Source organism: Streptomyces sp. NPDC058864 (assembly GCF_042742985.1).
Lineage (GTDB): Bacteria > Actinomycetota > Actinomycetes > Streptomycetales > Streptomycetaceae > Actinacidiphila.
In genome coordinates this window covers 168,561-218,946 of the sequence record NZ_JBHYMQ010000006.1, presented here as the reverse complement: position 1 = coordinate 218,946, position 50,386 = coordinate 168,561, and the positions used below count along the sequence as shown (strand labels likewise).

The 50,386-nt window shown below is 70.3% G+C and carries 43 protein-coding genes, 3 tRNA genes and 1 pseudogene (1 of these 47 running past the window's edge); 21 read left to right on the top strand and 26 right to left on the bottom strand.

Going from position 1 to position 50,386, the window contains the following annotated elements; translation table 11 throughout:
- The first annotated feature begins 576 nt into the window (after nucleotides 1-576).
- Nucleotides 577-1,716 carry an SMI1/KNR4 family protein gene (locus tag ACFW3D_RS07755; RefSeq protein WP_500502546.1) on the top strand — a complete coding sequence of 380 codons (1,140 nt, stop codon included), beginning with the start codon at nucleotides 577-579 and terminating at the stop codon, nucleotides 1,714-1,716.
- Nucleotides 1,717-1,790: 74 nt separating this feature from the next.
- Here ACFW3D_RS07755 and ACFW3D_RS07750 read toward each other — a convergent pair whose 3' ends face one another.
- A complete protein-coding gene (locus ACFW3D_RS07750; RefSeq protein WP_500502545.1) occupies nucleotides 1,791-1,928 on the bottom strand; it encodes a hypothetical protein in 138 nt (45 codons plus the stop codon).
- A 953-nt stretch (nucleotides 1,929-2,881) separates the two neighbouring features.
- Between ACFW3D_RS07750 and ACFW3D_RS07745 the strand changes: the two genes are divergently transcribed.
- Nucleotides 2,882-3,355: a hypothetical protein gene (locus ACFW3D_RS07745; protein WP_500502543.1), complete on the top strand. Its 474-nt coding sequence runs from the start codon at nucleotides 2,882-2,884 to the stop codon at nucleotides 3,353-3,355.
- A 282-nt stretch (nucleotides 3,356-3,637) separates the two neighbouring features.
- On the opposite strand, the gene ACFW3D_RS07740 is transcribed toward ACFW3D_RS07745, so the two are convergent.
- Nucleotides 3,638-3,862 (bottom strand): helix-turn-helix domain-containing protein, encoded by a 225-nt coding sequence (locus ACFW3D_RS07740; RefSeq protein WP_500502541.1) that lies wholly within the window; start codon nucleotides 3,860-3,862, stop codon nucleotides 3,638-3,640.
- Between the two features lie 261 nt (nucleotides 3,863-4,123).
- Here ACFW3D_RS07740 and ACFW3D_RS07735 point away from each other — a divergent pair, with 261 nt between their 5' ends.
- Complete coding sequence (locus ACFW3D_RS07735; RefSeq protein WP_500502540.1) at nucleotides 4,124-4,969, top strand: hypothetical protein; 846 nt, start codon at nucleotides 4,124-4,126, stop codon at nucleotides 4,967-4,969.
- Nucleotides 4,966-6,759, top strand: coding sequence for a hypothetical protein (locus tag ACFW3D_RS07730; RefSeq protein WP_500502538.1), 1,794 nt, complete (start codon nucleotides 4,966-4,968; stop codon nucleotides 6,757-6,759). Before ACFW3D_RS07735 ends, ACFW3D_RS07730 begins: the two co-directional genes overlap by 4 nt.
- A 200-nt stretch (nucleotides 6,760-6,959) precedes the next feature.
- On the opposite strand, the gene ACFW3D_RS07725 is transcribed toward ACFW3D_RS07730, so the two are convergent.
- Nucleotides 6,960-7,043: transfer RNA gene (locus ACFW3D_RS07725), tRNA-Leu, on the bottom strand.
- A gap of 365 nt (nucleotides 7,044-7,408) precedes the next feature.
- On the opposite strand from ACFW3D_RS07725, the gene ACFW3D_RS07720 reads away from it, so the two are divergent.
- The 6 genes from ACFW3D_RS07720 (at nucleotide 7,409) to pknB (ending at nucleotide 15,420) form a co-directional block, all read left to right on the top strand.
- On the top strand, nucleotides 7,409-8,251 hold the full coding sequence (locus ACFW3D_RS07720) for an FHA domain-containing protein (protein WP_500502536.1): 843 nt from the start codon (nucleotides 7,409-7,411) through the stop codon (nucleotides 8,249-8,251).
- 10 nt (nucleotides 8,252-8,261) lie between these two features.
- Entirely contained in the window at nucleotides 8,262-8,786 is a 525-nt protein-coding gene (locus ACFW3D_RS07715; protein WP_500502534.1) for an FHA domain-containing protein FhaB/FipA, read from the top strand.
- 57 nt (nucleotides 8,787-8,843) lie between these two features.
- Nucleotides 8,844-10,394, top strand: a complete 1,551-nt coding sequence (locus ACFW3D_RS07710; protein ID WP_500502557.1) for a PP2C family protein-serine/threonine phosphatase — start codon at nucleotides 8,844-8,846, stop codon at nucleotides 10,392-10,394.
- Between the two features lie 28 nt (nucleotides 10,395-10,422).
- A complete protein-coding gene (locus tag ACFW3D_RS07705; RefSeq protein WP_500502532.1) occupies nucleotides 10,423-11,811 on the top strand; it encodes an FtsW/RodA/SpoVE family cell cycle protein in 1,389 nt (462 codons plus the stop codon).
- On the top strand, nucleotides 11,808-13,271 hold the full coding sequence (locus ACFW3D_RS07700) for a peptidoglycan D,D-transpeptidase FtsI family protein (RefSeq protein WP_500502530.1): 1,464 nt from the start codon (nucleotides 11,808-11,810) through the stop codon (nucleotides 13,269-13,271). Before ACFW3D_RS07705 ends, ACFW3D_RS07700 begins: the two co-directional genes overlap by 4 nt.
- A 151-nt stretch (nucleotides 13,272-13,422) precedes the next feature.
- Entirely contained in the window at nucleotides 13,423-15,420 is a 1,998-nt protein-coding gene (pknB, locus tag ACFW3D_RS07695; protein WP_500502528.1) for a Stk1 family PASTA domain-containing Ser/Thr kinase, read from the top strand.
- Between the two features lie 235 nt (nucleotides 15,421-15,655).
- Here pknB and ACFW3D_RS07690 read toward each other — a convergent pair whose 3' ends face one another.
- Genes ACFW3D_RS07690 through ACFW3D_RS07665 form a run of 6 tightly spaced genes read right to left on the bottom strand, consistent with a single transcriptional unit; the run spans nucleotide 15,656 to nucleotide 20,184 of the window.
- Nucleotides 15,656-16,378 (bottom strand): class E sortase, encoded by a 723-nt coding sequence (locus ACFW3D_RS07690; protein ID WP_500502526.1) that lies wholly within the window; start codon nucleotides 16,376-16,378, stop codon nucleotides 15,656-15,658.
- Nucleotides 16,379-16,412: 34 nt separating this feature from the next.
- The gene (locus tag ACFW3D_RS07685) at nucleotides 16,413-17,888 is read right to left on the bottom strand and encodes a class E sortase (protein ID WP_500502524.1); all 1,476 of its coding nucleotides are present in this window, start codon (nucleotides 17,886-17,888) and stop codon (nucleotides 16,413-16,415) included.
- Nucleotides 17,889-17,892: 4 nt separating this feature from the next.
- Nucleotides 17,893-18,528, bottom strand: coding sequence for an aminodeoxychorismate/anthranilate synthase component II (locus ACFW3D_RS07680; protein ID WP_500502522.1), 636 nt, complete (start codon nucleotides 18,526-18,528; stop codon nucleotides 17,893-17,895).
- Nucleotides 18,525-18,701: a hypothetical protein gene (locus tag ACFW3D_RS07675; RefSeq protein ID WP_500502520.1), complete on the bottom strand. Its 177-nt coding sequence runs from the start codon at nucleotides 18,699-18,701 to the stop codon at nucleotides 18,525-18,527. Before ACFW3D_RS07675 ends, ACFW3D_RS07680 begins: the two co-directional genes overlap by 4 nt.
- A gap of 41 nt (nucleotides 18,702-18,742) precedes the next feature.
- Nucleotides 18,743-19,474, bottom strand: a complete 732-nt coding sequence (locus ACFW3D_RS07670; protein WP_500502555.1) for a class E sortase — start codon at nucleotides 19,472-19,474, stop codon at nucleotides 18,743-18,745.
- Nucleotides 19,475-19,476: 2 nt separating this feature from the next.
- Nucleotides 19,477-20,184 carry a DUF881 domain-containing protein gene (locus tag ACFW3D_RS07665; RefSeq protein WP_500502553.1) on the bottom strand — a complete coding sequence of 236 codons (708 nt, stop codon included), beginning with the start codon at nucleotides 20,182-20,184 and terminating at the stop codon, nucleotides 19,477-19,479.
- 196 nt (nucleotides 20,185-20,380) lie between these two features.
- Here ACFW3D_RS07665 and crgA point away from each other — a divergent pair, with 196 nt between their 5' ends.
- Nucleotides 20,381-20,635 (top strand): cell division protein CrgA, encoded by a 255-nt coding sequence (crgA, locus tag ACFW3D_RS07660; protein WP_089229113.1) that lies wholly within the window; start codon nucleotides 20,381-20,383, stop codon nucleotides 20,633-20,635.
- A 241-nt stretch (nucleotides 20,636-20,876) separates the two neighbouring features.
- Here crgA and ACFW3D_RS07655 read toward each other — a convergent pair whose 3' ends face one another.
- Nucleotides 20,877-21,731 (bottom strand): rhomboid family intramembrane serine protease, encoded by an 855-nt coding sequence (locus tag ACFW3D_RS07655; protein WP_500502519.1) that lies wholly within the window; start codon nucleotides 21,729-21,731, stop codon nucleotides 20,877-20,879.
- A 71-nt stretch (nucleotides 21,732-21,802) separates the two neighbouring features.
- Entirely contained in the window at nucleotides 21,803-22,330 is a 528-nt protein-coding gene (locus tag ACFW3D_RS07650) for a peptidylprolyl isomerase (RefSeq protein ID WP_500502551.1), read from the bottom strand.
- 218 nt (nucleotides 22,331-22,548) lie between these two features.
- On the opposite strand from ACFW3D_RS07650, the gene ACFW3D_RS07645 reads away from it, so the two are divergent.
- The gene (locus tag ACFW3D_RS07645) at nucleotides 22,549-23,316 is read left to right on the top strand and encodes a DUF5324 family protein (RefSeq protein ID WP_500502517.1); all 768 of its coding nucleotides are present in this window, start codon (nucleotides 22,549-22,551) and stop codon (nucleotides 23,314-23,316) included.
- A 99-nt stretch (nucleotides 23,317-23,415) separates the two neighbouring features.
- On the opposite strand, the gene ACFW3D_RS07640 is transcribed toward ACFW3D_RS07645, so the two are convergent.
- The 3 genes from ACFW3D_RS07640 to ACFW3D_RS07630 all read right to left on the bottom strand — a co-directional run bounded on the left by ACFW3D_RS07640 (nucleotide 23,416) and on the right by ACFW3D_RS07630 (nucleotide 28,618).
- Nucleotides 23,416-25,017 carry an MFS transporter gene (locus tag ACFW3D_RS07640; RefSeq protein WP_500502515.1) on the bottom strand — a complete coding sequence of 534 codons (1,602 nt, stop codon included), beginning with the start codon at nucleotides 25,015-25,017 and terminating at the stop codon, nucleotides 23,416-23,418.
- Between the two features lie 56 nt (nucleotides 25,018-25,073).
- Complete coding sequence (locus tag ACFW3D_RS07635) at nucleotides 25,074-28,448, bottom strand: AfsR/SARP family transcriptional regulator (protein WP_500502513.1); 3,375 nt, start codon at nucleotides 28,446-28,448, stop codon at nucleotides 25,074-25,076.
- 97 nt (nucleotides 28,449-28,545) lie between these two features.
- Nucleotides 28,546-28,618 (bottom strand) — tRNA-Ala (locus ACFW3D_RS07630).
- 111 nt (nucleotides 28,619-28,729) lie between these two features.
- Between ACFW3D_RS07630 and ACFW3D_RS07625 the strand changes: the two genes are divergently transcribed.
- Together ACFW3D_RS07625 and ACFW3D_RS07620 are read left to right on the top strand one after the other, a co-directional pair.
- Nucleotides 28,730-29,296: a helix-turn-helix domain-containing protein gene (locus ACFW3D_RS07625; RefSeq protein ID WP_500502511.1), complete on the top strand. Its 567-nt coding sequence runs from the start codon at nucleotides 28,730-28,732 to the stop codon at nucleotides 29,294-29,296.
- Nucleotides 29,289-30,530 carry a serine/threonine-protein kinase gene (locus ACFW3D_RS07620; protein ID WP_500502509.1) on the top strand — a complete coding sequence of 414 codons (1,242 nt, stop codon included), beginning with the start codon at nucleotides 29,289-29,291 and terminating at the stop codon, nucleotides 30,528-30,530. Before ACFW3D_RS07625 ends, ACFW3D_RS07620 begins: the two co-directional genes overlap by 8 nt.
- On the opposite strand, the gene ACFW3D_RS07615 is transcribed toward ACFW3D_RS07620, so the two are convergent.
- From ACFW3D_RS07615 to dnaA, 12 genes and pseudogenes are all read right to left on the bottom strand, one after another.
- Entirely contained in the window at nucleotides 30,516-31,754 is a 1,239-nt protein-coding gene (locus ACFW3D_RS07615; protein ID WP_500502507.1) for a hypothetical protein, read from the bottom strand. The genes ACFW3D_RS07620 and ACFW3D_RS07615 overlap by 15 nt on opposite strands.
- Nucleotides 31,751-33,643 carry a vWA domain-containing protein gene (locus ACFW3D_RS07610; RefSeq protein ID WP_500502505.1) on the bottom strand — a complete coding sequence of 631 codons (1,893 nt, stop codon included), beginning with the start codon at nucleotides 33,641-33,643 and terminating at the stop codon, nucleotides 31,751-31,753. The genes ACFW3D_RS07615 and ACFW3D_RS07610 overlap by 4 nt, the downstream gene beginning before the upstream one ends.
- 165 nt (nucleotides 33,644-33,808) lie before the next feature.
- Entirely contained in the window at nucleotides 33,809-33,949 is a 141-nt protein-coding gene (locus tag ACFW3D_RS07605; protein WP_018559211.1) for a DLW-39 family protein, read from the bottom strand.
- A 155-nt stretch (nucleotides 33,950-34,104) separates the two neighbouring features.
- Nucleotides 34,105-34,178, bottom strand: a tRNA-Ile gene (locus tag ACFW3D_RS07600).
- Between the two features lie 53 nt (nucleotides 34,179-34,231).
- The gene (locus ACFW3D_RS07595; protein WP_500502503.1) at nucleotides 34,232-34,951 is read right to left on the bottom strand and encodes a DUF3566 domain-containing protein; all 720 of its coding nucleotides are present in this window, start codon (nucleotides 34,949-34,951) and stop codon (nucleotides 34,232-34,234) included.
- Nucleotides 34,952-34,957: 6 nt separating this feature from the next.
- A complete protein-coding gene (gene gyrA / locus ACFW3D_RS07590; RefSeq protein WP_500502501.1) occupies nucleotides 34,958-37,543 on the bottom strand; it encodes a DNA gyrase subunit A in 2,586 nt (861 codons plus the stop codon).
- A 43-nt stretch (nucleotides 37,544-37,586) separates the two neighbouring features.
- Nucleotides 37,587-39,629: a DNA topoisomerase (ATP-hydrolyzing) subunit B gene (gene gyrB, locus ACFW3D_RS07585; RefSeq protein WP_500502499.1), complete on the bottom strand. Its 2,043-nt coding sequence runs from the start codon at nucleotides 39,627-39,629 to the stop codon at nucleotides 37,587-37,589.
- 268 nt (nucleotides 39,630-39,897) lie between these two features.
- A complete protein-coding gene (locus ACFW3D_RS07580; RefSeq protein ID WP_500502497.1) occupies nucleotides 39,898-40,446 on the bottom strand; it encodes a DciA family protein in 549 nt (182 codons plus the stop codon).
- On the bottom strand, nucleotides 40,443-41,573 hold the full coding sequence (gene recF, locus ACFW3D_RS07575) for a DNA replication/repair protein RecF (protein ID WP_500502495.1): 1,131 nt from the start codon (nucleotides 41,571-41,573) through the stop codon (nucleotides 40,443-40,445). Before recF ends, ACFW3D_RS07580 begins: the two co-directional genes overlap by 4 nt.
- Nucleotides 41,574-41,605: 32 nt before the next feature.
- A pseudogene (gene gnd / locus ACFW3D_RS07570) lies at nucleotides 41,606-42,487 on the bottom strand (phosphogluconate dehydrogenase (NAD(+)-dependent, decarboxylating)); the annotation flags it as partial.
- Between the two features lie 79 nt (nucleotides 42,488-42,566).
- Nucleotides 42,567-43,697, bottom strand: coding sequence for a DNA polymerase III subunit beta (dnaN, locus tag ACFW3D_RS07565; RefSeq protein ID WP_500502493.1), 1,131 nt, complete (start codon nucleotides 43,695-43,697; stop codon nucleotides 42,567-42,569).
- Nucleotides 43,698-44,579: 882 nt separating this feature from the next.
- Entirely contained in the window at nucleotides 44,580-46,352 is a 1,773-nt protein-coding gene (gene dnaA, locus ACFW3D_RS07560; RefSeq protein WP_500502491.1) for a chromosomal replication initiator protein DnaA, read from the bottom strand.
- A gap of 386 nt (nucleotides 46,353-46,738) precedes the next feature.
- Here dnaA and rpmH point away from each other — a divergent pair, with 386 nt between their 5' ends.
- The 7 genes from rpmH to ACFW3D_RS07525 form a co-directional block, all read left to right on the top strand.
- Complete coding sequence (gene rpmH / locus ACFW3D_RS07555) at nucleotides 46,739-46,876, top strand: 50S ribosomal protein L34 (protein ID WP_003975051.1); 138 nt, start codon at nucleotides 46,739-46,741, stop codon at nucleotides 46,874-46,876.
- 26 nt (nucleotides 46,877-46,902) lie between these two features.
- Complete coding sequence (gene rnpA, locus ACFW3D_RS07550) at nucleotides 46,903-47,277, top strand: ribonuclease P protein component (RefSeq protein WP_089225441.1); 375 nt, start codon at nucleotides 46,903-46,905, stop codon at nucleotides 47,275-47,277.
- Entirely contained in the window at nucleotides 47,274-47,594 is a 321-nt protein-coding gene (yidD, locus tag ACFW3D_RS07545) for a membrane protein insertion efficiency factor YidD (RefSeq protein WP_500502489.1), read from the top strand. Before rnpA ends, yidD begins: the two co-directional genes overlap by 4 nt.
- 2 nt (nucleotides 47,595-47,596) lie before the next feature.
- Nucleotides 47,597-48,640: a membrane protein insertase YidC gene (gene yidC / locus ACFW3D_RS07540; protein WP_500502487.1), complete on the top strand. Its 1,044-nt coding sequence runs from the start codon at nucleotides 47,597-47,599 to the stop codon at nucleotides 48,638-48,640.
- Nucleotides 48,641-48,655: 15 nt separating this feature from the next.
- The gene (locus ACFW3D_RS07535) at nucleotides 48,656-49,153 is read left to right on the top strand and encodes a Jag family protein (protein ID WP_431958966.1); all 498 of its coding nucleotides are present in this window, start codon (nucleotides 48,656-48,658) and stop codon (nucleotides 49,151-49,153) included.
- Nucleotides 49,154-49,256: 103 nt separating this feature from the next.
- A complete protein-coding gene (gene rsmG / locus ACFW3D_RS07530) occupies nucleotides 49,257-49,973 on the top strand; it encodes a 16S rRNA (guanine(527)-N(7))-methyltransferase RsmG (protein WP_500502484.1) in 717 nt (238 codons plus the stop codon).
- Between the two features lie 247 nt (nucleotides 49,974-50,220).
- Nucleotides 50,221-50,386, top strand: the start of a protein-coding gene (locus ACFW3D_RS07525) for a ParA family protein (RefSeq protein ID WP_500502482.1). It continues 884 nt past the right edge of the window; only the first 166 of its 1,050 coding nucleotides appear in the window; the start codon lies at nucleotides 50,221-50,223; its stop codon lies beyond the right edge, outside the window.

The following is a 50,386-nucleotide window of genomic DNA, read 5'->3' as shown; positions in this document are numbered from 1 at the left end:
CACCCACCTGGCCGCGGTCACCGGGGACGACGGCACGCTGCTCGGCTACGTCACCATGGAGGACGTCCTCGAGGAACTCGTCGGCCCCGCCACGGCGGTCGAGGAGGCAGAGGCAGCCTGACCGCGCAGCCAATGCGGAGACCGGACGGCGGCTGGCGTACCTATCAGTGCGACGGACATCAACCGCCGTTCGCCACTTCAGGCTCATGCATCGAGGAAAGGAATCGGTCCGGTAGGCGCGCCTGGACCACGCCACAGCCACCCGCCCGGACCACCTGGAATGCGTCGCTATCACCGCGAGAGCACGCTATATGTCGTGTGCAGCAGGGCTCGCCATCGTCCACAGCCCTGGCGCCGTGATGCAGGCCCCCACGACGTGGGGGCCTGTTCATTCTTCGTCTTGGCATGGAACGATCGCCCGGCACAGAGCAGGTCTTCGCAACTCGCATCGTGACCTGGCTTTCGTGGCGATTGAGCCTTCGAGCTGGCGAGCCGAGCGGGAGACCTGGCGGCACGGCACCAACCGGTGCCAACGGCGTCGATCGAGCTGTCAGTGTCTGTCTCTAGGCTCAGCTCATGAGAAGAGACCTGGTCCGGGAGTCGTGGGACCGCATCGACGAGTGGCTGCGCGAGAACGCGCCTCGCACCTTCGCCACGCTTGGGCCGCCCGCGGAACATGAGGAGATAGCAGCAGCGGAGGAGGAACTGGGCGTCACCTTTCCTCCTGATCTGGTCGCGTCACTGCTACGGCACAACGGGGCTCCGGACGGCGCGGAAGCCTTCCGGTTCAGCACACATGACCGGCTGCTCTCAGTGAGCGAGATCGTCGGGGACACCAGGTTCATGCGGGGCATCGCCGAGGGCCTGGACGAGGAGGAGGCCGAGCACTACTGGATCGACACCTACCTGAAGTTCGGTTCCTACGGAGCGACGGCCGACGGTCTCACGATCGACTGCCGCCGGGGGCAGGACTCCTACGGTGCGATCGGACGCTTCTTCGATGAGACCGGCACCGCCTTCGGACGGGCCGACTCGCTGGGTGCATATCTGGCAGAGCTGGCCGACCAGCTTGAACGCGGCCGGGACGGGGGTGCCATCACGTTCAACGGCCGACTGCTCTGGGAGCGGGCCGGGTCTCTTGGACGGGACTGGGGCAACGCCGACGACCCCCTTCCCCGACCCGACGAGCAACTGCCGGAGCTGGAGCTGTCCTGCAGTCCCACCGATGTTCTCCATGTCGGCTTCCTCGACGGCCTTGAGGAACTCGGTGCGCTGCTCGCGACCCTGCCTCGTGAACAGGTGGCCGCGGCCGCGCGGAAGCAGCTGCGCAGAGTGGCTGTGGAAACGGGCCTGAACAAGTACCCGGAGGTCAGGTCGGTCCTGGACGCGCTGGACCGGGGCGAGGCCCCACCAAGCCCGGAACAGGCCAGCCCGCTGGCCCGGCGACTGCGCACAGTGATCGCGCAGGCGAGCACTCACCGGGACGCCGCTCGTGGGCGGGCCGCGGAGAAGATGGTGCACGGGATCTGGGGCTCGCCATACAGGTCCGTTTGCGAGAGCGTGAGCATCCGCGGCCACCTCACTGTCGACTGGCGTACGGATCTGCACGAGGACCTGGGCAGTCCGCCACTGCCGTCGATCCCTGATGACCGCTTCTGGGGGACCCTGCGCAATCCCGCCATCGACTCCACCTGGCATGCGGCTCAATACGCCTAAGATCGGGCCTGACTCCGTTTGCCAAGTGACGAACCGCGGCGCGGCGCTAGCGCACGGACGTGACTGTCACCCATTCACATCTCCTGAAATGCGATTCGAATGGCATCGCGGCAGGATGCCACTTCATGGTGATCCCCGCCCCCCGCCTTCGGCGCCTTGTGCTGGTCGCGCTCCTTGACCGCTACCGCCGAACGGTCCTGCTCACGGATCAAGAAGGATCCTGGTCTCCCGTGGCATGCCACGCGCCACACCCCGGGCGCTCGTCCACTTACGCAATCAGCTGCGCAACGGCACTGGGCATCCCCGCAGTCCACGTCGGAAAGGTAGTTGGACGGATTTGGGCCTCGATGCCGACGGCGACATCGGGCGCCCGCATCGAGAGGCAGCTTCTACTGACCATTCCCGACGAAACCCTCTCGTCTGCTGCTGTACGGCGCATCTCGACGTTGGACCACGCCCGGCCGACTTGCTGGTGGAGTCCGGCCGAGCTCCGCCGCAACGCAGTACGGGTTCTCCCCGCGGAACTGCCAGATGTCTTGGACGGCTACTGGGACGGATGGCTGCCCGACGGTCCGTTGACGCTGGACTGGGACTGATGGTCTGCAGAGAAGTCAGAAGCATGGTGGGCCAAGGCCGAGGTTCCGCGACCGCGCGGTCTGCCACGCCACGACGCACAGGTGCCCCTAGCCGCCACCCGCTGAGCCGTGAACGCCGCTCAAGAGCGTCAACAACTGTAGCCGTACCGCCCGAGAAGGCAGCGCCTACCTGTCGCAACGCACAACCACCTATGCCGGAAGCCGGCTGCAGGTAGCCATAAGGCCCTACCCCTTAAGGCCGCCAGGCAATTAGCTATTATTGACACAACAAATTCTACTCCACTATACGAAAGGTAGGGATCCCGCCGAAGAAGGCCCTAGCCCTAGGGGCACACACTAGACCAGTCCGCAGCATTCCCTCTCGAGCACAGGAAGCCAACCCCCATAGATACAGACATCACCACCTGCGGGTTTAAGTATTCAAAGTCTTCAGGTGGTGAACATTGCGCGCATAGGCGGCATCGCCCCTTACATTGCACCAGCACACCTAATTGGCCATGTAGCTATATCGGGTGAACTACCCGTTGCGACATACCTAAACTATGCGATGCCATGGATAGAGTCCCCCCATGCTTTTGAACCTTCCATGGGAAGAGTCCGCCAAGGACCCGGACAAGTACATCCAGATGCTCGAGGAAAAGAAGGACGCGGCCGAGAGGGAACTCCGTCAGCTAAATCGAAAGCTGAAGCAGGTGCGCCAACTCAAGAAGCACAAGGACATCTGGGAGGAGTGGGAACGCAACGGTGTACCCGATCTACCCGGGTCACGCGCCAACAGTTCAGCGCAGGACAACGACTCGGCGGAGGCATCCGACGGGCCAAACGGTGTGACCGGTGGACCCACTCGGAAGAAGCGCGTCATCGACCTGATGCGACAGAACCCCAGCTACATCTGGAAGGTGGCCGACGTGGAACAGGCGCTCGGCGACGCAAACAACAAGAGTCTCCGTGTGGCCATGGACGAACTTGTACGCTCAGGCCAGCTCACAAAGCACAAGGGCTCCAACTACCAGATCAACCCCGATCACCCAGAGTCTCTCTAGCCAGACGAACCGCACCCAAGATCACACGAAAGAGAGTCGCCACCCACGCCTCGAAGCCCAGGTGGCGACCCACAGTGGCGAACCGCGCCTAGAACCTTCCACAGAACCGGGACCAGTTCGCACCACTTCGCATTTTACGGTCCGCCGTGTGCGGCCGGTTGCACGTTGCGAAGAATGGTCCTGCCCTTCGCTCGAAGGGATGACCACACTGTGTTCAGTTTCGGAGAATCACGACCCCGACCACATTCATCGTTCCAAGACGCCTCACTGTCGAGTGTGACGTCATACGTCCCGGCCAGGCCACAGATCTGCTTCGAGCGCTCGTTCGAGATTCGCGATCGTCAACAGATCTGGCCAGGCCTCACCCGTGAGCGCCTTGGTGATCGTGTACCGAGCTACGCCGCTCTGCCGCGAGAGCTCGGCGACGGACCACGCTTTGCGGTCGATGGCCGCTTGCAGCTTGCCGGCCAGCGCTTGAGCTACTCGGGCCCCGTGATGCTCCTCCATGACGGCCTCAGGCCACGTGCCGCTGACGCGGTAAGCGCATGGCGGCAGGCGGCGGGCATCTCCTTGGGGCATGGAGTGCAGTCTTACTCATCTGGACCTCCCAAGTCGCGCTCGGCCGCCAACACGGATACATGTTATTCGAATAGCACCCCACCCGCCGGGGTGCTCGTGTGGCGGCATGTGATGAGTCAACGGATCAACTCCTATCGACCGGCCGGTTCCCCCGCGGGGTGGAGCCGCGTCGGCGATGAGGTACGCCGCGTGATCCTCATTGCGGACCCCCTTACGCCGTACAAAGCCCGCGAGTTGCTGACCGCACTCGCTCAGCTCGCGCTCTTCTGCCACGGCGAGGGTCTACCTGCGGCAGCGGAGGTATGGCTGTCTCGCGAGGCCATCGAGCGGTTCGTCGCCGTCGGCTGTCCTCAGGTGGGAGAAGGAACCCGCGGCAACTACCGCACCCGTCTCCTGCGCCTACGCGAAATCCTCTTCGGCGGTGAGTGCCGCACCGGCGCCCCGGCCGAGCTCTCCGCCGCAACCGCGAACCGCCCGTACAGCAGCACCGAGTTGGCGGACCTCTGGGGCTGGGCAGGCGGTCAGTCCACCGAGGAACTGCGCTGGGGATGCAAGACCTTGATGGCCCTCGGAGTCGGCGTCGGCCTCGACTCGCCGGAGGTCATCCCCCTTCGCGTGCACGATGTCCGCTGTCCCGTCCATGACGGGGGCCCGGTGGTCGTCGCGACACGAGGCCGCCGAAGGCGGGACATCGTGTGCCGGAAGCCCTGGGAAGGCATCCTGGTCGCCGCGGCGAAGCGCCTGGAGACTCCGGGCACTGCCCGCTACTTGTTCCGCCCGAACTCTCACAGCCGCGGCACCAACACCGTCACGAACTTCCTCTCGCGAACGAAGCCCGGCCAGGGGGTCCCCCGCCTGGTGATGGGCCGCCTCCGCGCCACCTGGCTCCTCGCCCTCTTCGAGGAGCGACTGCCGATCACCGTGATCGTCGCGGCCGCCGGCGTCGACACGCTGCATGGCCTGTCGCGAATCCTTCCCTACTTGCCCGGCACCCCTGCTGAAGAAGCCGCTGCCCTACTGCGGGGGGAAAAGTGACCGCTCGAGCCACGGCGCCGAACGACCGCCACGAGCGGCTCACTGCCATGCGCGCGCAGCGCAGATGTCTCGATGACCGGGATGTCGAGCCCGCGATCGAAGAGGTGGACAGTAGTGGCCTCGTCCCTCTTCTCGAGGAATTCGTTCACCTACCGCGCGGACGGCACCGCAGGCTCCGTCTTCGCACCTTCCTCATCGGACTCCACCTCTGCTGCCGGAACACCGGCGGCAAGCTGGTGCTGGAGCGGACCACTGACTTGCTCTGCTTCCGTCTCAGTCCGCACATGAGGGCTCAGCTGCAGGTCCCTGACTACACCGACGATGACAGAGGGTTCGAGGCGGCCTACGCCGTCGTGCGCCGCCTGTTCCACGCCATGAAGGGTGCGATGGATCCGTCGCCATTGCCACCCAACAAGCACCTCACAAGCCAGGAAGCCCAGAGGCTGATCGCAGCCGCCGACCCGGATGAGCTCGCCGCCCGGGAGCACCGGCTCGCCTTGTTCACCGAGTTCGTCCTCGACGCGTCCATAGGCCCGCTGCGCGGCCTGCTGACAGAGCTCGCCAGCGGTATCGCGGTGGACGCCACGCCTGTACGCACCTACGCCCGCGGCCGCCGCGCGGGCGGGCCCGAGCTGTCGACCGATCCCGACGCCGGCTGGTACGTACGGGAGGGCGACCACCGAGACCCCGACGGCAGTCACGTTGCCGACGACATGGAGCCGCCCAAGAAAGAGCGGAAGCAGACGTCCACTACGAGTGAGGCCGCAAAGCCCTCCCTCGCGAAGCGGTACCTCTTCGGCTTCGATGCCCACCTCGCCGTCACCCGGGATACCCAGCACCGCAAGCCGCTCCTGGACGACGGAACACCCGATCCCGACGTCCCGCCTGCTCTCGTTCTCGGTCTCTGCCTGGACAAGCCGGGAGAGCGTCCCGCGTACAACGGTCTGAAGACCATTCGCCGCCTCCGGGAACGCGGCTACACGCCCGGCTTCCTGGCGGGCGACCGCGCCTACAACAACTCAGAACCCCATGAGTGGCAGCTGCCCGTCCGTGCGCTCGGCTACAAGCCCGTCTACGACTACCGCGTAGACCAACTCGGCAATCAGGGCGGAGCCCAAGGGGCGATCCTCGTCGAGGGCACCTGGTACTGCCCCTCGATGCCCCAGTCCCTCATCGAAGCCACCAGCGACCTGCACGCCGGCCGCATCGACCGCGAGACCTGGGCCGCCCGCATCGCCGCCCGCAAGCCGTACCGCCTCATGCCCAAAGAAAGAGAGGACGCCGAGGGCCACCAGCGCATGATGTGCCCGGCAGAATCAGGCAAGGTGCAGTGCCCGCTCAAGCCGCGCTCGCTCGGCACCGGCGTCCACCTCCCGCTCGTCGACCCGCAGCCCAGTCCGACCGGGCCCCTCAAGGTCTGCCGGCAGCGCGCCATCACGCTCGCCCCAGAAGAAGGGGCCAAGCACTGGCAGGCCCTGGACTACGGCGACGAGCAGTGGCAGAAGATCTACTTCCGCCTCCGCAACAGCGTCGAAGGCTTCAACGGCTTCGCCAAGAGCCCACTCGCCGAGACCATCGAATCCTCACGATCCCGGCCCATCCGCGGGCTCGCCGCCCAGACCATCCTCCTGGTCTTCCAGCTCGCCCACGCCAACCGCCGAAAGATCACGACATGGCTGGACAGCCTGGCCCTCGGCGGACAGCGCCCCGTCAGGCGCACCAACCGCAGACGCAAGACGAAGCCCCTTGGCACCTGGACGCCAACCGGCCACCTGGCAGCCGCCACTTGAGTGACGTGCCTCACAGTTGATCATCGCGTACGCCAAAGAGCCCCCTCGGTGACCGCAAGCGGCCAGCGAGAGGGCTCCAGCACGTGAGGGAAACGGCGGCCGCCCCAGCCGGCAGGGCAACTCCTTGATCAACACGAAAAACGGACCCCGGACTGCGACTTTCGTCACTGTCCGGAGCCCGTTTCGTCGGTACTCCTGTGTGCGCGAGGGGGGAGTTGAACCCCCACGCCCTTTCGGGCACTGGAACCTGAATCCAGCGCGTCTGCCTATTCCGCCACCCGCGCATGGGTGTTGTCTTCAGTTGTCCTCCGCACCCTGAGGTCTTCCCCGTCCGGTGCGTCGGCGTCCTTCCGACATCGAGAACATTAGCACGCTGCTCAGGGTGGAATCACATCCGTTTCCGGGCACCCCCGAGCGAGGGGAACCGTCCTCTGTTGCGGGACACTGGCAGGGGCCGCCTCTACCATCCCTGTGGGGGAGCGGCCGCGGACCGTGGCACTGTTGACACCGGTTCCGTGGGACAGACCGGGGAACCAGCGGTTTTCCCAGTGCGTGGATACGATCAGTAAGCAGTACCGGAAGGATCGGACCGGAAGATCACGGCGGACCGCCGTGTGCGACCGCAGGACCTCGAGGAGGGAGGTGCACCGTGGGAGTACTCAAGAAGTTCGAGCAGCGTCTCGAGGGCTTCGTGAACGGCACCTTCGCCAAGGTGTTCAAGTCCGAGGTACAGCCCGTCGAGATCGCGGGTGCCCTGCAGCGTGAGTGCGACAACAACGCGACGATCTGGAACCGGGACCGCACCGTGGTCCCCAACGACTTCATCGTCGAGCTCAGCGCCTCCGACCACGAGCGTCTGAGCCCGTACGCCGCCCAGCTCGGCGAGGAGCTCGCCGGCATGGTGCGCGACTACGCCAAGCAGCAGCGCTACACCTTCATGGGCAACATCAAGGTGAACCTGGAGAAGGCCGACGACCTCGACACCGGCCTGTACCGGGTGCGCAGCCGCACCCTCGCCTCCAGCGAGTCCCAGCAGCAGCAGTACCAGCAGCAACAGCCCCCCGCCGGCCGCGGTGGCTACGGCTACCCGCCGCAGGCCCCGCAGCGCCCCGCGGGCCCTCCGCCGATGCCTGCCGGCCCGCCGCCCGGCGCCGCGCCGGTCACCCGGCTCCCCGGAGGCGGCCCCACGGCCGCCGGCGGGGCCGGCACGAACGTGCGCCGCTGGATCGAGATCAACGGCACGCGCCACCAGATCTCCCGTCCGACCCTGGTGCTCGGCCGCAGCACCGAGGCCGACGTCCGGGTCGACGACCCCGGTGTGTCCCGCCGCCACTGCGAGATCAGGGCGGGTTCGCCCTCCACGGTCGTCGACCTCGGGTCGACGAACGGCATCGTGGTGGACGGACAGCACACCCAACGCGCTACGCTCCGCGACGGTTCACGGATCGTCGTGGGCAGTACCACCATCGTGTACCGGCAAGCCGAAGGGTGAAGCGGGGGCAATGTCAGAGCTGACCCTGACGGTCATGCGGTTGGGTTTCCTCGCCGTACTGTGGCTGTTCGTCATCGTGGCCGTGCAGGTCATCCGCAGCGACCTGTTCGGGACCCGGGTGACCCAGCGCGCAGGCGGGCGCCGCGAGGCCCAGACGCGCCCCCCGCAGCAGCGCCAGCAGGCGCAGGCTGCGCAGGGGCGTCAGCAGCAGACCAACAACAACAACCGTGCCCGGCGCGGCGCCCCCACCAAACTGGTGGTCTCCGAGGGCTCGCTCGCGGGCACCACGGTCGCGCTGCAGGGCCAGACGATCACCTTGGGCCGGGCGCACGACTCCACGATCGTGCTCGACGACGACTACGCGTCCAGCCGTCATGCCAGGATCTACCCGGACCGCGACGGCAACTGGATCGTCGAGGACCTGGGATCCACCAACGGCACCTTCATGGACCGGAACCGGCTCACCACGCCGACTCCGATCCCGCTCGGTGCGCCGATCCGCATCGGCAAGACCGTCATCGAGCTGCGGAAGTAGTCGCACAATGGGCGAGCACAGCCAGCGAGCGCGAGCGAGAGGGTGGGCAGCGTGCGGATGTACCCGGAGCCGACGGGCGAGGTGCGCATGACTCTGTCGCTGCGCTTCGCCGCCGGCTCGCACAAGGGAATGATCCGGGAGGGCAACGAGGACTCCGGCTACGCCGGTCCGCGGCTGCTCGCCATCGCCGACGGCATGGGCGGCCAGGCCGCCGGTGAGGTCGCCTCCTCCGAGGTGATCTCCACCCTCGTCCCCCTCGACGACGACATCCCCGGCTCGGACATCCTCACCTCCCTCGCCACCGCCGTGCAGCGGGCCAACGACCAGCTGCGCGTCATGGTCGAGGAGGACCCGCAGCTGGAGGGCATGGGCACCACGCTCACCGCGCTGCTCTGGACCGGGCAGCGGCTCGGCCTGGTGCACGTCGGCGACTCCCGTGCGTACCTGCTCCGCGACGGTGTGCTCACCCAGATCACCCAGGACCACACCTGGGTGCAGCGGCTGGTCGACGAGGGCCGGATCACCGAGGAGGAGGCCGGCACGCACCCGCAGCGCTCGCTGCTGATGCGCGCCCTGGACGGCCGCGGCCAGGTCGAACCGGACCTGTCGATCCGCGAGGTCCGGGCCGGCGACCGCTACCTGATCTGCTCCGACGGCCTGTCCGGCGTCGTCAGCCACCAGACCCTCGAGGACACCCTCGCCGGGTACCAGGCGCCCGCCGAGACCGTGCAGGAGCTGATCCAGCTCGCCCTGCGCGGCGGCGGCCCCGACAACATCACCTGCATCGTCGCCGACGTCCTGGACATCGACGACGGCGACACCCTGGCCGTGCAGCTGCACGACACGCCCGTCGTCGTGGGCGCCGTCGCCGACAGCCGGCACCACCTGCCGCTGTCCGACCCGCGGCACCTGCAGACCCCGGCCGGCCGTGCCTCCGAGCTCGGCCGCCCGCCGGCCCCCGAGGGCGCCTTCGGCCCGCCCGGCAGCGGCGACCCGCAGGTCGGCGCGCCCGCGGGCGGCTTCGGCGCGTTCGACGACGAGGAACTGGGCAAGCCCCGCAAGCGCGGCCGCTGGCTCAAGCGCTCGCTGGTCCTGCTGGTCGTCCTCGGTGTCATCGGCGGCGGTCTGTACGGCGCGTACCGCTGGACCCAGACGCAGTACTACGTGGGCGTCAAGGGCGACCACGCGGCGATCTACCAGGGCATCGAGCAGAAGCTGGCCTGGATCAACCTGTCGAAGGTCCACGAGGACCGCCCCGGTATCGAACTCAAGTACCTGCCGCAGAACCAGCGCAAGTACGTCACGGCCACGATCGCCGCCAGCGACCTCGCCGACGCGCGCCGGACCGCGGACGAGCTCGAGCACCAGGCGAAGGTCTGCCAGACCAAGGAAGCCGTCGACAAGTCGAAGGCCGCCGCGGCGGAGAAGGCCAAGAAGGACCAGCAGAAGGGCGCCGACACCGCCACCGGCAAGACGACCGGCAGCCCGTCCTCGGACGCGTCCGGCTCCCCCAAGCCCAGCACGACCCCCTCCACCAGCCCGTCGACCAGCCCCACCCTCTCCGACGAGGACCAGTCGCTGGCCCAACAGTGCCCGACCGGCAGCTAGCAGTGAGCAGGAGGGGCGTCAGTCCAGCATGAGCGTTGTCACCAACACCACGACCATCACGTCCGTCGGCGCACCGAGCCGCCGCAACACGGAGCTCGCGCTCCTCGTCTTCGCGGTCCTGATCCCGGTCTTCGCGTACGCGAACGTCGGGCTGGCGAAGAGCGGCTCGCTCCCTGCGGGCATGCTCGCCTACGGGCTCGGCCTGGGCGCGATCGCCCTCGTGGCACACCTCGTCGTGCGGAGGTTCGCCCCCTACGCGGACCCCTTGATGCTGCCGATCGCCACCCTGCTGAACGGCATGGGCCTGGTGTTCATCTGGCGGCTCGACCAGGAGAGCTCGCTCCCGGGCGGCGCCTCGGCGCCGACGCAGCTGATGTGGTCGACACTGGGCGTCGCGCTCTTCCTCGGCGTCCTGGTCTTCCTCAAGGACCACCGCATCCTGCAGCGCTACACCTACATCTCGATGGTCGTGGCGCTGGTCCTGCTGATCCTGCCGGTGTTCTTCCCGCCGGTCTACGGCGCACGGATCTGGATCACCATCGCGGGCATGTCCATCCAGCCCGGCGAGTTCGTGAAGATCATCATCGCGGTGTTCTTCGCCGGCTACCTGATGGTCAAGCGGGACGCGCTCGCGCTCGCCAGCCGCCGCTTCATGGGGATGTACCTGCCCCGTGGCCGCGACCTCGGCCCGATCCTGGTGATCTGGGCCCTCAGCATCCTCATCCTGGTCTTCGAGACCGACCTGGGCACCTCGCTGCTCTTCTTCGGCCTCTTCGTGATCATGCTCTACGTCGCCACCGAGCGCACCAGCTGGATCGTCTTCGGTCTGCTGCTGTCGGTCGGCGGCGCGGTGGTCGTCGGCAGCTTCGAGCCGCACGTCCACAGCCGCGTGGAGGACTGGCTCAACCCGTTCCGCACCGTGGAAGCCGGCCAGGGCGCCAGCCAGCCCGCACAGGCCATGTGGGCCTTCGGCTCCGGCGGCCTGTTCGGATCGGGCCTCGGCCAGGGCTACTCCCGGCTCATCGGCTTCGCGGCCAAGAGCGACTACATCTTCGCCACCGTCGGCGAGGAACTGGGCCTGGCCGGACTCATGGCCATCCTGCTGCTCTACGCACTCCTCGTGGAGCGCGGCGCCCGTACCGCGCTGGCCGCCCGTGACCCCTTCGGCAAGCTGCTGGCGATCGGCCTGTCCGGCGCCTTCGCGCTCCAGGTCTTCGTCGTGGCCGGCGGTGTCACCGGACTCATCCCGCTGACCGGTATGACCATGCCGTTCCTGGCCCAGGGCGGTTCCTCCGTGATCGCCAACTGGGCGCTGGTCGCGATCCTGCTGAGAATCAGCGACACCGCGCGCCGCCCGGCGCCGACCCCCGCCTCGTCCCCCGATGCCGAGCCGACCCAGGTGGTGCGCACCCAGTGAACAAGCCCCTGCGCCGAGTCGCCATCTTCTGCGGACTCCTCGTGCTCGCCCTGCTGATCCGGGTGAACTACATCCAGTTCGTGCAGGCCGACGAGCTCAAGAACGACGCGAACAACCGACGGGTCACGATCAACCAGTACGCGACGCCGCGCGGCGACATAATCGTCGACGGCAAGGCGATCACCGGCCACACCGAGACCACGGGCAGCGACTTCAAGTACAAGGCCACCTTCAAGAACGGGAAGATGTGGGCGCCGGTCACCGGCTACGCCTCACAGGCCTTCGGCACGACCCTGCTCCAGGGCGTCGAGGACAAGATCCTCACCGGTGACGACGACCGGCTCTTCTTCACCCGCACCGTCGACGTGCTGTCCGGCAAGCAGAAGCAGGGCGGCGACGTCGTCACGACCCTCAACGGCGCCGCCCAGAAGGCGGCCTTCGAGGGCCTGGGCAACAAGAAGGGCGCGGTCGCGGCCATCAACCCGGAGACCGGGGCCGTGCTGGCGCTGGCGAGCACTCCCTCGTACGACCCCTCCACCTTCGCCGGCAACTCGCAGAAGGACAGCAAGGCCTGGAACGCCCTGCAGAAGGAGAACGACCCCGACGAGCCGATGCTGAACCGGGCGCTGCGGCAGACCTACCCGCCGGGCTCCACGTTCAAGGTCGTCACGGCGGCCGCGGCCCTGCAGAACGGGCTGTACGACGACATCGACGAGCCGACCGACTCCGAGGTGCCGTACATCCTCCCGGACACCAGCAACCAGGAACTGAAGAACGAGGGCGGGATCGCCTGCAAGAACGTCTCGCTCCGCGAGGCGCTGCGGGTCTCGTGCAACTCGGTCTTCGGCAAGCTCGGAGCGACCCTCGGCCGCGACAAGATGGTCGAGGAGGCCGAGAAGTTCGGCTTCAACGAGGAGCAGTTCATCCCCGTCCGCGTGGCGGCCAGCAACTTCTCCACCAAGATGGACAGGCCGCAGACGGCGCTGTCGTCCATCGGCCAGTTCGAGACCGCCGCCACCCCGCTGCAGATGGCGATGGTGGCCGCGGCGATCGCCAACGACGGCAAGCTGATGAAGCCGTACATGGTGAGCGAGCTGCGCGCCTCGAACAACAAGATCGTGGACCGCATCAGCCCCGAGGAGCTGTCGCAGCCGCTCAGTGCGGAGAACGCGCAGAAGCTCCAGGAGATGATGAAGACCGTCGTGGAGTCGGGCACCGGCACCCGGGCGCAGATCCCGGGCGTCACGGTCGGTGGCAAGACCGGTACCGCCCAGCACGGCGTCGACAACAGTGAGAAGCCTTACGCGTGGTTCATCTCATACGCGAAGACGGACAAGGGTTCCCCGGTCGCCGTCGCCGTCGTGGTCGAGGACGCCAGCGCGAACCGCGGCGACATCTCCGGTGGCGGCTTCGCCGCGCCGATCGCGAAGAGCGTCATGGAGGCCGTGCTGAACAAGTGATGCCGGTCACACCGTATCCATGGATGTGCGCTAAGTCGCACGTCGCGATACCGGTCGTATATCGGCTACCGGCGAGGACCGGGATCGGCACGCGGCGGCGGGTACGGTATGCCCGAGCAGCCACACGGACGGTTTAGGAAGGGCAAGCGCTATGGAAGAGCCGCGTCGCCTCGGCGGCCGGTACGAGCTGGGCTCGGTGCTCGGCCGCGGTGGCATGGCCGAGGTGTACATCGCCCATGACACCCGGCTCGGCCGCACCGTCGCCGTGAAGACGCTCCGGGTGGACCTCGCCCGCGATCCGTCCTTCCAGGCCCGGTTCCGCCGTGAGGCCCAGTCGGCCGCCTCGCTGAACCACCCGTCGATCGTCGCGGTGTACGACACCGGCGAGGACTACGTCGACGGAGTCTCCATCCCGTACATCGTCATGGAGTACGTGGACGGGTCCACCCTGCGCGAGTTGCTCCACTCCGGCCGGAAGCTCCTGCCGGAGCGGGCCCTGGAGATGACCACCGGCATCCTCCAGGCCCTCGAGTACAGCCACCGCGCCGGCATCGTGCACCGGGACATCAAGCCCGCGAACGTGATGCTGACCCGGAACGGTCAGGTCAAGGTCATGGACTTCGGCATCGCCCGCGCCATGGGCGACTCCGGCATGACCATGACGCAGACCGCGGCCGTGATCGGCACCGCCCAGTACCTCTCCCCGGAGCAGGCCAAGGGCGAGACCGTCGACGCGCGCTCCGACCTGTACTCCACGGGCTGCCTGCTCTACGAGCTGCTCACCGTCCGGCCGCCCTTCGTCGGGGACTCCCCGGTCGCGGTCGCGTACCAGCACGTGCGCGAGGAGCCGCAGCCGCCGAGCATCTACGACCCCGAGGTCTCGCCCGCGATGGACGCCATCGTGCTCAAGGCGCTGACCAAGGACCCGGACTACCGCTACCAGTCCGCCGACGAGATGCGCGCCGACATCGAGGCCTGCCTCGACGGCCAGCCCGTCGCCGCCACGGTCGCCCTGGGCTCCGTGGGCTACAACGGCGGCGGCTACGGCGGCTACGGCAACGACGCCCCCACCACGGCCCTCCCGCCCCAGCAGGACGCCGGCACCTCGATGCTGCCGCCCATGCGCGAGGACGACGGCGGCTTCGGCTACGACCAGCCCCAGGGCGGTGGCGGCCGGCGCAAGCCGAAGAAGAGCAACACGTCCACGATCCTGCTGGTCGTCGCGGCCGTCCTGGTCCTGATCGGCGCGATCTTCATGGGCAAGGCACTGTTCTCCGGCAACAACGGCGGCGACGCCACGGTGTCCGTCCCGCAGTTCGTCGGCGACACCAAGTCCGAGGCCGAGGCCAAGGCGGCGAACGGCGAGGTCACCATCGCGTTCGGCGAGCCGAAGTTCTGTGCCGACCAGCCCAAGGACCACGTCTGCTCCCAGTCGGCCGAGGTCAACAGCAAGATCCCCAAGGACCAGACCGTCACCCTGCAGCTCTCCAAGGGCTCCGAGAAGGTCGAGGTCCCGGACGTCACCGGTGACTCCTTCGACGACGCCGAGAGCCAGCTGAAGGAACTGGGCTTCGAGGTCGACAAGCAGTCCAAGACCTCCAACGAGGTGGAGGACACGGTCCTCAAGCAGGACCCCAAGGGCGGTACGAAGCGGGACAAGGGCTCGACGATCACCCTCACCGTGGCCGTGGCGCCCCAAGAGGTCACGATCAAGGACGTGAGCAACAAGACCGCGGCGGAGGCCACTCAGATCCTCGAGGCGGACGGTCTGAAGGTGACCACCACCGAGCAGGAGTCCCCCGACCACACCGCGGGCACGGTCATCAGCACCAACCCGACGGCCGGGACCACGGTCAAGGCCGGCGAGACGGTCACCCTGGTCGTCGCGAAGCCGCCGTCCACCAACGCGATGCCCGAGCTGCGGAACAAGACGCTCGGGGAAGCCAAGGCCGAGGCGAACGAGCTGGGCTTGAAGATCAACTTTGTGGGCAACTCCTCGCAGAACGACACCGCCATCGTGAACAACCAGTTCCCGCTCCCCGGCACCCCGGTGAAGCCGGGTGACACCCTGACGCTCTTCGCCCAGGACCAGAACGGCGGGGGCAACAACGGCGGCGGAGGCTTCATCAACGGAGGCAACGGCGGCTGAGCCGGCCGCTCACCGCGCCTGACGAAGCGGGGAGGCAGTCACCACGGTGGCCGCCTCCCCGCTTCATTGCGCGGGGCCGGTACCGAGGCCCTGAGGCGGTGCGTCCGTCCACGGCCACCCTCCCCGAGGCCCTCGGCCGCACCGGGAACGGAAAAGGGCCGCGGACACCGGGTCCGCGGCCCCTTCGCTTCCGTTCGTTCCGGACACCCGCCCGGGCAGGCGGCGCCGTGCGGCGTCAGCCCAGCTCAGCCGGAGGCGTCCGCTCGGCGTCCACCTTCTGGGTGCGGACGAGTTCGGCCCACACGATGTAGCGGTCGCGCGAGGTGTAGACCGGCGTGCAGGTGGTGAGCGTGAGGTAGCGGCCGGCCTTCTTCTTGCCGCTCTCCTTCGGGATCTGGTCGATGACCTCGACGTTGAACTTCGAGGTCTCGGGAAGGACCTTGTAGACCTTGTAGACGTACCAGGTGTCGCGGTCCTCGAAGACGACCGGGTCGCCGTCCTTGATCTTGTGGATGTTGTGGAACTTGGCCCCGTGGCCGTCGCGGTGCGCGGCGAGCGTGAAGTTGCCCTTCTTGTCCCAGGGCATGGCCGACTCGACGGGATCGGTGTAGTAGCCGGCGACACCCTCGTTGAGCACCTTCGTGGAGGTGCCCTTCTTCACCAGGACCTCGAAGTTCCGGCCCATGGCGGGGACGTGGAGGAAGCCGATGCCGCCCTTGGTGTCGAGCTTGCCCGGACCGCTGTCGGCCCACTGCTGCCTCACGGCGTCGCCGTCCTGCTTGGCGGCGCGGTCGGCCAGGACGTTGGTCCACCACAGGGAGTAGACGACGAAGAGCCCGAGGATCACGCCCGCCGTGATGAGGAGTTCACCGATCAGGCTGACGGTGGCGGCGAGCAACGAGAGGGGACGCCGGGTCGGCACGGCCTCCCGGGCCCGGTCATGCTGGGTGGTCGTCACCACTTGCCCCGATCTGTGTGCGTCCGTTCCTGGCCTACTCGACCAGGGCGTCCGGCTTGCCCTTGCTGCGCGGCCGTTCCTCGACCATCTTGCCCCAGACGATCAACCGGTACTTGCTGGTGAACTCCGGTGTGCACGTGGTCAGTGTGATGTAGCGGCCCGGCTTGTCGAAGCCCGATCCGACGGGGACCGGCTTGATCACCGAGATGTTCGAGGGCGGGGTGGACGGCAGCATGCTCGTGACCTCGTACGTGTAGTACGTGCTCTCGGTCTCGACCACGACCTTGTCCCCCGCCACCAGCTTGTTGACGTAGCGGAACGGTTCGCCGTGGGTGTTGCGGTGCGCGGCGAGGGCGAAGTTGCCCTTCTTGTCCCAGGGCATGGCCGTCTCCAGCTCGCCGGAGTAGTGGCCGATCATGCCCTTGTCGAGCACCTTGTGCTTGTCGATGCCCTCGGCGATGGGTGCCTTCACGTCCAGCTTGGGGATGTACATGATCGCGAAGCCCTGCCCGGGGGTGAAGGCGCCGGGGTCGCGGTTCGGGCCCTTCTCGCCCTCCCACTGCTTCTGCAGGTTGTTGGCGGCACCGCCCGCCTGCTGGTGGGCGAGGACGTTGGTCCACCACAACTGGTAGGTGACGAAGAGCAGCATCAGCACGCCCAGGGTGATGAACACCTCGCCGGCCACCCGGCTGGCGATCACCCCGGGGCTCTCCTTGGCCGCGCGCGCGGCCCGCCGGGCCTCCACGCGGGACCTGGGCGCGGCCGGAGTGGACGCCATGGGGGCCGTGGCGGCCTCTGTGTCGGCCTGGGAGGTCGCGGAGGCACCGGAACGCCTCCGTCCCCTGCCGCCACGCCGTGCGGCCTCCTGGGCCGCTTTCCGGCGGGCCGCTCGGCCGCCGCCCTCGGGCGTCAGGGCGTCGGGAGACGGCTGCGGGGCGTCCTCGCGCTCCCGGTCCTCCGGGTCCCGTACGCGTTCGGGCTCGGGATCGGTCACCACGGGCATCGCCATGGTGTCGCCGGGCGCGCCCGCGACCCGGCGGCGCGCGGCGGCGCGCTCCTCGTCGGTGAGGGGCGGGCGGACGGCCCGGGCCCCCTCGGCGTACGGCTGCTCGGCCGGCCCCCGGTGCCGGCGGCGCGGCTCCGGCGGCTCCTCGGGACCGGGCACGGACGTGGGGGCCGGTGCCGGTGCCGGCACCGGCCGGGACGGCCACGCGTCGGCGGGCTGCGGCTCGTAGGCGGGCCGCGCGGACCCGTAGAGGCCCTGCTCGTACGACTGCGGGCCCGGGACCGCGGTCTGGGGCGTGACCGGCTGCGCGGTCGTGGGCGGCGCCATGGCGGGCTCCGCAGCGGGCTCCGTTGCGAGTTCCGCACCGGACTCCGTACCGGACTCCTGCGCGGGCCGGGCCGCGCGCCGCGACGTGCCGGGCAGCGGGTCGTTGAGCGGGTCGACCAACTGCTCGACCGCGGCGGCGAATTCGGCGGTGTCACCGAAGTGCCGATGCGCGGTCACCCAGTCACGCCCTGGTTCCGACCACGGGCGCGAGGCCCGCGGAACGCTCGACGGCTCCCTTGTCGCCGCATTCCACCAGCCAGTTGGCGAGCATCCGGTGCCCCCATTCGGTGAGCACCGACTCGGGGTGGAACTGGACACCCTCCACCCGGGCGCTGCGGTGCCGCAGTCCCATGATGATGCCGTTCTCCGTCCAGGAGGTGATCTCCAACTCCTCCGGCACCGTGTCCCGTTCGACCGCCAGCGAGTGGTAGCGGGTCGCGGTGAACGGCGTCGGCAGCCCGGCGAAGACCCCGCGGCCCTCGTGGGTCACCAGGGAGGTCTTGCCGTGCAGCAGCTCCGGCGCCCGGTCCACCACGCCGCCGTACGCGACCGCCATGGACTGCAGTCCGAGGCAGACGCCGAAGACCGGGACGTCGGTGGCGGCGCAGTGGCGCACCATGTCGACGCAGACACCGGCCTCCTCGGGGGTACCGGGCCCGGGGGAGAGCAGGACGCCGTCGAAGCCGTCCTGGGCGTGGGCCGGCTCCACCTGGTCGTTGCGGAGCACCTCACACTCCGCGCCCAGCTGGTAGAGGTACTGGACCAGGTTGAAGACGAAGCTGTCGTAGTTGTCCACGACGAGGACGCGTGCGCTCATCGGACGGCCGCCATCCCCTCGTCGACGGTCACGTCCCCGAACGGCAGCAGCGGCTCCGCCCATGGGAAGACGTACTGGAACAGCACGTAGACGGCAGCGAGGACCAGCACCAGCGAGACGAGTGCCTTCACCCACACGTTGCCCGGCAGATGCCGCCAGATCCAGCCGTACATGCGCCGCCTTCCTGCCTTCCCGTGCCGTGCCTCGCCCAAGATTAGCCCGACAAACCCTCCGGCATACCGTCCTCCACAGGCTGTGTGGATTCCAGGTGCCCCCAGGTGATGAGCCGGTGGCTGTGGCCCCACTCGGGATCGCAGGTGGTCAGGGTCAGATAGCGGCCCGGAACGGTGTACCCGGACTTCTCCGGGACGGGATCGATCACAGCGACGTCGGTGGGGACGGTGCGGTAGGGTGCACGGTCGATCTCGTAGGTGTACCAGGTGCGCCCGTCGGTCAGGACGACCTCGTCGCCCTTGCGCAGCCTGGGGAAGTCCTTGAACGGGTCGCCGTAGGTGCGGCGGTGGCCGGCGACCGCGAAGTTGCCCACGGCGCCGAGCCGCGCGGTGTTCGCGTAGTGGCCCAGGCCCTTCTTCAGGGTTCCGGTCCCCGTCCCCTCCAGCACCGGTTTGTGCCACGAGCGGCCCAGCCTCGGGACGTACATCACCGCGAAGGCCGTCCCGTCCCGGTAGGGCGCCGCGGCCGGCGCGGACGAGGCGGGGGAACGGGATGCGGAGGCCGAGGGGGAGGAAGCAGCCGTGCCCCCGGGGGACGGGCCCGACGCGGAGACCGGCCCGGTCGCCCAGCGGTCCTGCAGCCGGTCGATCTCCCCGTCCATCGCGCGGTCCGCCCGTACGCCGGTCCAGAACAGCACGTAGCAGACGAAGAGCACGATCAACGCGCCCACGGTGATGCACAACTCGCTCAGCGTCCGCACCACCAGGCGCATGCTCACCCCACAGGCTTGGCGTACTGCAGATCCACTGTGCCGGAGTAGCCGGGAAGAGTCACCCGTCGTTCGTCCTCGACCTTCCAGCCGAGCCCGTAGGCCTGGACGTACTGCAGGTAGTTCTGGATCGCGGGGCTGGCGTCGAGCGCCTTGTGCAGCTTCTCCCGGTCGCCGACGGCCGTGATCGTGTACGGCGGGGAGTAGACGCGGCCCTGCAGGATGAGGGTGTTGCCGACGCAGCGCACCGCGCTGGTGGAGATCAGCCGCTGGTCCATCACCTTGATGCCGGAGGCGCCGCCCGCCCAGAGGGCGTTGACGACGGCCTGCAGGTCCTGCTGGTGGATGACGAGGTCGTTCGGCTGCGGGACCGGCACGCCCGGGACGAGCGGGGTCGCGTCGGGGGGCGCGTCGTTCAGGGTGACGGAGACGGCGGGACCGGTGAGCTTGACGGTGCCGGCCTCGACGCCGAGCCGCGCCAGTTGCTCCCGCGCGGCGTCGCTGACGCCGCTGTCGGTGTGGGCGAGTCCGTCGACGTCCCCGCGCACCCCGGCGAGCTCGTTCTCCAGCTGCTCGTTCTGCCGGCTCTTCTCCTGGACCCGGTCCGACAGGCGCAGCAGCGGGTCGTCGGTGCGGATGTCCAGGCCCTTGGCCGTGTCGAAACTCATCCAGAACAGCAGACCCGCCATGGCGAACACCCCCGCGCTGAGCACACGAAGCACCACAGACCGGGCGGATCGGCGGCCCGGGGAGACGTCGACCGGAATGCTCACCGTAGCCTTATCTCCTTCCAACCCGAGGAAGCACTACGCTAACGGACGCCCGGAGGCATGGGGCCCCCAGCCGTCCGGCCGCTCACACCAGACGTCACACGCGCGGTTACGCAGCGCATCGACAGGAGAGTCCCTCGTGCCGAAGTCACGGATCCGCAAGAAGGCCGACTTCACTCCGCCCCCGGAGAAGACCACCCCCATAAAGCTGAAGTCCGGCCGCGGCTGGGTGGCGCCGCTCATGCTGGCCCTGTTCCTCGTCGGGCTGGCCTGGATCGTGGTCTTCTACGTGACGCAGGGCAGCTTCCCGATCGAGCAGCTGGGCAACTGGAACATCGCCGTCGGCTTCGGCTTCATCGCGGGCGGGTTCGTCGTGTCCACGCAGTGGAAGTAGCGGCTCGCACAGTTATCCACAGGCGTCATCCACAGTGTTGAAAAGGTCGCATGATCTGTGGATAACCACGAGCCGGTTGACACCGGTGTGACCGGTGGTCCGATGTACGGACCACCGGTCTTTCGTTGATCTTGCAGGTCAGAGACGGTGTGTACGGGCACGCGCAGGGCTTGCCCACAGGATGCACAGGAGGCTTCCGCCTCTCTGTGGATAACGTCTGATCAACGGTGCGCGTTACGGCCTAGGCGGAGATATTCGCGACCCCGGCCCACACCGTGACCGCCACGGCGAGCAGCATCGCCAGGCACGTCCCCCACTGGACCAGCGCCCGGCGCGAGCGCGGCGCGTACGCCATCGCGACGGCGATGATCACACCGGTGACGAGACCGCCGATGTGCGCCTCCCAGCTGATGCCTCCCCAGGTGAAGGTGAACAGCAGGTTCAGCCCCAGCAGGATCAGGACCGGGCGCATGTCCATCCGCAGCCGCTTCACGAAGACGGCCGTCGCGCCGAAGAGCCCGTAGATCGCGCCCGAGGCGCCCAGGGTCAGCGTGTCCGGGGCCAGCAGCACCACCAGCGCGCTGCCTCCCAGCCCCGCGATCAGGTAGAGCGCGGTGTAGCGGGCCCTGCCGAGCAGCGTCTCCAGCGGCCCGCCGATCCACCACAGCGAGAGCATGTTGAAGGCGATGTGCGCGAACTCCTCGTGGAGGAACATCGAGCTCACCAGCCGGTACCACTCGTCCGGACCGCCCGCCACACCGCACTGCACGCTGTCGGGGACGTAGCACGGGGTGAAGAGCCCCAGCGCGGTGACGAAAGGCCCGCCCTCGACCCTGGCGAGCAGGAAGACCAGCAGGTTCAGCCCGATCAGGATCTTGGTGACCAGCCGGGGGTCGCCGCCGACCGAGCCGCCCGCCACCGTGCGGGGCTCGGCGGCCTGGGCCGCACGTCTGCCCTCGCGCACGCACTCCGGGCAGTGGAAGCCGACCGACGCGTTGATCATGCACTCCGGGCAGATCGGCCGCTCGCAGCGGGAGCAGCGGATCCCGGTCTCCCGGTCCGGGTGCCGGTAGCAGCGGACGGCCTGGTCGGTCATGTCTCAGCCCTTCGCAGCGGAATCGCCCCGCCCGTCATACGCACGGGCGGGGCGTTCGGGTTCCCGGGACCCTAGCGACGCTCGATCACGACGCTCTGGATCACGACGTCCTCCAGCGGCCGCTCGGTACGCGGATTGGTCGGGGTGGTCGCGATGGAGTCCACGACCTTCTGGCTGGCGGGGTCCGTGACCTCGCCGAAGATGGTGTGCTTGCGGGTGAGCCACGCGGTCGGCGCGACCGTGATGAAGAACTGCGAGCCGTTGGTGCCCGGGCCGGCGTTCGCCATGGCCAGGAGGTAGGGCTTGGTGAAGGCCAGGTCCGGGTGGAACTCGTCGGGGAACTGGTAGCCGGGGCCGCCGGTGCCGTTGCCCAGCGGGTCGCCGCCCTGGACCATGAAGCCGGAGATCACCCGGTGGAAGACCGTGCCGTCGTAGAGGCGCTCGTGGGAGGTCGCACCGGTGTGGGGGTCCGTCCACTCACGGCTGCCTTCGGCGAGCTCGACGAAGTTCTTGACCGTCTTCGGCGCGTGGTTCGGCAGCAACCGGACGGTGATGTCCCCGTGGCTGGTCTTCAGGGTGGCGTAGAGCTGCTCGGCCACGGTCTTACCTTCCATAGTCCTCAATGACAGGGACAAATCCTTGCACGCCGCGGCTTCCCGCACGCAACTGTCGCGCCGCAGGTCATCCGGTGGCATCGTCGGTGACGGCTCCCCTTGACCCGGATGCCCGTACGCACATGCCGTACCCAGCGGCGCCGGGCATGATTTCAAACCGGGTGGAAAGGCGAAAACCGAACGCCACCGAGGAGGAGGTTCTCGTGACCCGCATCGACAGCGTGCGCGACGCAGCCGAGAGGACGAGGGACAGCGTGCGGCACGCCGCGGACGTGGTGGCGCCGTATGCCGACACAGCCAGGGTCAACGCCGTGCACTACGCGGACGAGGCCAGGATCTACCTGGCACCGCGGGTGTCGGCGGCCGGGCGGCAGGCCCGCGCGGCGGCCCGCACGCAGTACGACGCGCACCTGGCGGCGCGCGTCGACCAGGCCCTGGCGGCGGTGCCGCCGGGCGTCCAGCAGAAGATGGGCACCGCCGCCCGGCGCACCCGTGACACCGCCCGTCAGGCGGCGGAGTTCACGGGCCCGCGGGTGGGCCAGGCGATGACCACCGTGCGCAGCGTCGCGGCCCCGGCCGCGGAGGAGGCGGCCGCCCGCAGCGCCGCCGCCGTCGCCGTGCTGCGCAGCCACGTCACGGCGGACGACATCCGCAAGCTGGAGCGCCGGCGTGAGCGCCGGGCCCGCAACGGGCGGTTCGCCAAGGGCCTGCTGCTGGCGGGCCTGATCGCCGGGGCGGGCTTCGCCGCCTGGAAGTGGTGGAGCAAGCAGACCAACCCCGACTGGCTGGTGGAGCCCGCCCCGGCCACCGAAGTCGCCGACCGCGCTTCCCTCAACGGCGGCGTCGGGACCGACGGCTCGTTCGGCAAGGTCGACGGCTCGCCGGTCGACGCCCTCGACCCCGAGGTGCAGGCCAAGCAGGCGGAGGCGGACTCCGACGACCGTCGCGACCGCGGTGACACCTACCCGTGACCTGACGGCCCCGGACACCCGTGGCGGTGTGCCACGGCGGACAGGGGGGCGGCGGACCCCGTGACGGGGTCCGCCGCCCTCCTGCGGTACGCGGGTCGGTCACCGCCCGGACGGCGCGGGCAGCGGCAGGGGCTCCTCCTCGGCCTCCGGGTCGGGAATCTCCGCGGGCACCCCGCGCAGGGTGTACAGCGCCGCGACGGCGCCGGCGGCGAGCAGTACGGCGCCCACCACGGTGGTGACCTGGACGCTGTGGCAGAAGGCGTCCTCCGCCGCCGCCAGCAGCGCGGCCCCGTCCGCGCCCGGCACCCGTGCGGCCGCCTCCACCGCCCCGCCGACCGACTCCCGGGCGGCGTCCACGGCGCCCGCCGGCAGCCCCGCGGGCAGGGCGAGGGCATCGCGGTAGACAGCGCCGAGCAGCGAGCCGAGCACCGCGATGCCCAGCGAGCCGCCCATCTCCATGGCGGTCTCCGAGACGGCGGCGGCCGCCCCCGTCCGCTCCTTGGGGGCGCTGGCCAGGATCGTGTCGTTGGTGACGGAGACGATCAGGATGATGCCCGCGCCGTTGGCGACCAGCGGCGCCAGCAGCTCCCAGTACGGCGTCCCCGGCGAGGAGAGCGAGCCGAGCGCCGCGGTGCTCGCGGCCAGCAGCACGAGCCCGAGGGCCACCACCCGCGCCCGGCCGAGCCGCGGGATCAGCGCGGTGGCCAGCGGAGCGGCGAAGGCGGCGGCCAGCGGGCCGGGGAGCAGCGCCAGCCCCGCGGTGAAGGGCGACCAGCCGCGGACGACCTGGAAGTACAGGGAGAAGGCGAGCGACAGCGTGGACGAGGCGAAGATCATGACCAGGTTGGCGCCGACCGCGCCGCTGAAAGCGGGGTCGCGGAACAGCCGCAGGTCGATCAGGGGCTCCTCGGCACGCACCTGGCGGCGGGCGAACAGCACCAGCGCCACCGTCGCGGTCGCGGCGGCGATCCACACCGGCGCATGGTCCGCGCCGTCCCGAAAGCCCTCCTTGACGGCGTAGACGGCGCCCAGGACACCGACGACCGACAGCGGCACGCCGATCCAGTCCAGCCGGCCCGGCCGCGGGTTGCGGGACTCCGGCAGCACCAGCACGCCGGCCACCAGGACGACGGCCATGAGCGGAACGTTGATCAGGAAGACCGAGCCCCACCAGAAGTGGTCCAGCAGCAGACCGCCGACCACCGGGCCGAGCGCGAAGCTCGCGGCGGCGATGCCGCTGCTGATCCCGATCGCCGTGGTGCGTTCCCTGGGATCGGTGAAGGCGTGGCGCACGACGGAGAGCGTGGAGGGGACCATAGCCGCCCCGGCGACGCCGAGCAGCGCGCGGCCGGCGATCAGCGCCCCGGGGGTGGGGGCGTAGGCGGTGAGCAGCGACACCACGCCGAAGGCGGCGGCGCCCAGCAGCATCATGCGCTTGCGGCCGAGCCGGTCGCCGAGGTTGCCCATGACGACCAGCAGGCCGCCCATGGCGAAGCCGTAGACGTCGGAGATCCACAGGATCTCGGTGCCGGACGGGCCCATGTCCTTCAGCAGCGAGGGGATGGCGTAGTTGAGCACGCTGTTGTCGATGCCGAGGAGCATGGCGGCCAGGCAGCAGACGGCGAGTGCGGCCCACCGGTGGCGGGTGGGGGCCGCGGGGACCATGGCCGCGGCGTCGTGGGTGCTTGCGGATTTCGTCATGCCCGACACGGTGCGCGCGGGCGCTGACCGGCCGCGCACCGCGCGCTGACCGACGGCTACGGGTGCCCGGTCAGCACGGTCAGCGCCCGCAGCGCCCCGTCGGCGGGAAGCCCCGCACCGCGCGCCCGCGCCACGTCGTGGGCCGGAGCGCCGAGGGCGGTCCGTACGGCGTCCTCGGTGCCGGCGGCGTCGGGACCGGCCGGCACCTCCGGGCCGCGCAGCGCCCGTCCCACGCCCAGGAGTTCGGCGGCCCGCTCGAGGTCCCCCTCGGCGAGCGCGAGCCCCGCGAAGGCGTCGGCGAGGTTCGCCGCGAGCGGCAGGTCACGGGCCCCGTGCTCCACGTCGGCGGCCTCGTGGAAGTGCCCGCGGGCGGCGGCGGTGTCGCCCTGCTCCAGGGCGATCCTGCCCAGGGCGATGTGTGCCTCGGCGCGGGCGCTCTCGCCCGTGTACCAGCCGTCCAGGGACTCGGACAGGGCAAGCCCCGACAGCCGCCGTGCCTCGGCGAGGTCGCCGGTCAGCCGGGCGCACTCGCCGAGGCCCAGGTGCGCCCCGGCGAACATCTCCCGGGCGCCGCAGCCGCGGGCGAGCTCCAGGGCGCGCGTGAAGTCGGCCCGGGCCTGCGCGTACCGTCCGGCCCGCAGACCGCACCGGCCGCGCTCGCCGAGCAGTTCGGCGACGCTCTCGGTGGCACCCAGTTCGGCGGCATGGCCGAGCGCCTCGTCGATCAGCCCCACGGCCCGCGCCACGTCACCGCGGGCACCGGAGAGCCAGGCGAGCTGGGTGAGGGCCATCGTGGTCCCCCAGCGGTCGCCCAGGGCGCGGAACCCGGCGAGGGCCAGGCCGAACTCCGTGTCGGCCGCCGCTATGTCACCGCCGACCATCCACGCGTGGAACCCCGAGCCGACGTGGACCAGCGCCTGCTGCCAGGGCTCCACGAGGCTCGTCGAGCGCTCCGCGTACCGGGCGTAGGTCTCGTCATCCGGCACCCCGGCGAAGGGCGCCCAGAGCAGGTTGAGCACGGGGTGGCGACGGGCCATCCCGCCGAGCCCGGCGACGACGTCCGTCGCGGCCGCCAGGTGGACGGCGAGTTCGGCCTGGTCGGCGGTGACGGAGGCGGCGGTGATCACGCACAGCGCGTACTCCTCCGCCAGCCCCGGCGGCGCGCCGGGCCCGGTCTCCGCCAGCAGCTCACGGGCGGGCCGGGCGCCCTCGTACCGCATGCCGCGCAGCATCCAGTACGTGCACAGGGCGGCGAGCAGCCGCAGCGCCAGGGCGGTGTCGCCCGCGGCCACCGAACCGCGCAGCGCGGCGTGCAGGTTGTCGTGGTCGGCGGCGAGCCGGCGCAGCCACCGCAGCTGTTCGGCCCGGCGCAGCCACGGGTCGGCGGTCAGCGCCAGGTCGAGGAAGTACGCGGCGTGCGCGCCGCGCAGTGCCTCCGACTCACCCGTCTCCGTGAGGCGTTCGGCGGCGTACGCCCGGATCGTCTGGAGCAGTCGGTAGCGGACCCCGCCGGCACCTTCGCCGGCACCTTCGCCGTCACCGTCCCGGTCTCCGTCGGGGCGGTCCACCACCACCAGCGACTTGTCGGCGAGGGAGGCGAGCAGGTCGAGCATGTCCTCGGCGGCGATGGTGTCACCGCCCGCCGGACCGGCCGCGGTTCCCGCGCAGATCGCCTCGGCGGCCTCCAGGGTCCAGCCCCCGGCGAAGACGGAGGCGCGGCGCAGCACGGTGCGTTCGTCCTCGGGCAGCAGCTCCCAGCTCCAGTCCACGACGCCGCGCAGGGTCCGCTGGCGCGGCTGGGCGGTGCGGCTTCCCCGGGAGAGCAACCGGAAGCGGTCGTCCGGCCCGGCGAGCACGTCCCCCAGCCGGGCGGCGATGTCGGCGGCCGACAGCGACCGCAGCCGGGCGGCGGCCAGCTCGATGGCGAGCGGAACGCCGTCCAGCGCCCGGCAGATCCGGGCGGCGGCCTCGGCGTCGGGCATCCGGCCGGACGGGCTCACGGCGGCGGCCCGTGCCAGGAACAACCGGACGGCGGGGGAGCCGAGCACGTCCTCCTCCGGCGCGCCCGGCGCCGGCAGGGGCAGCGGTTCCAGCGGACAGAGCGTCTCGCCGTTGACACCGAGCGCCTCCCGGGTGGTCGCCAGGACCCGCACCCGCGGACAGGCGGCCAGCAGCTCCGCGGTGATGCGGGCGACGTCGGCGACCAGGTGCTCGCAGTTGTCCAGCACCAGCAGCAGGTCCCGGTCGGTCAGCGCGGCCGTGAGTCGGGCGAGCGGCGAGCCCTCCGGGGCTCCGCCCTCGCGGCCGGCAGCCCCGGGGAGCAGCCCGGTCTCCCGCAGCCCGAGGGCCCCGGCGATGGCCTGCGGCACCTCGGAGCCGTGGGTCAGCCCCGAGAGGTCCACGAAGCAGACCTCTCCCGTATGCCGCCCGGCCGCCTCCACCGCGATACGGGTCTTACCCGCACCGCCCGGGCCGATCAGGGTGACCAGCCGGGCGTCGGCGAGCCGGGCACCGATCCGCGACAGCTCCTCCTCACGGCCGATGAAGCTGGTCAGCTGGGCGGGCAGGCCGTGCCGAAGCAGGGGCGCGGGCGGGTCCCCCGCGGACGATGTTTCACGTGAAACACCCCAAGACCGGGTATCCGACGCAGCCCCGGCGTCTCCTGAAACGGCAGACGGGGCGGTACGCAGGGACCCCGCTTCACCGCGCAGCACCGCCAGATGCGCTTCCGCCAGCTCCGGTCCGGGGTCCGCGCCCAGGGACTCGGCGAGCTCGCACCGCGCGTCCTCGTACACCCGCAGTGCCTCGGACTGACGGCCGCAGCTGTACAGCGCCCGCATCAACTGGGCGCGCAGCCGTTCCCGCAGCGGGTAGCGGGCGACCAGCTCCTGCAGCTCGGCGACGAGTTCCCGGTGGTGCCGGGCGTCCAGCGCCAGTTCGGCCGCGATGCGGTCCTCCACCGCGGCGATCCGCAGTTCCTCCAGCCGTGTCACCTGCGCCCGGGCGAAGGGGGCGTCGCCCACGTCCGCCAGGGCGGAACCGCGCCACAGGTCCAGCGCGCCGCGCAGCAGGCCCGCCGCCTCCCGGGGTTCACCGGCGGCCAGCGCCTCCCGGCCCTCGGCCGCCAGGCGTTCGAAGCGGTGCACGTCCACCTCGTCCCGGGCGACCATCAGCCGGTAGCCCCCGGGAGGACGCTCGATCGGCACACCGACCGCCGCGCGCAGCCGCGAGACCTGGGACTGGAGCGCATTGCCGACCCCTGTCGGCGGCTCGTCCCCGTACAGCCCGTCGATCAGCCGCTCGGTGCTGACGATCCGGCCGGCCTCCAGCAGCAGCATCGCCAGCAGCGCGCGCCGGCCCGGGCCTCCGACGGCGGCGGTGCCCCCGTCGTCCCGCAGCGCTCTCGTCTCCCCCAGAATGCCGAAACGCACGCCGCCGATTCTGCCGCACGGGTCCGCGGCCGGCACCGGCCCCCGGGTACACGACAGGCCGGGACCTCGATGAGGTTCCCGGCCCGGTCGGACGGTGTGGAGCCTAGGGGAGTCGAACCCCTGACATCCGCCATGCAAAGACGGCGCTCTACCAACTGAGCTAAGGCCCCGTGCCGCAGACCAGCGTACCGGCTGCGGAGAGGATCACCGACCGAGTATCGGGGGTCCGTAGGATGACGGGCAAGTTCGCGGCCGCAAAGGTCCCCCGTCAGGAGCCCGCAATGGACACCTCGCAGCCGGACGCCACCACCCGCGTCCAGGACATGCAGCGCACCTGGTACGGCGAGCCGCTCGGCGTGCTGTTCCGCCGCCTCATGGAGACCCTGGGGCTGAACCAGGCGCGGCTGGCGGGGGTCCTCGGGCTGTCGGCGCCGATGCTGTCCCAGCTGATGAGCGGACAGCGCGCGAAGATCGGCAACCCCGCGGTCGTGCAGCGGCTCCAGGCGCTGCAGGAGCTCGCCGCGGAGGTGTCCGGCGGAGCGGTGAGCGCGGCGGACGCCGTACCGCGGATGGAGGAGATCCGCGGATCCGAGGGCTCGCCCCTGCTCGGCACCACCCAGGGCGTCGCCGGAGCGCCGCTGCCGCCCGCACGCAGGGTCGTGCACGAGGTCCGCGCGCTGCTGCACGCGGTGGCCTCGCCCGCCGAGATCGCCGAGGCGGCCGGCTCCCTCGCCCACCGCCATCCCCAACTGGCAGAGTTCCTCAGGGTGTACGGTGCCGGACCGGCCGACGCGGCGGTGCGGGACTACGAGGCGCGGAAGCAGGGGGCAGACGCACGCCATGGGTGAGGTGTTCGCGGGCCGGTACGAACTGGTCGATCCGGTCGGACGCGGCGGGGTGGGCGCGGTGTGGCGCGCCTGGGACCGGCGGCGCGGCCGCTACGTGGCGGCCAAGGTACTGCTGCAGAGCGACGCCCACGCCCTGCTGCGCTTCGTACGGGAGCAGGCGCTGCGCATCGACCACCCGCACGTCCTCGCCCCCACGAGCTGGGCGGCCGACGACGACAAGGTGCTGTTCACCATGGACCTGGTGCGCGGCGGCTCGCTCTCGCACCTCATCGGCGACTACGGCCCGCTCCCGGCGCGCTACGTCGGCGCTCTGCTGGACCAGTTGCTGTCCGGCCTGACGGCCGTGCACGCCGAGGGCGTGGTGCACCGGGACATCAAGCCCGCGAACCTCCTGATGGAGGCAACCGGCACCGGACGCCCGCACCTGCGGCTGTCGGACTTCGGCATCGCCATGCGCAAGGGGGAGCCCCGGCTCACCGCCGCGAACTACGTGGTGGGCACTCCGGGTTACTTCGCCCCGGAGCAGCTGCTCGGCGCCGAGCCGGACTTCCCCGCCGACCTGTACGCGACCGGGCTGGTCGCCCTCTACCTGCTCAGCGGCAGCAAGCCCGACGCGGAGGCGATCGTCACCCAGTACGTCCAGGGCATGCCCCGGGCCCCGCAGGGAGTCCCCGGCCCGCTGTGGGAGGTGATCGGCACCCTGCTGCAGCCGGACCCGGAGGCCCGCTTCCGCACCGCCGCGGGTGCCCGCAAGGCCCTGGCGGCGGCGGTGGAACTGCTGCCGGACGAGGAGCCGGACGAGGAGGCCGTCGAGGTCTTCGACCAGATCGGGCCGCTGCCGGCGGGCTTCTCCCCCGACGGCCCGCTCGACCCCGCGCCGTCCGTGGAGGAGACCGGGAGTTTCCGCCTGAGCCCGCCGGCACCCGCCCCTCGGCCGCCCGCGACGGCCCCGACGCCGCCCACCCCGCCGACGCAGGCACCGGTCACCCCGTCGCCGACACGTCCGTACACGGGCACCGTGACGGGTGCCGCCGCCCCGGTGGCCGCGCCTGCCGCACCCCTGGCTCCGCCGCTGCCGCCGCCGGCCGTCGCCCCGGCCGTGCCCGCCGCCCACGCCGCAGCGCCTGCACCCGAGCACCGCCCCGGCCCTCCCGCCAAGGTCGTCGTGCCGATGCTGCTCGTCGCGGCCCTCTGCCTGGCCTTCGGCTTCTGGGCGCTGTCAGCGACCTCCTGAGACCGCGGCGGGCCCGCGCCGCGCGGCCACCGTCCAGACCGCCAGCGACAGCAGCAGCACGGTTCCCGCCCCCAGCGCCGCGAAGCCGAGGGTGCGCAGCACCGGGTTCCCGGAGCCGGGCTCCCCGGGCAGGCCAAGGTCCTCGCCGGGGTCGCCGTCGTACGACGGACCGGCCTGTGCGGTGCCCTCGACGCCGACCCGCAGGGTGACCGGGACGGCGCCGTCGACAAAGCCCGCGACCTCCGGGTGCACCGACACCGCCAGGTAGTAGAAGCCGTCGAAACGGGCCGCCGACACGGCGTTGCCGCTCTCGTAGCGGTTGGCGTAGGCGACCCTCCCGGTCGTGGCGGTGACGGAGGCCTGTTCGCCCGAGTAGGAGGCCGTGTCGGTGCCGATGAAGGCCCAGCGCGGGTTGTAGACCTCGACGCGCAGGCCCGAGCCGCTGTAGCCGCCGGGCTTCGTCACGTCCGCGTTCGCGAAGTCGGCCGCGACCCATGCCTGTTGACCCCAGCCGACGGGCACCCGGTAGAACCGCGTCCGACCGGGCAGCACCTCGTCCTTCCAGACTCCGGTGCCGAGGGTCCCGGCGTGGACGAGGTCCGCGCCGCCGGTGGCGTCGCGGGCGGTGCCCCTCGCGGGCACCGGAGTCTGCGTGCCGGGGCTGAGGGCGGGGCCCGGCGTGGCACCGCGGGTGAGCCCGGGCTCGTTGGTGAGGCGGATCTGCAGCGGCCAGGGCGCGGCATCCGAGGTGCCCTGCGACGTGCGGGTGACCTCCAGGACGTAGGCGTGCGCCTCCTGGCACGGCCCGTCCCCGCCGATGGTGCGCTCGACCCAGGTGCCGATCGGCCGGGCCGCCCCGTCGTCGGAGAACGTCCGCCGGCCGCTGTCGCAGCGGGTGCCGTCGGTGCTGGTCAGCGTCAGCTCGATGCCGTCCCCGTACGCCACCTCGGTGCCAGGGCGGGGGAGCGCGAAGACGGCGAGGTAGGACGAGTGCGCGGCGTCCAGGTCCAGGGCGTAGTTCTTGCCGCCCTCGTCCGCCGTCAGGGTGTCCCGGTAGAGGACACCGGGCGTGAGCTGCGGGGCGTCCGCGGTGCTCGCCCGGCCCCGTACCTGCTCGCCCTGCGGCTGCCAGGAGGGGACGGCCGGGTCGGCGACCGCCGCTCCCGCCGCGCCCGCCAGCAGCGCGAGCGCCGCCGCCACCGATGTGAGTGCCCTGCCGATCATGCCCCGTCCCTCCGCCTGCGGCCCAGCAGGACCACCGTCCCGACCCCGGCGAGCGCCACCGCGCCTCCCGCGGCCGCCGCGACCGCGTCGCCCGCCGTCATGAAGCCTCCTCCGTCCGCGGGGGCGCCCGCCGCGGACGGGTACGTGGCTCCGGCGGCCGCCCGTTCGCCCTCGCCGCGGCGGGCGGCAGAAGCCTCGGCGCGCGCGGGCGCCGCGTACTCCGGCCCGGCCAGCTCCGTCCCCGTCACGTCCACGCGCAGCACGACCCGCACCGCCGCGTTCCGCGCCAGCTCCGCGGCGCCCGGCCCCAGCGACACGGCGACGTAGTGCTCGCCCGCCGTGCGGGCGCCCCGGGCGCCGCCTGCGGCGACCCAGCGGTTGGTCCACGTCACCGGCACCGTGCCGAGCCCCACGGACAGCGGCCGGCCGTAGTAGCCGCGGCGTTGCGAAGCCCCCGAGGCATCGCCGAGCGGCTGCCGCCCCGGTCCGTACGCGGCCGTCGCGACGAAGGACGAGGCCGTGGAACCGCCCCGCAGAAGCGGTTCGTTGGCGAAGTCGGCGGAGTACGTCAGGCGTTGTCCCCAGCCGACCCGCACCTTGTAGAAGCGCGTCTGGCCGGGCAGCAACGTGTCCCGCCAGATGCCCTTGCCGAGCCTGCGCGCGTCGTTGAACCCCGTACCGCCCTCGACGTCCCGTGGTGCGCCCGTCAGGGCCACCGGAGGGTCCCCGTAGCGGGTGGCGGCCGGTGCCGGGGTGGCGCCGGCCTCGAACGGCCGCTCGGCGCCGTAGAACAGCTCCAGGGGCCAGCGGGCCCGGTCGGATCCGGCGGCGCTGGTGCGGTGCACGGAGAGCACGTAGCGCCCTGCCTTGTCGCAGGGGCCGTCCCGGTCGTCGCCGGGGATGCGGCTGACGGCGCCGGCGATCACCATCGCGCCCTCGTCCTGCCCGAAGTGCGCGGAGTCCGAGCCGCAGGTGAGGGGGTACGCGCCGGTGCCGGACGCCAGCCGCAGCTCGACGCCGTCCCCGTACGCGGCCCGCACCCCCGGCCGCGGCACCGCGGTCACCGCCAGGTCGGCCGTGGAGGCCGCGTCCAGGTCCACCCCGTACCAGCGGGTCTCACCGGGTCCGATGTCGTCGACGTACTGGCCGGGGGACAGCCCCGGGGCACCGGCGGCGCGCGTCCCGCCGGTCACCCGCCGGCCCTGGAGGCGGTAGGCATCCGCGCCGAGCCGGGAGGCCCGCGTCAACTGCCGCGCGAGGGAGGCCGCGTCGGGGGCGTCGTGGTAGCTGCCGTGCCCCGCCCCGGCGATGCACTCCAGCTGCTCGCGGGCGCCACCCCGCACCTGGAAGCCGATGGTGTCGATCCGCAGGTCAACGCCCTGCCCGGCCAGCCGTGCCGCCACCTCGCAGGGCTCGGGTGCCCCGCAGGTGTCCTCGCCGTCGGAGACCAGCACGATCGTCCGCCGGCCGCCCTCGGGCAGGTCGGCGGCCGCTTTCTCAAGTGACAGCCCGATGGGGGTGTCCCCCTTGGGCCGCACACCGGCCACGGCCCGCTTCAGGGCGTCCCGGTCCAGTGGCCGCACGGGCTCCAGCAGCCGGGTGTCGTCGCAGCCGTGCTCCTTGCCCGCGCCGTAGACCCGCAGTCCCGTCGGGTAGCCGTCCGGCAGCGCGTCCACGACGGCGCCGACGGCCTCCCTGGCCGCCGTCATGCGCTCGCCCGCCATGGAGCCGGAGGAGTCCAGCACCATCACCAGCCCGTCGCGGTCCTCGGCGGTGGCGGCCCGTGCCGTCCCGGCCGGGCCCAGCAGGGCGCCCAGCACCGCGAGCCCGCACACGGCCGCCCGCAGGGGCCGCACCGGCCCGCGTGGCAGCGCCTTCCCTCGTCGCATGTGCTGTTCCCCCTCGCACATCGTCGGCCTCAGCGAAGCTATTGATTTGCGACAGCAAATACAAGCGGATCGCGTCACGGTCGGGCAACAACGGCGCGGGCATGACGGAGCCCCGACCACATCGTGATCGGGGCTCCGGGAATCCTTCGTCCGGGGTGTGCCGTCTCAGACGCTCGCGCCGGAACCCGCCGGAACGGAATCCGTGGCCTCCGTCCACAGGTCCTGCTCGGCGCGGTCCGCCTGAATCTGGCGGTACACGAGGAGACCGCCGATGGCGGCCAGTGCGACCAGGAGAAACTTCTTCACCGCGCGACCTCGTCCTTCTTGCGTTGGGGGTCCTCCGACGGGCCCGACTATACACACCGGTCGATATCGAACGGTGACCTGCCACCGGAACCAACTCCGCCGACGCGGACAAGGAAACGGCCCGTACGGATGATCCGTACGGGCCGTTCACGCGGTGGGGCTAACAGGACTTGAACCTGTGGCCTCTTCCTTATCAGGGAAGCGCTCTAACCGTCTGAGCTATAGCCCCGCGCTGCGTTGCGTTGAAAGATTAGCGCACACGGGGCCGTGGCCCAAAATCGGTTACTCGTCCTCCGCGAGCGTCAGCTCGATTCCGCCCACCATGCCGGCCGACATGTTGTAGATGAAGGCGCCGAGCGTGGCCAGCGCCGTGGCCAGCACGACGTCGATCACCGCGATGACCGCGGTGAAGGTCAGCACCCGCGACAACGACAGGAACGACACCAGGTCGAAGCCACCGTCCGATCCGGACGAGGTGGCCTCGCTGAGGGTGCCGCCGACGGTGGTGAAGACGCCGATGGCGTCCATCACCATCCACAGCACCGCAACCGCGATGACCGTGCAGATGCCCAGCGCGATGGAGAGCAGGAAGCTGACCTTCATCACCGACCACGGGTCGGCCTTCGCCACCCGCAACCGCGCCTTGCGGGTACGCGGGACGGTGCGGGCCGCCGGACGCGGCTGGCGGACGCCGGCCGTAGCGGGGGGCCCGGCCGGGGGCGCGTACGCCTGCGGGGGCTGGTGCGGGCCCTGCGGCTGCTGCGCGGGCTGCTGCGGCTGCTCCGCGACCGGGGCGCCGGGCGCGCCCCCGTAGGTCTGCTGGTGCACGGCGTGCTGGTGCTGCTGCGCTGGACGGGTGTCAGTCACGGTGATTCCCCCCTGGTGCGGGCCGTTGTCCGTACGTGGGCCAGGGGCACCGCCGATCGCGTCCGGCAGGGCGGCCGGCATCGGCTGCCCTCCGTCCGCGCCCGTCCCACCCGCGGCGCCCTTGGCTCCACTCACGGCTGTTTACTCCTCCGACTCGGCGGCCACGGGCTGCTCGCCCTCGGCCTCTTCGGTGGCGACGACCTCTTCGGCCTCCGCCCCCGCCTCGGCATTGCGGGCGACGCCCACGACTGCATCCTTTTTACCGAGGTTGATCAGTTGGACGCCCATGGTGTCACGCCCGGTTTCCCTGATCTCGTTGACACGGGTACGGATCACACCGCCGCCGAGGGTGATGGCGAGGATCTCGTCGGTCTCCTCCACCACCAGCGCCCCGACCAGGGAACCCCGGTCCTCGACGATCTTGGCCGCCTTGATGCCGAGTCCGCCGCGCCCCTGGACCCGGTACTCGTCCACACTGGTGCGCTTGGCGTACCCGCCATCGGTGGCGGTGAAGACGAACGTACCCGGTCGCACGACATTCATCGAGAGCAGTTCGTCCCCTTCACGGAAGCTCATGCCCTTCACACCCGAGGTCGCACGCCCCATCGGGCGCAGCGACTCGTCCGTCGCGGTGAACCGGATGGACTGCGCCTTGCGGCTGACCAGCAGCAGGTCGTCGGCCGGGCCGACCAGCTCCGCGCCGATCAGCAGGTCCTCGCTGCCGTCCTCGGTCTCCCGCAGGTTGATCGCGATGACGCCGCCGGAACGGGGGGAGTCGTAGTCCTTCAGCGAGGTCTTCTTCACCAGGCCCGAACGGGTGGCGAGCACCAGGTAGGGCGCCGCGTTGTAGTCGCGGATGGCCAGCACCTGCGCGATCTGCTCGTCCGGCTGGAAGGCCAGCAGGTTCGCCACGTGCTGCCCGCGGGCGTCACGGCCGGCGTCCGGCAGCTCGTACGCCTTGGCGCGGTAGACCCGGCCCTTGTTCGTGAAGAACAGCAGCCAGTGGTGGGTGGTGGTGACGAAGAAGTGGTCGACGATGTCGTCTTCCCGCAGCTTCGTGCCCCGCACGCCCTTGCCGCCGCGCTTCTGGGACCGGTAGTCGTCCGTCTTGGTGCGCTTGACGTAGCCGCCGCGGGTGATCGTGACGACGATGTCCTCCTCGGCGATCAGGTCCTCGATGGACATGTCGCCGTCGAAGGGCACCAGCGCCGAGCGCCGGTCGTCGCCGAACTTCTCGACGATCGCCGTGAGCTCCTGGCTGATGATGCCGCGCTGCAGCTCCGGCGAGGCCAGGATGCGGTTGTACTCGTTGATCTTCGCCTGGAGCTCGTCGTGCTCCTGGACGATCTTCTGCCGCTCCAGGGCCGCCAGGCGGCGCAGCTGCATCTCCAGGATCGCGTTGGCCTGGATCTCGTCGATCTCCAGCAGGCCCATCAGGCCCTCGCGCGCGACGTCGACCGTGGCGCTGCGCCGGATCAGGGCGATGACCTCGTCGATCGCGTCCAGGGCCTTCAGCAGACCGCGCAGGATGTGCGCGCGCTCCTCGGCCTTGCGCAGCCGGAACCGGGTCCGGCGGACGATGACCTCGATCTGGTGGGTCACCCACTGCTTGATGAACTGGTCGAGAGAGAGCGTGCGCGGCACGCCGTCGACCAGCGCCAGCATGTTGGCGCCGAAGTTCGTCTGCAGGTCGGTGTGCTTGTAGAGGTTGTTCAGCACGACCTTGGCCACGGCGTCGCGCTTCAGCACGATCACCAGGCGCTGGCCGGTCCGGGAGGAGGTCTCGTCACGGACGTCGGCGATGCCGCCGACCCGGCCGTCCTTCACCAGGTCGGCGATCTTCTGCGCCAGGTTGTCGGGGTTGACCTGGTACGGCAGCTCGGTGACGACCAGGCACTGCCGGCCCTGGATCTCCTCGACCTCGACCACCGCGCGCATCGTGATGGAGCCGCGACCGGTGCGGTACGCCTCCTCGATGCCCTTGCGGCCCACCACCAGGGCGCCGGTCGGGAAGTCGGGGCCCTTGATGCGCTCGATGAGGGCTTCGAGCAGCTCCTCGTTGGACGCCTCCGGGTTGGCCAGGTACCACTGGGCGCCCTCGGCGACCTCGCGCAGGTTGTGCGGCGGGATGTTGGTCGCCATGCCGACCGCGATACCGGCGGAGCCGTTGATCAGCAGGTTGGGGAAGCGCGACGGCAGGACCGTCGGCTCCTGGTTGCGGCCGTCGTAGTTGTCCTGGAAGTCGACGGTCTCCTCGTCGATGTCCCGGACCATCTCCATCGACAGCGGCGCCATCTTGCACTCGGTGTACCGCATGGCGGCGGCCGGGTCGTTGCCCGGGGAACCGAAGTTGCCGTTGCTGTCGACCAGCGGCATGCGCATCGACCACGGCTGGGCCAGGCGCACCAGCGCGTCGTAGATCGAGGAGTCGCCGTGCGGGTGGTACGTACCCATGACGTCACCGACGACACGGGCGCACTTGTAGAAGCCGCGCTCGGGGCGGTAGCCGCCGTCGTACATCGCGTACAGCACACGGCGGTGGACGGGCTTGAGGCCGTCCCGGACGTCGGGCAGCGCACGCGACACGATGACGGACATCGCGTAGTCGAGGTAGCTGCGCTGCATCTCCGTCTCGAGGCCCACGGCCTCGATCCGCGTCGTGGTGTCCGCCTCGGCGGCGGCGCCCTCCGGGGTGTCGGGCGTGACAGGGGTGTTCTCGTCGGCCATTGCTGGTCAAAGTCCTTTCGGGCGGCGGCTGATGGGGGCCGACTCAGATGTCGAGGAAGCGGACATCCTTGGCGTTGCGCTGGATGAAGGAGCGCCGGGCCTCGACGTCCTCGCCCATCAGCACCGAGAACAGGTCGTCGGCGAGGGCCGCGTCGTCCAGGGTGACCTGGCCGAGCACGCGGTGGTCGACGTCCATCGTGGTGACCCGCAGCTCCTCGGCGTTCATCTCGCCGAGGCCCTTGAAGCGCTGGATCGAGTCCTCGCGGACGCGCTTGCCGTTCTGCCGGCCCAGCTCGATCAGGGCGTCGCGCTCGGAGTCCGAGTACGCGTACTCGAAGTCGTCCCGGCCCCACTTGATCTTGTAGAGCGGGGGACGGGAGAGGTACACGTGGCCCGCCTCGACCAGCGGCCGCATGAAGCGGAACAGGAAGGTCAGCAGCAGGGTGTTGATGTGCTGGCCGTCCACGTCGGCGTCGGCCATCAGGATGATCTTGTGATAGCGCAGCTTCGAGATGTCGAAGTCCTCGTGCACACCGGTGCCGAAGGCCGAGATCAGCGCCTGGATCTCGGTGTTCTGCAGGATCTTGTCGATCCGCGCCTTCTCCACGTTCAGGATCTTGCCGCGGATCGGGAGGATCGCCTGGTACTGCGGGTTCCGGCCGGACTTGGCCGAGCCGCCGGCGGAGTCACCCTCGACGATGAAGATCTCGCACTTGGCGGGGTCGTTGGACTGGCAGTCGCTCAGCTTGCCCGGCAACGACGCCGTCTCCAGCAGGCCCTTGCGACGCGTCAGGTCGCGCGCCTTGCGGGCGGCGACGCGGGCGGTGGCCGCCTGGATGGACTTGCGGATGATGTCCGAGGCCTCGTTGGGGTTGCGGTCCAGCCAGTCCGTCAGGTGCTCGTGCACGACCTTCTGGACGAAGGTCTTCGCCTCGGTGTTGCCGAGCTTGGTCTTCGTCTGGCCCTCGAACTGGGGCTCGCCCAGCTTGACCGAGATGATCGCGGTCAGACCCTCGCGGATGTCCTCACCAGTGAGGTTGTCGTCCTTCTCGCGGAGCAGCTTCTTCTCACGCGCGTACTTGTTGACCAGCGTGGTCAGCGCGGCGCGGAAGCCCTCCTCGTGGGTGCCGCCCTCATGGGTGTGGATGGTGTTGGCGAAGCTGTAGACACCCTCGCTGTACTGGGTGTTCCACTGCATCGCGACCTCGACGGAGAGCATCCGCTCCTTGTCCTCCGCGTCGATGTCGATCACCGACGGGTGGACCGTCTCGCCCTTGCGCGAGTTCAGGTACTTCACGAAGTCGACGATGCCGCCCTCGTAGTGGTACTTGACCGAGCGCGGCTGGCCCTCGTTCTCGACGTCCGCGTGCTCGGGGCGCTCGTCCGTCAGGGAGATGGTCAGGCCCTTGTTGAGGAAGGCCATCTCCTGGAAGCGCCGCGAGAGCGTCTCGAAGGAGTACTCGAGGGTCTCGAAGATGTCCCCGTCGGCCCAGAAGGTGACCGTGGTGCCGTTCTCCGAGACTTCCTCGTTCTTCTGCAGCGGGGCGGTCGGGACGCCCATCTTGTAGTCCTGGGTCCAGCGGAAGCCCTCACGCTTGACCTCGACCGCGACCTTCGTCGACAGCGCGTTCACCACGGAGACGCCGACGCCGTGCAGACCGCCGGAGACGGCGTAGCCGCCGCCGCCGAACTTGCCGCCGGCGTGGAGGACGGTGAGCACGACCTCGACGGCGGGCTTGCCCTCGGACGGCACGATGTCCACGGGGATGCCACGGCCGTTGTCGACGACGCGCACGCCGCCGTCGGGCAGGATCGTGACGTTGATGGTGTCCGCGTGACCGGCCAGCGCCTCGTCGACGGAGTTGTCGACGACCTCGTACACCAGGTGGTGCAGGCCGCGCTCGCCCGTCGAGCCGATGTACATGCCCGGGCGCTTGCGAACCGCGTCCAGGCCCTCCAGGACGGTGATCGCGCTGGCGTCGTACGCCGCGCCTGAGGCGGGCGCGGCGGAGCCGTCAGCTGCGGACGTATTGATCTCGTTGGGGTTGCCGGAATCGGCCACGAAGCGCCCTTTCTGGCACAGCATGAGCCGGGTCCCGCGGGGCGGAACCGGCTTCATCACTCGACATCTTCGACTGGTCCCGCTGGGGTCCCCGGTGCCGGAGGCCAGGGGCGGGCGGTACTGCTACCAGTCTACCGGTAGCGCCGACATAGATGGGGCTTTGGCGGTGCCTGAGTTCCCGTGTGCCCGACTGAAGTACCTCCTGCCGACTCCCCACACGCGGACCGGGTCTCAAAACGGCTCACGCGGGCGCACAGGGCTTCGACCCGATTACGCACAGCAGGTTTCCGGCCTATCCGTACGTATCGCCCGGCCCACGGCTCCCGGGAGCGCGCAATCGCCCGTACGAACGCACCGGTCCCCCCGGCCCCAGGACCTTGATCAGCTTCACGGTGCCGTGGCCGAGGTCGGCGTTCAGTCTGGCCACCAGCGTCGGGGCGAGCAGCCGCAGCTGCGTGGCCCAGGCCGTGGAGTCGCACTGCACCGTGAGGACCCGCTCCTCCTCGTCGTACCGCTGCGGCTGGCAGTGCAGGGCCACGTCATCACCCACCAGTTCCGGCCAGCGGCCCATCACGCCGCCCACCGCCGCCGGGGCCTCCCAGCCGCGCTCGGTGATCAGCCGGCTGATCGCGGCGCCCAGCGGCAGGGGGTCGCGGCCGTCCGCCCGCGCGCCGCTGCGCAACCCTCCGCGCCGGGCCTGCTTCTTCTGCTGCGCGGCGGCGCCCCTGGCGCGGGCCTGCTCCTTGGCTGCGCGCAGGGCGACCCTGGCCAGGTCGACTCCGGACACCGGCTTGTCCTGGGCGCCCGTCTCCTGCCCCGGCGGCGGCTGCTGATCCGTCATGCCCGCTCCACGCCGCCGTCCTCCACCGCGTACCGGGCGCCGATCAGCACGTCCGGCACGTCGTCGTCCACCGCCGCCGTCACCAGCACCTGCTCACCGGGGGCCACCAGCTCCGCCAGCCGGGCACGGCGCCGGGCGTCGAGCTCGGCGAAGACGTCGTCCAGCACCAGCACCGGCTCACCGCCGTCGGCGCGCAGCAGGTCGTACGAGGCCAGGCGCAGCGCCAGCGCGTACGACCAGGACTCCCCGTGGCTCGCGTACCCCTTGGCGGGGAGCTGTCCCAGCTTGAGGGAGAGGTCATCCCGGTGCGGGCCGACCAGGGTCACCCCGCGTTCGATCTCCTGCTTGCGGGCCTCGCCCAGCGCCTCCAGCAGCAGTCCGTACAGCTGCTCGCGGCCCGACGCTCCGGCGATCCGTTCGCCGATCGAACTGCGGTACTCCAGGACGACCGGGCCGCCGCCCGGTGCCAGCTGCTCGTACGCCTTGTCCGCCAGCGGCTGCAGGGCGTGGGTGAGGTCCAGGCGCTGGGCCAGCAGCTCGGCGCCGGCCCTGGCCAGGTGCTGGTCCCAGATGTCGAGCGTGGACAGGTCGGCACCGCGGCCGCCGTGGCGGCGGGCCATCGCGGCCGACTTCAGCAGGGTGTTGCGCTGCTTGAGGACCCGCTCGTAGTCGCTGCGGACGCCCGCCAGCCGGGGCGCCCGGGCGGTGAGCAGCTCGTCGAGGAAGCGCCGGCGCTCCCCGGGGTCGCCCTTGACCAGGGCCAGGTCCTCGGGGGCGAAGAGCACCGTCCTGACTATCCCCAGCAGGTCGCGGGGCCGGACCTGGGAGGAGCGGTTGAGCCGTGCCCGGTTGGAGCGGCCCGGGTTGATCTCCAGCTCGACCAGCTGCTGCCGCTCGCCCTGCACCACGGACGCCCGCACGATCGCCCGGTCCGCGCCCATCCGCACCAGCGGGGCGTCGCTCGCGACGCGGTGGCTGGCGAGGGTCGCCAGGTAGCCGACCGCCTCGACCAGATTGGTCTTGCCCTGGCCGTTGGGGCCCACGAAAGCGGTGACGCCCGGGTCGAGCGGGACCTCGACCCGGGCGTAGGAACGGAAGTCGGCGAGCGACAGATGCGCGACGTGCATGGCTGCGCGCCGCCTCCTTCCCGTGGGTGTGACTAGTGCTTCTCGACGGCGTGGCCGCCGAACTGGTTGCGGAGCGCGGCGATCATCTTCATCTGCGGGGAGTCGTCCTGGCGGGACGCGAAGCGGGCGAAGAGCGACGCGGTGATCGCGGGCAGCGGCACGGCGTTGTCGATGGCGGCCTCGACGGTCCAGCGGCCCTCGCCGGAATCCTCGGCGTAGCCCTTGAGCTTGTCGAGGTGCTCGTCCTCGTCGAGGGCGTTGACGGCCAGGTCCAGCAGCCAGGAGCGGATGACGGTGCCCTCCTGCCAGGAGCGGAACACCTCGCGCACGTCGGTGACGGAGTGGACCTTCTCCAGCAGCTCCCAGCCCTCGGCGTAGGCCTGCATCATGGCGTACTCGATGCCGTTGTGGACCATCTTCGCGAAGTGGCCGGCGCCCACCTTGCCCGCGTGGACGGAACCGAAGTTCCCCACCGGCTTGAGGGCGTTGAAGACCGGCTGCACCTTCTCGACGTGCTCGGGCTCGCCGCCGTACATCAGCGCGTAGCCGTTCTCCAGGCCCCAGACGCCGCCGGAGACACCGCAGTCGACGAAGCCGATGCCCTTGGCGGCCAGCTCCTCGGCGTGCTTCTCGTCGTCCGTCCAGCGGGAGTTGCCGCCGTCGACCACGACGTCACCGGGGGAGAGCAGCTCACCGAGCTCGTCGATCGTCGACTGGGTGGCGGCGCCGGCCGGCACCATCACCCACACCACGCGCGGGGCCTCGAGCTTGTCCACAAGTTCCTGCAGGCTGTGGACATCGGCGAGGTCCGGGTTGCGGTCGTAGCCGATGACAGTGTGACCGGCCTGGCGGATGCGCGTACGCATGTTCCCGCCCATCTTGCCGAGACCGATGAGACCGAGCTCCATCGTTGATCCTTCGTTCGAAGCCTGCCTGACCTACGTCGAGCCTACGTCGGCCCCCGCAGGGCGACGCGACCGGACAGGCCTCGCGTCAGCCGGACAGCCGGACCGGCATGATCAGGTACTTGTACGCGTCGTCGGCCTCGGCGTCGACCGCCGGACGGCCGCTGAGCAGCGCGGGCTTCGTCGACGTGGTGAACGACAGCTGGGCCACCGGCGAGTCGATCGCGCTCAGGCCGTCCAGCAGGAACGTCGGGTTGAAGGCGATCGAGATGTCCTCGCCGTCCAGCTTGGCGTCCACGCGCTCCACAGCCTGTGCGTCGTCGCTGGAACCCGCCTCCAGGGTCAGCACGCCCTGCTCGAAGCTCAGCCGGACCGGGGTGTTGCGCTCGGCCACCAGGGCGACGCGCTTGACGGCCTCGACGAACGGGGCGGTCTCGATCACCGCGACGGAGTTGAACTCGGTCGGGAAGAGCGTCCGGTACTTCGGCAGGTCGCCCTCGAGCAGGCGGGTGGTGGTGCGGCGGCCGGCGCCCTCGAAGCCGATCAGCCCCTCGCCCGCGCCGGAGCCGGCCAGGGCGATGGCGACCGAGTCGCCGTTGGTGAGGGACTTGGCGGTGTCCAGGAGCGTCTTGGCGGGCACCAGGGCGACCGCGGACATGTCCGGGGTCTCCGGCTTCCACAGGAACTCGCGGACCGCGAAGCGGTAGCGGTCGGTGGCCGCCAGGGTGACGGTGTCGCCCTCGATCTCGATGCGCACACCGGTCAGCACCGGCAGGGTGTCGTCACGGCCGGCGGCGATGGCGACCTGGGCGGCGGCCGCGGCGAAGACCTCGCCGGGGACGGTGCCGGAAGCGGTGGGCATCGCGGGCAGCGCCGGGTACTCCTCCACAGGCAGGGTGTGGAGTGTGAATCGCGAGCTGCCGCAGACGACGGTCACGCGCACGCCGTCGGTGGAGATCTCCACAGGCCTGTTGGGAAGTGCCCGCGAGATGTCGGCGAGCAGCCGGCCGGAGACGAGGACGGTGCCGTCCTCCTCCACGTCCGCCTCGACGGACACCCGGGCCGAGACCTCGTAGTCGAAGCCGGACAGGCTCAGCTGGCCCTCCTCGGCCTTCAACAGGAGGCCCGCCAGGACCGGCACCGGGGGACGGGCCGGGAGACTGCGGGCCGCCCAGGCCACTGCCTCCGCGAGTACATCGCGCTCCACCCGGATCTTCACCGGAACCGCCTCCTGCTGTTGCTGGCTGTCTGTGGCCGACTCTCTTGGCCCTGCTGGCCCTCTTGCCGAGAACAGTCTGACAGCCGCCACGGACATGCGGTGCGGGTTGGGGTCAAGCCGGAGGGCGGGGAGGCGGACGGCCCGCGGCTCGGTTGTGCACAGGACCCACTTCGAAGCAGATTCCCCGGTAACTATCCCTGGTCGTAGTAATAGGGGGTGTGGAAACCGTGGATAAGTGGTTCCGGTGCAGGTCAGGCCCTGTTTTTTGTCCACCGCGCCTGTGGGTGGAGCCCGTGGACAACCCGGCGGTTCTGTGGACGGCCGGAAGTTGTGCACACGCGATTCACAGGAGACCCCCGGTTCTCCCCAGCGCTGTCCCCAGGAATACCCGGGTTCTCCCCAGCCCAACCCACCACGTTGGTGTGATGCGGTTCACTCCGACCGGTGAGCGGGTGTGTTCCGTTGCCGAACAGTGGACAGGACTGTGGAGAAGCGGCCCCTGACTGGGGACAACGTGCCCCGGCCTGTGGGCGAGCGGTGGACAACCGGGACGCCCGTCCTGTGGGCGGCCGGAACATCCACAGTCTGTGGATCCGGGTTGCCCACAAATCCACATGGCTCCCAGCAGCCCGTATGAGTATCCCGCAGCCCCGCCTGTGGACACGTTCTGGACAACTCGGGCATCCCCAGGCTGTGGACAGGGGAAAACCGCCCCGTCCTGTGGAGAGACGTTCCTGTCCCCGGGACGCGGCCGGTGCAATCGAACAACGAGAAGCGCCCCGGGAGTTGGCCCGGGGCGCTGTGGACGGTCTGGAAGGCGTGCGGAGGGTGCGCGGGAAGGCGTGCGGAGGGACTGCCGAAGGTGCGCGGGAAGGCCGCGAGTCAGCTCTTGATGCGGTTGGTGAGCTCGGTGACCTGGTTGTAGATGGACCGCCGCTCGGCCATCAGGGAGCGGATCTTGCGGTCCGCGTGCATGACGGTCGTGTGGTCACGGCCGCCGAACAGAGCGCCGATCTTGGGCAGCGACAGATCCGTGAGCTCACGGCACAGGTACATGGCGATCTGCCGGGCCGTGACGAGCACCCGGCTGCGGGAGGAGCCGGAGAGGTCCTCCACGTCCAGGCCGAAGTACGAGGCCGTCTCCGCCATGATCGCCTGTCCGCTGATCTCGGGGACGGAGTCCTCGCCGCCCGGGATCAGGTCCTTCAGCACGATCTCGGTGAGCTGCAGGTCCACCGGCTGCCGGTTCAGGCTGGCGAACGCCGTCACCCGGATCAGCGCGCCCTCCAGCTCGCGGATGTTCCGCGAGATCCGGGAGGCGATGAACTCCAGCACCTCCGGCGGGGCGTTGAGCTGCTCCTGCACCGCCTTCTTGCGGAGGATCGCGATCCGGGTCTCCAGCTCGGGCGGCTGGACGTCGGTGATCAGACCCCACTCGAAGCGGTTGCGCAGCCGGTCCTCCAGGGTCACCAGCTGCTTGGGCGGCCGGTCCGAGGAGAGCACGATCTGCTTGTTCGCGTTGTGCAGGGTGTTGAAGGTGTGGAAGAACTCCTCCTGCGTCGACTCCTTGCTCGCCAGGAACTGGATGTCGTCGACCAGCAGGATGTCCATGTCGCGGTAGCGCTTGCGGAACGCGTCCGCCTTGCCGTCGCGGATGGAGTTGATGAACTCGTTGGTGAACTCCTCGGAGCTCACGTAGCGCACCCGCGTGCCCGGGTAGAGGCTGCGCGCGTAGTGCCCGATCGCGTGCAGCAGGTGCGTCTTGCCGAGGCCGGACTCCCCGTAGATGAACAGCGGGTTGTACGCCTTGGCCGGCGCCTCGGCGACGGCGACCGCCGCGGCGTGCGCGAAGCGGTTGGAGGCGCCGATGACGAAGGTGTCGAAGAGGTACTTGGGGTTCAGCCGCGCCGTGGGCTCCGCCGGGCCCCCCGAACCGCTCGACCCGGTGCCCGCGTGGGAACCCGTACCGCCGCCGCTCCCCCCGCCGGTGCGCGGCGGCGGCATGGCCGGCATGGTCGGCGGCTGCTGCGGCGCCGGTTCCGGGCGCGCCGGGGGCTGGTGGGGCGAGGGGATCTCGTAGCGGGAGGCGGGCGGCTGGTACTGCTCGCGCTCCTGGTAGTCGCCGAAGCGCTGCTGCTGCCAGCGGTCCTCGGGCTCGCGCGGCGGCCAGCCGCCGGGACCGCCGCCGGGAACGACCGAGTGCTCGGGGTAGGCCGGGCGCATCCGCGGGACCTCGCCGTAGCCGTGCGGCCGCTCGCCGTACCCGCCGGGTTCCGTGCCGTACGCAGGCGACTGCGGATGCGGCTGGTGCTGCGCTTGGTGTTGCGGCTGGTGCTGCGGCTCGGGGGCGACCGGGGCCGGCGGCGCGGGGGCCGCCTCCTGCTCGCCGCCCGAGGCGACGGCGATGGCGATGCCCACGGGGTGACCGAACTCACGGCTGAGGACATCGGTGATGAGCGGGAGGAGCCGCCCCTCCAGCACGCTCTTGGCGAACTCGTTGGGGGCGGACAGCACGGCCGTGCCGGCGACGAGCGCCAGCGGCTGCGTCCGCTGCAGCCAGTCCGCGTCCTTCGGCTTGAGGTCGTCGCTCTCGGCGAGCAGTTTCTGCAGGACCCTGGGCCACACTGAGGCAAGATCGGCAGTTACGTCAGCCACAGTGCACGCTCTCTCGGTCGCTGGTTGGTGCCGATGGGTCCCACGAAGGTGTGGTTCTTGGGACGGACGGGAAGGTTTCGGAGTTCAGCCACGGTAGTCAGCGCGGCCTGCCTGGTTCAAGTCGTTGTCCACAGGGTGTGCAAAACCACGTCCGGATGGCGGCGCGCACGGTCGTCACCGGAGCGGGTTTGACCTGATGCCGCGGCCCCGCGTACCGTAACCAGGTCGAGTTGTCGATGGCTGCTGCCGCCTGCCTACCGATGGGCGAGGATCACCAAGGTGATCGTCAAGCGGTGCACACCTGAATGTTCCGCGAGTTCCTCGTGGGCGCACGGTGACAGCCAGGCGACGCCCCGCCAACACACGATTCATCCTGGAGCCCCCGAGTGAGCAAGCGCACCTTCCAGCCGAACAACCGTCGTCGCGCCAAGACCCACGGCTTCCGGCTGCGTATGCGTACGCGTGCCGGCCGCGCCATTCTCGCGACCCGCCGCAGCAAGGGCCGCGCCCGTCTGTCCGCCTGATCGCACCGAAGCGCGAGGTGTGAGTCGTGCTGCCCACCGAGAATCGGCTGAGGCGGCGGCAGGACTTCGCGACGGCGGTACGTCGAGGACGTCGGGCCGGACGGCCACTTCTGGTCGTCCACCTGCGCACCGACAGTGACACAAGGGACCCGCACGCAGCGGGGGGGAGTGCCTCCCCGGCGCGTGCGGGTTTCGTCGTGAGCAAGGCCGTCGGTGGCGCGGTGACCCGGAACCTGGTCAAGCGTCGGCTTCGTCACCTTGTCCGCGAACGTCTGTCCGTGCTGCCCCCCGGTAGCCTGGTAGTCGTACGAGCGCTGCCCGGTGCGGGTGACGCAGACCATTCACAGCTGGCCCGAGACCTGGACGCCGCCCTCGGGAGGCTCCTGGGGGTGGCGCTATGAAGTACCCGTTGCTGGCCTTGATCAAGATTTACCAGTGGACCATCAGCCCGTTGCTCGGTCCGGTCTGCAAGTACTACCCCTCGTGTTCGCACTACGGGTATACGGCGATCGATCGGCACGGCGCGATCAAGGGCACTGCCCTGACCGCGTGGCGGATCCTGCGTTGCAACCCGTGGTCGCTGGGCGGTGTGGACCATGTCCCGCCGCGCAAGCGCCCACCGTGGCACGCTCGCCTGCGCGAAGCCCTCCGGGGTGACGCGCCGGGCGGGTCCGTTACTCCCGAGCCCGTCGAGTCGCCTCATGCCCAAGGAGCCTGACCGTGGGGATCTTGAACCCCCTCTACGATGCCGTTTCGTGGATCATTGTCCAGTTCCACTCGCTGTACAGCCTTGTCTTTGACAAGGACGGCGGTCTGGCCTGGGGCCTGTCGATCGTCTCCCTGGTGGTCCTGATCCGGATCTGCCTGATCCCGCTCTTCGTGAAGCAGATCAAGTCGACCCGGAACATGCAGGCGCTCCAGCCCAAGATGAAGGCGATCCAGGAGCGCTACAAGAACGACCGGCAGCGTCAGTCCGAAGAGATGATGAAGCTGTACAAGGAGACGGGCACCAACCCGCTCTCCTCGTGCCTTCCGATCCTGGCGCAGTCGCCCTTCTTCTTCTCGCTGTACCACGTGCTGAGCTACATCGCGCAGGGCAAGCAGGTCGGCGTCATGGGCCAGGACCTGGTCGACAGCGCCCAGAAGGCCCACATCTTCGGTGCCCCCCTCGCCGCGAAGTTCACCGACAGCGCCGAGAAGCTCTCGCAGCTCGGTGCCTCCGTCGCCGATGTCCGCGTGGTCACCGTCATCATGATCGTCCTGATGTCGGCCTCGCAGTTCTACACGCAGCGCCAGCTGATGACGAAGAACGTCGACATGACGGTGAAGACGCCGTTCATGCAGCAGCAGAAGATGCTGATGTACGTCTTCCCGATCATGTTCGCCGTCTTCGGCATCAACTTCCCCGTCGGTGTCCTCATCTACTGGCTGACCACCAACGTGTGGACCATGGGGCAGCAGATGTTCGTCATCCGCCGGAACCCGACCCCCGGCAGCCTCGCCTTCAAGCAGCGCGAGGAGCGCCTGAAGGCCAAGGGCAAGCTGAAGGACGAGCCCGTCGCCGACAAGGAGCCGCAGGACGCGGCGCCGGTGAAGCGCACCCAGCCCAAGCGCCAGACCAAGTCGCAGCGCCAGACGGGCGGCCCCGCGCAGCCGGCCGGTGCCGGCGGCACCAAGCCCAAGCCGGGCGGCGGAGCGGCCGCGGGCACCAAGCCCAAGCCGAGCAGCGGCGCGGACAAGCCGAACCTGTCGAAGAAGAAGTAGTAGAGGAGTCCCGTCGTGACGGACGGCAACACCACCGACGCGCTCACCCGCCTCGAGCAGGAGGGCGAGATCGCGGCCGACTACCTCGAGGGGCTGCTGGACATCGCCGACCTCGACGGTGACATCGACATGGACGTCGAGGGGGACCGTGCCTCGGTCTCCATCGTCGGCGACTCGTCGAGCCGCGACCTCAACAAGCTCGTCGGCCGGGACGGCGAGGTGCTGGAGGCGCTTCAGGAGCTGACCCGGCTCGCGGTGCACCGGGAGACCGGCGACCGCAGCCGGCTGATGCTGGACATCGCCGGCTTCCGGGCGCGGAAGCGGGCCGAGCTCACCGAGCTGGGTGAGAAGGCGGCCGAGGAGGTCAAGGGCTCCGGCCAGCCGGTCAAGCTCAAGCCGATGACGCCCTTCGAGCGCAAGGTCGTCCACGATGCCGTCGCCGCCGCGGGGCTGCGCAGCGAGTCCGAGGGCGAGGAGCCCGAGCGCCGGGTGGTCGTCCTTCCGGCTTCCTGACCTCCCCCGGTCTCAGCGGTACTCACTCGGCCCCGTCTGTTCGCAGGCGGGGCCGAACCTTGTCAGCCTGGAGAAGGCCCGTATCAACGGAAGGACGGTTCTCGTGACGGAGGCAGCGGCGGAGCTTCCCCCGGCGCCGGAAGCGGCACGTGAGGTGTTCGGGGAGCGCTTCGCGGACGCGGTGCGGTACGCGGAACTGCTGGCCGACGCGGGCGTGCGCCGCGGACTGATCGGTCCGCGGGAGGTGCCCCGGCTGTGGGAGCGCCACCTGCTGAACTGCGCCGTGCTCGCCGAGGTGATCCCCCAGGGCGTCTCGGTGTGCGACGTGGGTTCGGGCGCGGGGCTCCCCGGGATCCCGCTGGCACTGACCCGGCCGGACCTCAGCATCACGCTGCTGGAACCGCTGCTGCGCAGGACCACCTTCCTCGAGGAGGCCGTGCGGCTGCTGGGGCTGTCCAACGTCGTGGTGGTGCGTGGCCGGGCCGAAGAGATGGTCGGCAAGGTGCCGCCGGTGGACGTGGTGACCGCGCGTGCCGTGGCCCCGCTGGACCGTCTTGCCGGCTGGGGGCTTCCCCTGCTCCGCCCGCACGGGGAGATGACCGTCCTCAAGGGCGACACCGCCGAGGAGGAGCTGAAGGCGGCGCGTGCCGCGCTGAGCCGGCTCGGCGCCGTGGAGACCTCCGTGGTCCAGGTCGGAGAGGGGATCGTGGATCCGCTCTCGACCGTGGTGCGGGTGCTCGCGGGGGAGAGCCCCGGTGGTGTGCGTGCGGCGACCCGGAGGGCCAAGGCGGCCCGGGCGAGCCGTCGGCACCAGCGCTGAGCGCGGCCGTGTGCTCCATACAAACGGCCATACGTACATGATCCGGAGTGTCGGGTAGGAAACGGTCGCGGCGCTGCGCATCGTGTTTCACGTGAAACGGCGCTCTCTGCTTCCAGGAATCCTCGGCCGCGCCCGTGCCGCGGCCGAATCGCTCTCTCATCGGGCCGCCGAGATGACCCATTCGGTGACTCAACCGGTGGATTCATCCACAGGAGAACGGCCCTCACTGGTTCGTGACCCCGAAAGCATGGCAGGCTCTGTTCATTGCGAGCTTGTAGTCGAGGAGAGTGAATCCTTGCGGTCCGACGCCAACATCGCGGGACCGATGGCCGATCCGGTCCCCGGTCCCCGCACCGAACCGTTCGGGGATGATGTTTCACGTGAAACACCGCCCCCGATGGACGACACCCCCA

Coding starts and splice junctions, on each gene's coding strand:
- ACFW3D_RS07620 (WP_500502509.1), top strand. CDS start 29,289: ATGGGTGAGGTGTTCGCGGGCCGGTACGAACTGGTCGATCCGGTCGGA.
- ACFW3D_RS07640 (WP_500502515.1), bottom strand. CDS start 25,017: ATGACGAAATCCGCAAGCACCCACGACGCCGCGGCCATGGTCCCCGCG.
- ACFW3D_RS07610 (WP_500502505.1), bottom strand. CDS start 33,643: ATGCGACGAGGGAAGGCGCTGCCACGCGGGCCGGTGCGGCCCCTGCGG.
- gyrA (WP_500502501.1), bottom strand. CDS start 37,543: ATGGCCGACGAGAACACCCCTGTCACGCCCGACACCCCGGAGGGCGCC.
- ACFW3D_RS07625 (WP_500502511.1), top strand. CDS start 28,730: ATGGACACCTCGCAGCCGGACGCCACCACCCGCGTCCAGGACATGCAG.
- ACFW3D_RS07755 (WP_500502546.1), top strand. CDS start 577: ATGAGAAGAGACCTGGTCCGGGAGTCGTGGGACCGCATCGACGAGTGG.
- pknB (WP_500502528.1), top strand. CDS start 13,423: ATGGAAGAGCCGCGTCGCCTCGGCGGCCGGTACGAGCTGGGCTCGGTG.
- ACFW3D_RS07615 (WP_500502507.1), bottom strand. CDS start 31,754: ATGATCGGCAGGGCACTCACATCGGTGGCGGCGGCGCTCGCGCTGCTG.
- recF (WP_500502495.1), bottom strand. CDS start 41,573: ATGCACGTCGCGCATCTGTCGCTCGCCGACTTCCGTTCCTACGCCCGG.
- ACFW3D_RS07655 (WP_500502519.1), bottom strand. CDS start 21,731: ATGACCGACCAGGCCGTCCGCTGCTACCGGCACCCGGACCGGGAGACC.
- ACFW3D_RS07705 (WP_500502532.1), top strand. CDS start 10,423: ATGAGCGTTGTCACCAACACCACGACCATCACGTCCGTCGGCGCACCG.
- gyrB (WP_500502499.1), bottom strand. CDS start 39,629: ATGCTGTGCCAGAAAGGGCGCTTCGTGGCCGATTCCGGCAACCCCAAC.
- ACFW3D_RS07680 (WP_500502522.1), bottom strand. CDS start 18,528: ATGAGCGCACGCGTCCTCGTCGTGGACAACTACGACAGCTTCGTCTTC.
- yidD (WP_500502489.1), top strand. CDS start 47,274: ATGAAGTACCCGTTGCTGGCCTTGATCAAGATTTACCAGTGGACCATC.
- ACFW3D_RS07710 (WP_500502557.1), top strand. CDS start 8,844: ATGTACCCGGAGCCGACGGGCGAGGTGCGCATGACTCTGTCGCTGCGC.
- ACFW3D_RS07675 (WP_500502520.1), bottom strand. CDS start 18,701: ATGTACGGCTGGATCTGGCGGCATCTGCCGGGCAACGTGTGGGTGAAG.
- ACFW3D_RS07580 (WP_500502497.1), bottom strand. CDS start 40,446: ATGACGGATCAGCAGCCGCCGCCGGGGCAGGAGACGGGCGCCCAGGAC.
- ACFW3D_RS07745 (WP_500502543.1), top strand. CDS start 2,882: ATGCTTTTGAACCTTCCATGGGAAGAGTCCGCCAAGGACCCGGACAAG.
- ACFW3D_RS07670 (WP_500502555.1), bottom strand. CDS start 19,474: ATGCGCCTGGTGGTGCGGACGCTGAGCGAGTTGTGCATCACCGTGGGC.
- ACFW3D_RS07715 (WP_500502534.1), top strand. CDS start 8,262: ATGTCAGAGCTGACCCTGACGGTCATGCGGTTGGGTTTCCTCGCCGTA.
- ACFW3D_RS07740 (WP_500502541.1), bottom strand. CDS start 3,862: ATGGAGGAGCATCACGGGGCCCGAGTAGCTCAAGCGCTGGCCGGCAAG.